Genomic DNA, 57170 nt, shown 5'->3' on the forward strand with positions numbered 1-57170 from the left:
GACGAGCATCGGGTGTCGGTGGGCTCGCTAAGTGCTCTTCCACCGGATGCAGGACCGTGGGCCGAAGCAGTGCTTCAACGATCCGAGCTAGATGCTTCAGTCATCGTCTGGGTCACGATCGACGACCTGTTGGCAGGGGCCATCACGTTGGTGGACGAGGTGAGGCGAGATGCACCGCGCACATTGCGGCGGCTGCGGGCGGTCGGCCTGGACCGGATCATCATGGTCACCGGTGATCGTGCGCGGCCCGCCCAGGAGATCGGCACCCTTCTGGGACTCGATCGCGTGTACGCCGAACAGACTCCCGCCGACAAGGTATTCCATGTCCGGTCAGAAAAGGAGCGTGCGGTCACGGTCATGGTCGGAGACGGGGTCAACGATGCACCCGCTCTGGCTGCGGCGACGATCGGAGTGGCGATGGGCGCCCGAGGCTCGACCGCCACTTCTGAAGTGGCCGACATCGTATTGACCACCGACCGTATCGACCGCTTGGCCGACGCCGTCGAGATCGCCCGGCGCTCTCGGCGCATCGCTGTGCAGAGTGCTGTTGCTGGTATGGGGATGTCCTTGGCGGCCATGATTTTTGCCGCATCCGGGCTACTTCCGCCGGCCGCTGGCGCTCTACTGCAAGAGGCTATCGACGTAGCGGTTATCCTGAATGCTCTACGAGCGCTGAGAGGGGGTCGCGAATCGCGGCCGCTCGCCCGAAGTACAGGCGCCATGTTGCGCATGTTCGCACGCGAGCATGACGAAATGCGTGGACAGCTATCCAGTCTGGCCATGACTGCTCAGTTGGTTGCGGCAAACCAGCCAGAACGGGCATTCACGTCGCTCCGTGAGGTCGACACTTTCCTGGTCACACGAGTCCTGCCGCACGAACGCGGAGAAGAACATGTCCTGTATCCGGCGCTGGCCGCTCCGTTGGGAAGTTCAGAGGCGACTGCGACCATGAGCCGCATGCACGCTGAGATCGATCGCCTCGGCCGGCGAATCCATGCACACCTGGTCCGGGCAGAAGTCCACGGGGGCATCACAACTGACCAGCGCGAGGATCTGGTGGCGAGTCTGTACGGACTGTACGAGCTTCTGCGTTTACACTTCTTGCAGGAAGAGGAGAGCTACTTCAGCCTCGCACCATCAGACGACCAGCGCCATTCAACCACTGATTCATCGAGGGCGCGCAGGTGAATCGTGCAGAGATCTGCAATTGGATTCTGCAGGATAGTGATCCCGCCATTCGATGGCAGGTGATGCGGGACCTGGCAGGTGCAGATCCAGAGAAGTTCGAGAGCGAACGCGGCAGGATAGCGACGGGCGGATGGGGCAAGCAACTGCTCGAGTTGCAGGACCATACGGGGCTATGGGGTGGTGGGCTCTACAGCCCGAAGTGGATCTCGACGACGTACACACTGCTCCTCCTGCAGTGGTTCGGTCTTCCTGCACACAATGAGCAGGCGCTCAAAGGATGTGCTCAACTATGGTCGGGGGCGACGTTTTACGACCACGGGTTGACCTTCGCGAAGACCGTACCCACCGCCGAAACTTGTATGACCGCCATGGTTGTATCGACGACGGCCTTCTTTGGCCACCACGAGGATCGCCTGGATCGAACTGTGCAGTGGTTGCTATCGCAACAACTCGACGACGGTGGCTGGAATTGTGAGACCTTACGGAACGGGTCTCTGCACGGGTCGTTTCATACCTCGATCACGGTGCTCGAATCGTTGCTCGCCTATCGAAACTTCACCGAGACGACGGACGTCAACGACGCGATCGGACGTGGCTGCGAGTTCTTCTTGGCTCATCGTTTGTTCAAGTCGCACCGGACCGGAGAAGTTGTAAATCCCGCATTCGCCCGGTTTCCCTTTCCTCCGCAGTGGCATTTCGACGTCCTGCGCGGACTGGAGTTCTTTCGCTTCTCCGGCGCCGAATGCGATGAACGACTCGACGATGCGGTGGCGGTGCTCGTCAAGTCGCGCGGTCGCGACGGGAGGTGGCCGTATCACCGTCCCTACCCGGGACGGCGTTGGTTTGCGCTGGAGTCGGCTGGGCCGAGCAAATGGAGTACCCTCAGGTGCCTGAGAGTTCTCGATTGGTGGGACGCGACATTTTGACGGTGGCACGGTCTCAACTAGATATTCAATGTTTCAGATCCACCTGTTCGTGCGTGGCCTGCGACACGTCATCTGCACTGGCCTGGAGTAGTTGGTCTGCCACGTCGTGCAGCGCTCTGCTGGCCGAGAGTTCGTCGCCGATCTCGGGGACGTCGTTGTCATGCGGGCTTCGTTGAGCGACGCCTCTGCCCGTCAGTTGAACTCCATCGCGGTTGTCGAGTTGTGCGTACGTGACAGTCTTCGTGCCATCGTCAACACCTTCGTCGATGAAGAGCTTGACTGTCCACCGGTGCTCTTTCATTGGATTCCTTCCGATGTTCGACCGTCACATGGTTTCTTCAGTCAACTGGACTCCTGGTCGTCGTCGCTAGGGCCGACGGTCATTCATCGACAACACAGAAGTCCTCTCGCGTCTGCGCGTCGCCTGCGTGGGTGGCCACATACTCTGTGGCGTTGCGAAATCCCTTGATAGACGGGGGTTTCGGATCCCCGTTTGGTGCCATCGCCTGGCAGCATGCTGTCCTGATAGCCCAGGTCAGGAGATCGGTGTACAGAAGGCTGCTGGCTGTATGTAGCGCTCGGTCAATTTGGTTGAGGTTGCTCGGGTCTGGGGGCGCGAGGCCGCCCCTATCGAGGATCTCGAGAAGCTCGGCGTTCACGGCTGGATCGAACTGCGTCCACAGCCACGTGATCGCAACGCGCAAGGCCCCACAGTCGCCAGCGCTTCCGCGAGCGATGGCGTCGTCGAGCATCGGCACAATCGCGCTGTTGCTGATTCCTGGAGAATGCTGTTCAGTGGGTGTATTCGACATGGATGCAACTTCCTGCGGGATGAACTGATTCTGTTTCGATGACGCGACTGGAAACAGGGCCGAACGTCCTCGTCGCGGAGACCACGTTCATACGGCTGTCGACACCTACTGTCGACCTTTCCCACCGATCCGGTGACGTAAGGCCCTCCATTCCTTCCGCTCCGAAGCCCAGGCTATTTATTGAGCCCTTGCAAGATCGTGGGGGCGTGGCAATGAAGGGTTAGCTCATGACTGCCACCATCTGGATCCTTGTTGCGGTGTTGTGCGTCGCTGCCGTGCTATTTGCCCTGTCAATTCGTGTGGTGATTCAGTACGAGCGCGGCGTATTGATGCGTTTCGGACGCGTGATCGGGGTTCGTCAGCCAGGTCTTCGCTTCTTGATCCCAATTGTCGACCGGATGGTGAAAGTGTCGATGCGCGTGGTGACCATGCCGATCCAGTCCCAAGGCATCATCACCCGCGACAACGTGAGCGTCGACATCTCCGCCGTCGCCTATTTTCGCATCGTGGACGCGATCAAGTCCGTGGTTGCGATCGAGAATGTACGGGCAGCGATCGATCAGATAGCCCAGACCACGTTGCGAAAGGTTGTAGGCCAACATTCCCTTGATCAGGCACTGTCGGATACCGATGCCATCAACTCCGATATCCGGCGGATCCTGGATATGACCACCGTCGAATGGGGTGTCGATGTCACGTTGGTTGAACTCAAGGATATTCAGTTGCCCGAAACTATGAAGAGGGCGATGGCACGGGAGGCCGAGGCGGAGCGGGAGAAGCGTGCCAAGATCATTGCTGCAGAAGGAGAGTCGATGGCAGCAGCGTCCTTGGGGGAGGCCGCCGACACCATGAGTGCCCATCCGATCGCGCTCCAATTGCGCAACCTGCAGACGCTGGTCGAAATCGGTGTGTAGAAGAACACCACAGTCCTGTTTCCGGCACCACTGATGAGTGCCATCAGCGACATCGAGAGGTTCTTCGCACGCGAAGAACCTGCAGCAGCCAGAATTTCCGGCGTGGAGCAATCAGCTCCTGACGTCACCAAACAGGCAATGAACGGTGGCGCCCCCGCTGCGGCGGCGGGCTAGCAATCATGTTCGGAAATGAGTACAGCGAAAAAGCCGTTCTTATCCTTCTGGTCGTCGTATTCCTGGTCTGCGTGGCTTTCACCGTGTCGATTTGGCTGATTGTCTTCTTTGGGTTACTGGCCGAGTTACAGGCGATCGGAGTGCTGTGCGATATGACTACCGCCTGGCGGGAGTGAAAGCGCCAGCACAAGCATGCGCATATGAACTTGGGTCCAGCGAACAGCAAGACTTTGACGAAGGGCAACAATTATGAATATTGCGACTGAGACCGGACGGCGATGAGCCACGCGATCGAGGTGCGCCGCCTCAGGAAGAGCTACGGCAGCAAGCTGGTGATCGACGACTTGTCTTTCGATGTCGAACCTGGTGTTGTGACGGGCTTTCTCGGACCGAACGGTTCTGGCAAGTCCACCACGATGCGACTGATCGTCGGGCTCGATCATCCAAATCGTGGCAGTGCACATATCGGGGGTGTTGCCTACGCGCAGCTAGCTCAGCCGCTTCGAGTCGTGGGAACCCTGCTGGACTCCGAAGCCATCCACCCGGGACGGTCGGCGTACAACCACCTTCTCTATCTCTCTCAGACACAGTTGATTCCACGCGATCGTATCGACCAGGTGCTTGAACTCGTCGGGCTTGTTGATGCCAAGGGCCAACGCACTGGGTCGTTCTCCCTCGGCATGCGCAAGCGTCTGGGAATCGCAGCGGCCTTGCTCGGCGATCCTCCGGTCCTCATCTTGGATGAACCGATCAACGGTTTGGACCCGGACGGTATCTTGTGGATGCGGAATCTGATGAAGGAGTTGGCAAGCGAGGGACGCACGGTATTCGTATCCAGTCACCTGATGAGCGAAATGGCCAGAACCGCTGACAATCTCATTGTGATCGATCGTGGCAGACTGATTGCGCGATGTACCACCAGAGAATTGATATCCAACAGAGGCCAGGCCACGGTGCTGGTGCGCTCATCCGATCAGGCCCAGCTCGCAGCACATATTTCAGCAGCAGGTGGCACCATCACTGCCGACGACCATGACGCGCTCACCGTGCACAGCCTTTCTGCTCGCCGCGTCGGCGAGCTGGCCGGCCGAAACCACATCTTCATCTATGAACTGACCCCCATGGAAGCGACGCTGGAGGAAGCGTTCATGACGCTCACGCATCCCGCCGAAACCCCACCGGAGTCGACGCCCACACCCGACACGGCTGACGAGGTGTTGGTATGAGTATCGTTGCGCCCCTTGTGGTGGCGGAATCCCCGGCGAGGCAGAGCCCGATCTCTCGATACCTCGGACTTCTGAGATCGGAGCGGACGAAATTGATTTCGTTGCGTTCGGCTCTGTGGTCTTTGGGTCTGTTGCTACTCGTCACCGTCGGTTTCACTGCCTTGCTCACGTGGTTCACAGTGGACAATTGGGGCAGGGTGGATCGGCAGGATCAATTGCTGATTGTCGCCGATCCGGCTCGTCTGATACTGGGTGCGGGCTTTCAGTTCGGTCAGCTCGCGGTATGCGTACTGGGAGTACTGGTGGTGACCAGTGAGTACGCCAGCGGGACGATCAGAGCAAGCTTGCTGGCGGTGCCGGCGCGGGTACCGGTTCTGGCCGCAAAGTGCGCAGTCTTCGCGGTGGTGGTATTCGTGGTCGGTGAAATTGCTGCATTCTCAGCATTCTTCGTCGGATCAGCCATCATCAGGTCGCGCGCATCGGTATCACTGGCTGACCCGGGCGTGTTCCGTGCGGTGGTGGGTGCGGGTCTCTATCTGGCCGTGCTCGGGGTGATGGCCATCGCGATCGGTGCGCTCGTGCGTCATACAGCCGGAGCCATCACCGGGATCATCGGGTTTGTCCTCGTACTGGGACCGTTGGCTCAACTGCTTCCCGGTTCCGTGGGGCAGCAAATCCATGCGTACTTGCCCTCGGAGGCCGGGATCCTGATCGTCTCGCCCAGCCAGGCGCCGACTGACTTGCTTTCTCCTTGGCAGGGTTTCGGAGTTGCGGCGGTGTGGGCGGTACTGTTGATCGGGATGGCCGCTTACATGCTGCGCCGGAGGGACGCCTAGGAGCGGTGAAATGACATCCCCAGTACCAAAATCGGCGATTGATTCGGCTACCGAACTGCGGCACTGCATGGTAGCGACAATCAGACTGCTGGCGCACAACAAGATCCACCAACCTCCCGGAAACCTCCATCGACGAATCTCGTTTGCCGATGGAACGGTGGCACGCGTCTACCGTGAGACCGTCGTCGACGTCGAGTCCGTCGTTGAACCTGTCACACTGATCGTTGGCTTCCGTCTCCGAGGCGTTGGGGGCAACAAGATCGCGCACACAGTTTTTCGTCTCGAGAGCCTGCTCAACACACCGTTGTTCGTGGGCTTCAAGGGTTTTGTCTCAAAACTGTGGATGGCACACGACAACAACAATCTGTATCGCGGCGTGTACGACTGGGATGGGTACGACAATGCCGACGCGTACGCCCGCGCACTGTGGTGGCCACTGATGGTCGTCAGCGAACGCGCTTCGATCAAGTATCAGATAATCCCTGGTGTGGGCCGTGACAGCATGTTGGCTGATCCGGACGTGTCCCCTGACGGTGGGCAATGGTGGCGGCCCGTTCACGTCGAATGATGTGGACCGGAGGGATTCGTCCGAAACGCGACCGCAAATATTGGCATGATAGGCAAATCCCGTGGTCCAGCACACTGGTGTAAGCGGCGCGCTGTTCTTTGCGCATGCACACCTCCGGCTCACCGCTGATCGTGGTGCTGCCCGCGTCGTGCTCGATCGGAATCGCGATAATAGCGCCTAATAGTTCGGTGGCACAGCGATTATCCGTGCGATCCCGTTGACCTGGACAACGATCGGCGACGCACTCGCACAGAGAGCGGGAACAGTGACGAGCAGCAGTGCAGATCCGCGGATCGTGGTGGGAGTCGACGGCTCTGAATCATCGTCAGAGGCTCTTCTATGGGCGAAGCGGCTCAGTAACGCGTTGGGTGTCGGGATAGAGGCACTGATGTTCTGGGACTACCCTCCGGCATACGGATGGGCGCCGGCATTTCCACCTGAATACCGACCCGATCAGGATGCGGCGCTGACCCTCGCCGAGGCAATCACGTCGGCACTCGGCGAGCCCAAACCTGAGGGAATCAAAGAGTCAGTCCGGCAGGGCCACCCGTCGCAACTTCTCGTAACTGCAAGCAAAGGTGCCGAGATGCTCGTCGTGGGTAGTCGAGGACACGGCGGATTCACCGGTCTTCTCTTGGGCTCGGTGAGTGCACATTGTGCCGAACATGCGATGTGCCCTGTCCTTGTCGTGCATCCGACGACGCACGGTGGCAAGTTCTAGAGCCTTGCTGAAACACGCAGTTTCGTTGACTTTACGAATCTGCTGGTGCCGCGTTGACGTTGCCAGAGGGTGGGGTACCGGAACCACGCCGCGCTGCAACGGTGCCGGCAACTGTGGTGAATCCGATCGTGATGAGCGCTCCGAGAATCAGGGCAGCAGCTTCGCCCGGCCTGAGCATGTCTGACTGCGTTCCGATGGTCGCAGCAGCCACCGGAACTCCCAACTGAGCTGACGCCAGGACCGCCAAGGGCAGGGGTTGACCGAGTAGTCGCGTCACGCAATGCGCAATCACTGCGGCAACGCCGAGCGTCACGCCGAGCAACATCAATGATCGATCCCCGCCCAGCTCACGAAGGTTCAGAGAAGCGCCAAGCCAGACGAAGAACAGCGGTCCGAAGAATCCTTCCGTGATCGAAAACAACTGTTTCGCAAGACGTCGTGGTTCACCAACGGCTGCAATCGCCAAACCGAGCGCGAATCCGGCGAGCATGACCGACACCTGCGTACGCGTTGCGAGTGCGGACAACGCAAAGAGCAACACGAGATTGACCCGCAACTCGAGTGCGAAGCTGCGGTGCTTGGACTCTTTGTGAAGCCTGTGCAACCAGCCGCGTTTGTCACTGACTTTCAGCAGTACGTAGATCAGTGTCGCCGAGCCGGCAACCGCGGCCGTACCCATTGCGGCGTGGGCGGCCTGTGATGGATTGATGACGAGGGGAAGCGCAACGATGCAGGCAATATCGGCGACGGCCACCTGTGCAAGCGTCTGAAGGACCGATGTTCCGGTGAGCCCGATCGAATCGACGAGCGGCAGCACCACAAGTGCCGACGACGATGCGATGAGAACTGCGTACAACGCGCCGTGTTCGGTTCCGAACACGGCGGCGATACCAAACCCGGCCGCTGCCGCGACGACTCCGACAACGGCCGCTCGGGCCGCGCCGGTGAGCAGGGCGGGCCGGACGGCGGCATTCGTGATGGGGACGTGGGTTCCGGCAACGAACATGACAAGTGCGAATCCGATTGTTGCGAAGAACGTCAGCTCTGGGTCTCCCGGATCGAGCCAGCGAAACCCGGAGGTGCCAATGACCAAACCGGCGAGCAACTCACCGAGCACCACGGGCAGGTGCCAGGACTGCCGACCCGCAACCAGAGGACCGAGAAGGGCGACGGCCGAGATGAGCGCGAGGACGTCAAAGGACATCGCGATCACCCACCGGATTGCGAGTCTGCCGGGGTGAGGCCGTGCTGATCTTTGGGTGCCCGCTCCACAGAGTTGTCGGCATGTCGATGATTGTGCCGCTGCAGCACCGTACTCGAAGGATGAGTCGAAGAACAGGTGTATTCGTAGCCCGGCGTTGACCAGGTGACCGTTGGCCTACCATCGATGACTTTCGACCCGGGCGCCCGCCATGCGCTGCGTGATGGACTCGGTTTACAGGAGGTTGGCATTCATGTCGCGGCCGGACTTCACAGTTTTCAGAACATCGAAAGAGGAGTGCCGAAATGATGGACACCATGAAAGCCGCGTTGGTACAGAGCTTCACCGACCCTCTTGTGGTCGAGGAGTTGCCGATTCCATCGCCCGGACCGCTCGAAGCCCTGGTCAAGGTGCAGTACTCCGGGGTATGTCATACCGATCTACATGCTGCGCACGGCGACTGGCCGGTCAAACCGTCTCTGCCCTTTGTGCCAGGCCATGAAGGAGTGGGAGAGGTGGTTGCGATAGGCGATCAGGTCACTCGGCTCGCCGTGGGAGACACTGTGGGCAATGCGTGGCTCTGGAGTGCCTGCGGCGAGTGCGAGTATTGCGAAACAGGTTGGGAAACACTGTGTCCCAAGCAGATCAATGGAGGCTACTCGATCGATGGATCGTTCGGGACCCACATGTTGGTCGACTCGCGGTACGCCCCGATCATTCCAGGCCACGTCGATCTGAAGGCGGTCGGTCCCGTCCTTTGTGCTGGCGTCACTGTCTACAAGGGGCTGAAGGTGACCGACACTCAACCCGGCGAGTGGGTGCTCATCTCGGGTATCGGAGGACTGGGTCATCTTGCTGTGCAGTATGCCGTTGCGATGGGCCGGCGGGTGGTTGCGATGGATATCGATGACAGCAAACTCGACCTGGCCAAACAGCATGGTGCAGAGATAGCGGTCAATGCCGCGACCATCGACAATCCTGCTGCGAGAATCACCGAGCTCACCGGTGGTGGCGTCCACGGAGCCCTGGTCACTGCGGTCAACGCCCACGCCTTTCCGCAGGCGGTGGCAAGTCTGCGGCGTGGCGGGACGGTGTCGCTCGTCGGGCTTCCTCCAGAGGCGTTTCCTCTCGACATCTTCAGCACCGTGCTATTCGGTCTGACCGTGCGCGGCTCGATTGTCGGCACTCGCAAGGATATGGCCGAAGCGCTGGACTTCTTTGTGCGCGGCTTGATTCATCCCACGTTCACAGTCCGCACGCTGCCCGAGATCAACGACATCTTCGCTGAGATGAGTAATGGTGATATCAGCGGTCGGATTGTCTTAGACCTCACCTGAAACAACTATCTGTCGCGCTAGGGGGTGGCCGACAGGAAGGCAAGAGCTATGTCCGTAATGGGTACTCCGGATTCGGCAGATGTTGTCCAAAAGCTCTCCGAAGACAATTGTTGGAAGCTACTGCAGCGCGAACAGCTTGGTCGCCTGGTTGTATCGGTGGGTGAGCGTATCGACATCTTTCCGATCAATTACTTGGTGGACCAGCGCCGATTGCTCTTCCGCACCGCTGAAGGCACCAAACTGGTCGAACTCACCATCGATGACCAGGTCGTGTTCGAAGTCGATCACGTCGACACCACCTCAGGATGGAGTGTCGTTGCCCATGGAACTGCGCACACATTGAGCACCTCCGCTGAAATCGCGGCCGCTGATGCGCTCGATCTGCGGTCGTGGGTACCGACAGCCAAGTACAACACGGTTGAGATCACGCCCTATGAGATGTCTGGCCGCTTCGTTAGGTTTGGGGACGAGCCGGAGCACTGACCAGCGCGCCGACATTAGAACAGAGAGTCCGACAGATGGCTGATGCATGAATAGACCTCTCGCCGTTCGATGACCTGTTCGTCGACATTTTCCGAAGAGAGGACCCTCGCCGCCCCGGTTTCAGCGTGTGGATCTGGGACGGTCGGTTGCTCGTAGGTGTGGAGTGCGACGCTGCGAAGCAATGGGTCAGTGGTGATTCGACACCCGCCGCAGGGGTTCCCTCCGGCACGGCCGGCGATCCAGCGCTAATCGGACGCGCCGACTGGATCGAGCGGACGGTCGAGACTGTCACGGCACAATACGTAGTGGGTTCGAGGAACGGTGGACCAAAATTCTCGACGAAATCCGTGCCTACTCGAACGGCTCATCATCGTCATCGACGTCTACATACGATCGTAAGGAGCAAGCTCTTCCACCATCAAGACCCTGCGGGAGCTCCGGATCATATGTCCATCGTCGCTTGCCACCACTCCTCCAACGGGCTTGGGTCGGGCCATCGGACCACGTCGCAGGTCCACGGTCTGGCCTGTTCGTCTCGTTCGTCCGTCGGGGGTGCTTCGGCGTTCTCTTTGGGTAACATCGAGTTCTCCTAGAGTCGTTTTGATGGTGCGTCTATTGCGGGATGAGGTCTAGGGCCGAAGGGCCCTGACCATTACCGGTGGCGCCGAATTTTGCCCACCATGTGCGACGGTGTCAGCATCAGGACTTCGCATTTCAAGTCCAGGCTCGTTTGTGTGCAGCGCTTTTGAGATCAAACCGATGTGGTAGCTGCCTATATGCTGTTGTGCTGCAACCAGTTCCATTGACTACCGAGGTTTGCGACGTTCTCTGGTGGTGGCGTGGCGGCTCTTGGACTCGTGGTCGTGAAGGGACCTCGGTCCTTGGAGTGATGACCGCAGACTCTACTACAGGCGTGCACGGCCGAGTGTTATCGAAAAGTCCACCATTTGTTCACCTCAGGAGTTGTGATGAATCTACTATTCCCCCTTCGCCGCAGAGAGAGCCAGTTGCCCAGTGTGCCCATGGTCCCTGATTGGTTTGATCTGATGGACAGGGTCGAGTCGATATCGAGTTGGCGACCGTTCGATAATCATCTCATCCGGATCGAGGACCACATCGGCGACGACGCCTATACCTTGCGAGCAGAGATGCCCGGAGTCGATCCGGACAAAGCTTTCGACATCAGTGTCCGTGACGGGCAGCTGATGATCAAGGCCGAACGTAGCGAGGCAAGGGATGAGGATTCTCGTTCGGAGTTCAGGTACGGCAGCTTCTATCGATTGGTCCCTCTGCCGGCCGGCGTCAAGGATGAGTCCATCGAGGCCAGCTATACCGATGGGATCCTGCAGGTTCGCATGCCCTTTGACCGATCGCCTTCCGATACCAGGCACATACCGGTTCATGCCGGTGACAACGTCGAGAAGGTGGTGTCCTCATCGAAGGACGCTGCGCCGGAAGTAGCGACAGTCGAGACGAAGTCTGGCGAAGCGGTGGTTGGCGCGGACAGATGACCACCGCCCACGACACCATGCACGCAGGCGCGACGACCGCGAACGACACCAGCACAGCAGGTACGTGAGGAATGGCTGAGTCGGACATCGGTACGTTGCCGATCAGGGAGATCGGCGACGCGCTCGAGGGGGATCGTCACCGACGGCGAGACCGTCCAAATGACTTGGGCACCTGCAACAGACGTGCGGCTGCACAGTGCCATTGTCGGTGTCGAACGAGAGAGCTTTGCGCGGGTTGCCGAGGGTTGCATCGGTGGTGCCGTGTCCGGGGCCGACGTGGAATACGCCGAGCGCTACTCCTCTCACCCGGTCTGGATGGTTCGGCCTGAATATTGTTGTACAGCCCGCCATAAGCGCGGGGGCGCATACGAATTCGTCTTCATGAATGCTTGAGCTGCCTTCTGGTGACTTCAGGCCCCACCTATCGAAACATTCAAAACTAGAACATGGAGAGGTAGAGGTCATCTTTAGTTGGAGCGGAGCCTGGGCAACTCGCGCACGCGGCGACTGAGGACTCACGCACCCTCCACTCAGAGTTGGTCGACAGGGAGGTCAATCATGTTCGGCACTTTTGTAATTCTCGCGGTTCTCACCTACGGCACAATCATGCTGTTCCGGGTGAGGCCGAATAGACTTGAATATGGAAGAAGATACCTCTCGGATCGCAGTCACATCGTCAGCTCGAGGCCGATGGTGATCGCGGGCCCGTCACCCGACACCGCTTGGACTGCCCTCGACGATCTTCAGCTCAACCGCTTGCTGGCCGAGAATGACAAATGAACTCGATGTCAGGGTACGGGCTGAGGCTGCACGGCCGCCCGTTCATATCCGTCCTAGGGTCCGTCACCCGCTGACCGGCCAAACGCAGCTCGAGACATGCGATTCTGCCTCAGCTGCTCAGTGGTTCCAGATGTGTAATCGTTGAAGCGGCGGCGAGTTCGTAGGTGGTGTCGTGGATGGAGAGAGCAAGCGGTACCGCCGCGCTGTGGCCGGAAGACACGGTGGTCGAGGCGTGAGTGCACGTGAAGTGGACCCAGTGTCCTCTGTAGTAGATGTCGAACACCAGGGAGTCCAGTTCGATCGGGAGTTGTGGGTGCAGCCATACCGTATCGGCACGGAAGTCCAGCCCGGTATAGCAACGCTGGAGGATGTCGATGCTGCCTGCCATCGCCCCCAGATGGATTCCCTCCCGGGTGGTTCCGCCCTGACTGTCGGATAAATCTGTCGACAACGCCTGGGTGAGCATCTCCCACGATTGTGATCGGTTCCCGCGGACGAGGACCCAGGTATGTGCCACTCGACTCAGCGTCGATCCGTGTGACGTTCTCTGCATGTAGTAGTCGACTATGAGAGGTATGGACTTGGGGTCGAACGGGTAGCCCAGCAGCGTGATCAGTTCGGTCAGTTCTTCTGCGGGGAAGAGATATAGGAGCATGAGAACGTCGGCTTGTTTGGTGGCTTGATAGTTGACGCACGAATCTCCCTCGGCTTCGAGGATCAGGTCGAGTCTGCCGATGTCGCCATAGCGTGATCGGTAGTCATCCCAGTCGAGTTCTTTCAAGGATTGGAAGTTCTCGAACTGACTGAGCAGTCCGTTGTCGAGGAAGGTCAGTCGGAGCCGTCGGCTGATGTGTTCCCATTGTGCGAGTTCACTGTCGGCAATGCTCAAACGGCGTGCGGTGGCGGAGCCGTTTGTGCCTCCTATGATAGTGATGGTCTCGAGTGTCCTGACCAAAGTCCATGCGGTCATGATGTTGATGTAGCTGTTGTTGTCGATCCCTGAGCCAGCGTGTCCGGGGTAGCCGTCGTGGAATTCGTCCGGGCCCATGACCCCACGGATGTCGTACCGATCGGAATCAGCGTCGTATTCGGCGAGACTGCTCCAGAAGCGGGCGTTGTCGACGAGTATCTCGGCGCCGAAATCGGTGAGAAATCCCAGATCTGTGGTGGTCTGCCAGTATCGCCAGACATTGAAGGCGATAGCGAGATTGACATGGTGCTGGCGCCAAGAGTTGTCGGGCATCCATCGTTTGGACCGCGGATTGAACAGCGCCTGCGGTGTTTCTTCGCGACCATCACTCCCGCTCTGCCACGGGAACATTGCGCCTTCGAGTCCTGCGTTGCGCGCGCTCCGGCGGGCGGTGGGAAGTCTGCGGTGGCGGTAAAGCAGCAAAGAACGCGCCAGTTCGGGAAGGCGTGTGGTGAGGATCGGCAGGACGAAGAGTTCGTCCCAGAACACGTGCCCTCGATAGGCTTCGCCGTGAAGTCCTCGCGCCGGCGCACCTACGTCCAATGATGCTGTGTGTGCGGAGAGGGTCTGGAGAACATGTGTCATCTGGACGTTGGTTGCGAGTGCTGTCACACCATCCGCTTCGAGGACGGTGGAAAAACGTTGCCACAGTTCGTGCCAAGCGTCGGAATGACGTTGCGAGATTGCGGCATTGCCGGGAGCGTCCTCGAGACATTGCGTTGCGGCCAATTCTGGTTCCGAGATGGAGCGGTCGTGGGAAGTGAAGATGCTCGCAGTCTTCTCGAAGGTCAATGGGCGACCTTGCTCGATGGGACACGAGAGGATCTGGAACGTGGTCGAATCGGCGATCTCGACTCGTCGCACGTGGTCGACCGCTGTTCCGTCGTCCTGCCGAAGGTGTAGGCGTTCGGCTTGTGCAATGCGTATCTGTGATTGCCGGGTGTGCACGGTCGTCGAGATCGATTCCACACCAATGGACTTGGTGCTGATTCGATCGAAATGATGTCCATTCAGGAGTGCGTAATCCGGTACGTTGGAATTGGTGACGCCGGCATCGATGCCCGAACGTACCTCGACGATTCCCGACCAGTTCTCCGCGGTGAGCGTAGTGGTCAGTGCTGCCAGATGAGGATTGTCCATCGATACCAAACGGCGCTGAGTGATCCGTGTGATCCTGCCGTCAGGATCGCCGACCAGGCTTTCCCGGTGGAGGATGCCGCTGTGGAGGTCGAGGGATTCGTGATGGTGATGCACCGAATGGGTCTGGCTACCCATCCAGGGGCCCTCGGCAGCGCGGAAGGTGAAGTGGACCCAGTTGGGGAGGTTGACGATGCTCTCGTCGGTGCGGCTTCGATCGCCGATCTGGGAGGTCAATCTGTTGTAACAACCTGCCACATATACTCCGGGATAGCTGATTCCATCAGCTGCGGATTCGGCCAGGGCCCCCCGGGTGGCGAAGTAGCCATTGCCTTGGGTGAGCAACGCCTCGCGGGTGCCTGCTGTGTCGGGATCGATTCCGCGGTATTCCAGTGACCAGCCGTCGCCTTCCGGACTCTGGCAGAGGCTGCATTCGGAATCGACGTTGTCGCCTGCCCGCGGCGCAGCACGAATGAGGTGCACATCCAGTAGATCGAGGTTGTCGACGACGACATCGGCGCCGCTCGATGCAAGCGCGGCGTGATCGGTCCCCAACCCGACGGAGAGTCCGAATCCGCCGTCCCTCGCGGCGCGGACCCCGGCCTGAGCATCTTCGATCACGACACATTGATCGGGCCTCAGTTTCAGCCGCCGTGCCGCCTCGACGTACATCTCAGGGCTTGGTTTACCTTCCAAGGACATTGAGTCAGCATCGATTCCATCAACACGGACGTCGAAGTAGCCACTTGCCTGACCGTGTTCGAGAACAAGTCTGGCGTTTCGGCTCGCTGATACCAGTGCGGTCGGGATGCGGGCGGCATGAAGACGTTTCAGGAGTCGGATAGTGGGTGCGATGGTGTTCACCCCGATCGCTTCGATTTCGTCCAAGAAATATGTGTCCTTGTCGCGTACAAGTGACTCGATCGTTATACCCGGCGCAACGCACTCCGATACCCCCAAGGGAAGGGGGATCTCGCGAGAGCGTAGGTATGCTTCCAGGCCGGCGCGGCGTTCCCTCCCGTCGATGTACTTGAGGTAGTCACGTCGGCTGAGGTCGACGTTGCCGAACCGTTCTCCGGACAACTGGTGGAACAGTCGACGCCAGGCAGCGAAATGCAGTGAGGCCGTGTCGGTCACGACGCCGTCCAAGTCGAACAGCACACCCCTGTAGCTTTCGCGCCCGATGACCAAGCACATCGGGCGCGGGTCCTGCCAAATTGTCACGATCGTGCTCTCGTCAGTGGCATTGTTGTGCGAGATCCCGACGGTCGGAAATGGATACGGGCCGAGGATTCGGGTACGCGCCTGCCTAGTATCGTTGCCGGCCCCCAGGGACATGTCGGGCCCCCAGCTCCAGCTCGCACAGTGTCCACCATGTGATGGTTACTGATTCAGCGAGGCCGTCATAGGGCCCTTGGTCACCGGGGCATGGGTTCGGTGGTGCGGCATGTGCGGATCGGGGTCGAGGTATCGCGATGAACAGCGCAAGAACTGCCTCGTGAACGAGCCAGGGCGGACACGGTCAGGGGCCGGATAGTTGGTCTCGGCGGATGCGGTACTCCTCGGCGTCGATCTCCCCTCGAGCAAAACGTTCGTCGAGGATCGAGTTCGCGCTCGGCCTGATGGTGGGGCTGGGGTTGTGGGCAGGTGGACGGTCGGTGCCCACGGAGCGGAACAGTGCAATGACCCCGGCGATGACAAATCCCCAGAATGCTGACATCAGCAGGACCATCAGCACCCAGCCGCCCCAGCCCATTCCGTTGTTCCACCACATCATCGTCCTTTGCCTTTCGTTGTTCTCCATGATCGACTCCGGGTGCGGTGAAATCAGTGAGCGTTCTGTGTGGTTTCGCTGAAGATGTGGTCGGTTCTGGGCCACATATATCGGATCTGGACGGGCAGGGTGACCATGGAGACCATGGACAACGCATCACCCGAGAGCGCTGCGGGATACCGGGCACTGGTGGTCGACGACGAGCGCCCGCTGGCCGCGGTCGTCGCCAGTTACCTCGACCGGGAGCAGTTCGATGTCGCCGTCGCTCATAACGGGGTCGACGCGCTCCGGCTTGCCAGGGAAATGGATCCCGACGTGGTGGTTCTCGACCTCGGGCTGCCAGGCATGGACGGAATCGAGCTGTGCCGCGAATTGCGGACGTTCTCTGATGCTTATGTGATCATGTTGACTGCCCGTAGCGCGGAAATGGACACCATCATCGGGCTGTCCGTCGGCGCTGACGACTACCTCACCAAGCCGTTCAGCCCCCGGGAGTTGGTGGCCCGCATCCGCGCCATGTTGCGCCGACCACGCACGGCACCGGCGTACGAGACACCGGCACCCAGGACTGGCGTGACCGAGCCCCCGCCGCGAGTCTTCGGGGCTTTGAGAATCGATGTGGTCGGCCGGGAGGTGTATCTCGGCGAGCAGCCGGTGATGTTGACCCGCACTGAGTTCGATGTGCTGGCGGCCTTGTCATCCCGACCGGGCATGGCATTTGGGCGACGACAGTTGATCGAGGCCGTGTGGGGTGAATCTTGGGTAGGGAACGAGCACCTCGTCGACGTCCATGTCGGTCACCTGCGCCGCAAACTCGGCGACGATCCCGCCGCCCCCAGGTATGTCACCACCGTCCGCGGCATCGGGTACCGGATGGGAACCGGGCGATGACGTCGCATCGGGACCGACCCCGCAGCCTCGGACGAGCACCCGGCCATGGCGGGCCCAGCCTTGGCGTGCGATTGCTGCTGGCGCAATCGATGGTGTTGATCGCCGGCGCCGCAACCTGTTGGGTCGTCGCGGTGTTCGTCGGACCCCCACTGTTCCGCGAGCACTTGCATCGTGCCGGGGTGCCGGCTTCGTCCGATGAGCAGTCCCACGCCGAGCAGGCATACCGCTATGCGACGGCGATTTCACTCGCTGTGGCCCTTGGGGTGGCCATGCTGGCTGCATTGGTGGTGACCTGGTATTTCAGTCGCCGCCTCCAGCGGTCGGTGACCGAGGTGTCCTCCGCGGCAACCGAGCTCGCCGATGGGTGCTACGACATTCGGGTCGGTCCGCCGCACCTGGGGAACGACTTCGACGCACTCGCCGAGGCGTTCAACCGGATGGCTGCCAAGCTCGAATCGGTGGAGACCACCCGCCGCCAGCTTCTCGGTGACCTCGCCCACGAGATCCGCACCCCGGTGTCGGTGCTCGAGGCGTACATGGAGGCATTCGAAGACGGGATCGAAACACTGGATGCCAAGACGATCATGATGCTGCGTGATCAGACCCGCAGGCTCTCCCGCTTCTCCGATGACGTCAGCGCGCTGACCCGTGCTGAAGAGAGTCGGACCTCGATCGAGCTCACCTGGGTGGACCCCGCCGCGTTGCTCTCCACCACCCTGGCCGCCGCGACCGACCGCTACGCAGCGAAACACGTCGCTCTGACTTCGCGTGTTCCTGCGCACCTACCCCGTCTGTGGGCCGACCCGGAGCGGCTCGGGCAGGTGTTGGGCAACCTTCTCGACAACGCCTTGCGTCATACCCCCGCCGGCGGCCAGGTGGAGATCACCGTCGGCCGGCGACACGAGCTGCTGGTGATCGAGGTGACCGACACCGGCGACGGAATCGCCGCCGAACATCTCCCACACCTGTTCGAGAGGTTCTACCGAGTCGACGCCGCGCGAGACCGCGAACACGGAGGAGCCGGGATCGGGCTGGCGATTGCCAAGGCCCTCGTCGAGGCGCAGCGCGGTCGCATCACCGCCGACAGTGACGGCTCCGGAACCGGCAGTACCTTCACCATCACCTTCCCGCTGGGCCTGGATCAGCAACCCGGTGTCAGAGCGAAGCCAGGAGGGTCTGCATTGTGGTGATCTCCTGCTGCTGGGTGACCGCGATGGATCGGGCCAACATAATGGTGTCGGGATACTGACCGGAGTCGATTTCATTCTGCGCCATAGTGATCGCGCCCTGGTGATGCGCGATCATTTGCGTGAGGTAGAGCCTGCTGGCGTCCACGCCCTGAGCATTCTGCAGGGCGGCCATGTCCTCGGCCGACATCATTCCGTTCATTCCCATGCCGCTATCGCCTGGCATTTCCATACCCGGCATCGAACTCGTGGTGCGCTGCCCGGAAGTCATCATGCTCTGGCCCCACTCGGTCAACCAGCCCTGCATTTGGTCGATCTCCGGGCCTTGGGCCGCCTTGATCTGGTTGGCCAGATCGATCAACAGAGGATCGATACCGTCCTTGGCCACCACGACATCGCTCATCTCGATCGCCTGCTCATGATGCGGAATCATATGCCGGGCGAACATCACGTCCGCCTGGTTGTGGGGACCGGCGACCGCTGAGTTGGAGGTCACCCTCGCGGAACTATTGCGCTGTGTTGGCTGTTCGCTATCGGTGTCGCTGCACGCGGAGAACGCGATCAGAGCAACAATCGCGGCTACGCCCGCGACGAGAGACTTCATCTTCATGACAGGGAATTCCTTTCACACTGTGGGCACGTGCTGATCAAGCAAGACCTCGGGAAGGTGGGCTCCACGCGATCACCCCGCAAACGGTCAACACTCATCGCGGACCTGACGGTGTGGTTTCGGGCACCAGCCGGGGCGCGGCCGGGTGTGGGGTTCGGGCGCATCGCTGCTCCGTGAAGTTTGATGGACGTGTCTAGATCTATTGCTGGTGCTGTCCTATCAAGTCGAAGCCTGCCCGCTCTTGATGCGGGTTGGCTGGATGTTCGACGAAGATTCGATGAAGAATCACGGCCGGGGCGCTCGTCGGAAGACTGCAGATGGGTTGCGCAGATGGCCATCCAGATAGAAGACCGAGTCGGCAACCCAGATATCCAGCTCGCTACGACGGCGGACGCATCAAAATGGATGGCTGCCCGGATTTCGCCGAGATCGTCATTCCTGACGTTCAATGCTGTTCGCAATGCCTGAAGTCGTCGACGTACGGCATTGCCCCGGTGGGAGAGTCGTTGGCCGCCAACCGAATACCGTCGCGGGCAACCGTAATGTCGCTGCGGGATCGCGACGTGTGGTCACCTGGGCGTGAGGATTGGTGTAGAGGCTGGCCAGCTGACACATTATTGGGACTTCTGTCAGGTAGGTGAGGACTTTTACCCATGGGATAGACGGTGAGGTGGGCATAGCGTCCAACCCATGCAGACACCTACGGTTGCGCAACGTGTCAGGTACAACTTGGGTGGCGTTTTGCCGGAAACGCTTCAAGATTGGGTGAGAAGAGACCTGCTCGGACGCGGGGCCGCAGTTCGTTATCTGTTGCGATTCTTGGTACCCATGATGCCACCCCTCCTGTTGTTTCTCCTCTTCCCGGGGCCGGTGTGGGTCTCGGTGCTGATGATGTTGCTGATCTTTCTGCCCGTGGTGTATTTCGCGATCGGATTCACATATGTCTATCGCCGGTTTCGTTTGCAGCAACATAATCTCGACTATCGTCTGGCCGACCGCAATCGCAACGGCGCTGACGAAGAACGTCATCGTTACCACGAAGAGTTCGGCCATGAATAGTCCGATCGCGGCGCGTTGACAGGTCTGAACCCCTGCCTCGCACCGTGCTTTTCATCAACTCAGCCGAAGAGCGGACAACCGGATGCTCGGCAGTCTTGTCTCCCGAAGAACGCCGGATGTTGTTGTTCGTGAGTCTTCGGTTAAGAGGGGAGGGTCGGCGGTCCGCTGTGTGGTCGTTGCAGTTGGGCGAAGGCGCTCGTCGCTGACAGTGTGCGCAGGGCGTCGAATAGTTCGTCACCCTCGTCGTTGGAGGGGATGGCGGTGAGCACGGGCCCGAAGAAGCATTCGCCGTCGATGCAGATGATGGGGCTACCGCCGGAGCCGCCGAGGTTGGCTTGGCTTTCTTGGTGTGCCACGCGCACGGCACTGTCGTAGGCGGGGTCGTCGAGGCTTTCGGCGAGCTGCGGGTCCAGGCCGCTCTCGGAAAGCGCGTCGGCGACCATCGTCGTGGTGACTTCGGCGTGCTGTTGGTGCACGCGGTACCCGAGGGCGGTGTACAGCGGTCCGAGTGCATTGTCGCCGGCCTGGTGATGTGCGGCAGCCAAGACGCGGCCCAATTTGCGTGAGATCTCGATGTGGTGGCGCTGCTGATCGGGAAGATCTGTTCCCTCGTTGAGAACTGCCAAACTCATTTGTCGCCAACCGATTTCGATGTCGCGACGTTCCGAGGTGCTGAGCAGCCATCGAGAGGCGGCCCAGGCGAACGGGCATGCTGGGTCGAAATAGAACTTCACTGGAGTCATGTTGGTTCCTTTGGGTCAGAGATCTGCTGGACGCGCCGGCTACGAGGAGGCTGCGCGCTCCAGCGCGGCAATCGCGGCCCTGAGCTTGGCTGACGCATCCTGGGCCACCGACGCGAGTTCGGCTTCCCCGGACACCTCGACCATGAGGTCGGGATTCATGGCTTCGACGATCGAGTTCGATGGGTCCGTGGGGTCGGTGCGAACCACGACGTTGCAGGGCAGCAGTAGCCCGATTTGCCGATTGACTCCGAGCGCGCGATGGGCGAGCGGCGGGTTGCAGGCACCCAGGATCAGGTAGTTCTCCATATCCACATCAAGTTTGGTTTTGAGCGTGTCGGTGACGTTGATCTCGGTGAGGATCCCGAAACCCTGCTCGGCAAGTGCTGTGCGTGTCCGGGCGACGGCCTCATCGAAGGGGAGACGGAGAACGGTGGAGATGGCCAGTGACATAACAGCTTTCCTTTCGGTTGGTGTACGTGTGTGGATCTAACGCAGGTCAGATTGGCGGGGGAGCCCCAGTCGGTGCATGAGCAGGCTGGCCGGGCACCAGCCGACGGCGGAAAACAACAGCAGGTTCAGGGCCACGAATGCGGTCAGGAGTAGCCACCAGGTCGAAAAGGCGGTGGCCAGAGCCAGACTGAGGAGAATCATGAACCCGGCGAGGAGCGGAACCGCTCGCTCAACCGTCCATTTCGAGGTGGTAGTTCGACTGTTCATCGGGCAATCCTTACAGTTGTGGTCAGTGGGCAAAGGATATGGCGGGCAGGACTCGCCGGAGCCAGCTCGGTGACCACCAGGCTGCCCGCCCGGTGAGGCGGAGCAGGGCCGGCAGCAGCATCAACCGGATCAGGACTGCGTCGAGCAGTACCGCGACACCGAGGATGATCCCCATTTCCTTGGGTGGCAACGGGTCTGAGAGCGCGAAGGTGAAAAACACGGCCACCATCACCGCTGCTGCGGCGAAGATGATGCGTCCGGAGTGCGCCATGCCGTCTACCTGGGCGGCGTCGGGATCGCCGGTTCGTTCGTAGTGTTCTTTGGCGGTGGCGAGCAGGAAGACGGTGTAATCCATGGCGATGGCGAAGATCATCGCGAAGAAGAACACCGGGCCCCAGCCGTCGAGGAACCCTTGCGGTGTGAATCCGAGCAGGCCGGACAGGTGGCCGTCCTGGAAGATCAGTTTCGCCACACCGAAGGCGGCGGCGGTCGACAGGAGGCTGACGACGGTGCCGATCAGCGCGATCAGCGGTGCCTGCAGTGCGACCAGGAGCAGCACGAAGCCCAGGACCAAGATGATGCCGACGATCATTGGGAAGTAGTCGTTGAGGGCTTGCTGTAGATCCAGGTTCTCTGCCGGTGCGCCGCCGACCAGGGCGTTTGCAGGGAGTGCGCCACGAAGGTCGTCGACGATGGTGCCCAGTTGGGCATCGGACGGATCGACCGAGGGCAGAGCTTGCAGCATCACGTAGCTGGTGCCGTCGAGTGCCGGTTGCGGTGGGGTGACCATTTCAACTCCGGGCGTCTGGGCTGCGGTCAAGGCGACCTGCTGGGCCTCGGCGGACGGGGCGACGATCTGCAACATGCCGGGGGCACCCTCACCCATCTGCTGTTGGACCAGTTCATATCCCGCTCGCACGGGCGCATCCTCGGGCACCACAGAGATCGACGGCATCGCCACCTTGAGCCCGATCACCGGAATCGCCAAAGCGATCAACACGATCAGCGAGCCGAGGGCGAACGGCCACGGGTGGTTGTGCAGGGTCTTGCCCCAGCGCTCGAATAGCGGTGAACGATGTTGCTGGCGTTTGGCATACGGCAACGCCGCCGCATTCACCTTCGGTCCGAGGGCGCCCAGGGTGGCCGGCAGCAGCGTCAGGGTGGCCGCGAGGACAAAGGTCACCGCGAGCATGATGCCGATGGCCATCGTCCGCACCGCTGGAGCCGGTACCAGCAGGACCGCAGACAGGCTCACCAGCACCGTGAGACCGGACAGGACGACCGCTTTGCCGGCGGTGTCCATGGTTTCAGCAACCGCGTGCGCGCGGTTGGTGTGATTTTCGAGGGCGTCACGGAACCGGGAGACGATGAACAGCGCGTAGTCGATGCCCAATGCGAGCGCGAACATCATCGCAAAGTTCATGGCCCACACCGAGATCGGTGTGATCTGGTTGAGCAGGACCAGGCCGCCTGCGGACGCGACCAGGCCCGCGATGGTGAGTAGCAGCGGCAGGCCGGCTGCCACCAGTGAACCGAAGGCCAGGACCATGATTGCCAGGGTGACCGGCCAGGAGAACAGTTCAGCCTTGATCATGGCGTCGTGGTTGGCCTTGTTGAAGTCGCTCCATAACGCCGAGGCGCCGGTCGGATACACCTCGACGCCGCCGTCGGACAGCGCGGTGAGTTCCCCCTTGATGTCGTCGACCGCGCGAACCATGTCGTCGGTGTTCGCGTTCGCGCCAGCGATCAAGATGCCGGTGTGCTGATCGGGGCTGATGCTCATCCCCGGTTGTGGGGGTACAACCTCGCCGAACCGGGAGTCGCCTTGGAATACCGCCGTGGCCTTCGCGATCGCTTCCTGCATCGTCGGGCTGTTGATGGTGTCGCGGTCGGAGTGGATGACAACCTGCACCGCAGCGGAGGAGTTTCCGCCGAAATGCTGCCCGGCCAGCTCACGCACCTGCACCGACTCGGAACCGTTGGCCTGCCAGCCGGCACCGGCCAGTGATGAGAACACGGATGGTGCCGCCGCGCCGAGGCCTATGAGCAACAGCAACCAGACGCCGAAGACCAGGCGTGATCTGCCGGCCATCGCCGCACCCCATCGGCCCAGCACTCCAGGCGTCGACTTCGGTGGTGAACTCGGATGACTAGCGGTGGACGTGGTGTCGGCCATGGCCGAGACCTCCTCAACAGTCGCAACTCATATACCCCCATGGGTATATGACCTGATTCAACATACCCCCTGGGGTATACTGGGTCAAGCCTTGGTTGGCTGCGCAAATCCATACCCCTGGGGGTACCCTCGGGCTTGTTGAATGAACTGAGAGGCGTGACTTGTGACTGGTGATGAAGAATCGATGGCGGCAGTATTGAACCGTCTGCGCCGGGCGCAGGGCCAATTGTCCGGGGTGATCGCCATGATCGAGGCGGGTCGAGATTGCAAAGATGTGGTCACTCAGCTTGCCGCTGTGTCCCGCGCCCTTGACCGTGCCGGCTTCAAGATCGTTGCATCGGGGATGCGTCAATGTATCAACGGCGCCGACGGTGACCAGGCGCCGCTGACCGAAGCCGAACTCGAAAAGCTCTTCTTGGCGCTGGCGTAGGGCGGCATGGGGGCCATCCCTCAGGCGCGAGTTCTCGAGGCAGAGAACGGACGCAGCGATGGCCAATATGCTGCCAGGGGCCGCCGGGCAGCAGGCGATCGTCGAGAGGGTGGGCCAGGATCCCTGCGGCGCGCGGGATGATCATGCCGCGCGCCCCAACTGATCGGTCAGTGGTGAAGGCTTTGGCGACAATCCTTGCTTCGCCTTCGCCGGTCCCGGTTCTGCCTGCGCGCAAACGGATTCCGGCGATCACCCGGGCCGCGGTGTCGACGCTTATCGTCGTGGCCTGAGGTGAGAGTCCTTGACGCAGTACTTGTTCCCGTGTGCCCGTTGGGGGCGCCTTGGCGTGCTCGTACACCGGACGAACAACGAGTCGATAGCGATGAACGTCCGCTCGGAGCACCCGGTAAAGATCGGTTCGCTTGGTCGCTTCACGTGATGGTGAAGTACGCCAGCCGGGGGATTGCGATACGGACGACGTCGAGGGGTTGAAACGTGAGCTGGTCACCTTGGAGCGCGGATGAGGATCGGCACCGATCTCGGTCTGTGCGAGCCGACCCGGTGGCACCGAGTGACAAACCGGCCCGGGACCGCGAACATGATCACCTGGTACGCCGAGTTGATCGCCACGCGGACCGGGGCGGCCTTCCGGCCGCCGCAGAGCTCAGAAGGGCGACCTTGACCAGCACCAAACGGTGCCCCCAGTGGGATTCGAACCCACACTTGACGGATTTTAAGTCCGTTGCCTCTGCCAGTTGGGCTATAGGGGCGTGCTGTGAAGCCTGATCAGAATCTCACGGATTGCTTCGCGGCTTGCGACAAGGGTTCGGCTACCTGAGAAGGTTGATGCCCGGCACCGGGAATTCGTGTTCGAGGTGGCACTATCAGACGCATGCCGAAACCCTCCGCCCGCCGCAGCCGGGGCCGACCGCCGGGACCGGGCGTTGACCTCGACTCCCGCCGCGATGAGTTGCTCGCTGCCGCGGAATCGGAGATCAAGGAACACGGTTCCGAGTTCGGGCTGGCGGGTGTGGCAAAGCGTGCGGGCCTGACCCGATCGGCGGTGTACGCGGCTTTTGCCAACCGCGATGACTTGCTGGCAGCACTCACCCGGCGTCACGCCGATCTGATCACCGTCGACATGGCCACGGTCCTCAACGAGGAGGATGGACCACTGATGCAGACCCGAGCGACGGTCGACCTACTCGCGCGGTGGATGGAGGACAACCCTGAGTTGTCGGCGGTTCTCGCGCCGCGGATGCAGGCCGGTGTCGGTGATTCGCTGGTCACGGGTTTTCTGGAACACGTCCTCGACGTCGGGCTCGTCCAGGTGGAGGGAGATCGGCGCGCGGCCGCGCCGTGGGCACGGGCGGTGGTCGGCGCCATCTGGACCGCGGTGCAGTGGTGGAGCGAGACCCGGACGATGGACCGCGCCGAACTGGTCGACCACGTCACAAATCTGATCTGGGAGGGTTTTGCCGGCGTCGGCGCTGCCGCCGTGGTGCTCCCGGATTTCGACCCACCGGAGCGCGACGGCGACCCGGGAGTGTGACGCGCAGGTCCGGACATCGCGGAGTTCTCACCGGAAACGCTCGTCCTGCGCGCCGGATCACCTCACCTCGGGGTACGACCATTGACCGAACTAGGATAGTGCTGTTAACTTAACGTCGATCACTTGAGAAATCCCGAAAGGATGTTCCAGTGTTGTCGACACTAGCTCGCGGCGTGATCGCCGCGCCAAAACGTGTCCTGGGGGGCGCGCTGCTCATCTTGATCATCTGTGGGGTACTCGGCTCGTCGGTTGCCGGGCACCTCGCGGCCGGCGGATTTCAGGATCCCGATTCTGAATCTGCCAAGGCCACAGCGATATTGGAAGAGGAGTTCGGCCGGGGAGGCCTTCCGGTAGTGGTGCGCCTGCACGACCCGGGGACCACCAATATCGCCGACAGTGACCTGGGGAGGGCCGCCGCAGATGCGATCATCGCCGACCTGGAGAACACGGACTTCGTTCAGCGCCCGATCGTTTCGGCCTGGACAAACCCGGAAGCGGCCTCCGCCCTGATCTCTGCCGATCGCTCGTCCGGGCTCATCGTCGCCACGGTCTCGGGCGGCGACCGCGATGCCGCGGCCAACGGACAGAAGATTGACGACCGGTTCACGGCTCCGGAGTTCACCGATCAGTTCCCCGGCATCGATGTGATCGTCGGTGGGCAAGCCCTGGTGTACTCGCAGGTCAACGAGCAGACCAGCCGCGACCTGTTCATCGCCGAAGCGGTGGCGATCCCGATCAGCTTTGTGCTGTTGATCTGGGTGTTCGGTGGACTCGTCGCAGCCGTACTGCCCTTGGCCATCGGCATTTTCGCGATCATCGGAACCACCGCGGTACTTCGCGGGTTCACCCTCTTCGCCGATGTGTCGGTGTTCGCGCTGAACCTCACGACCGCGCTCGGTTTGGCTTTGGCCATCGACTACACCTTGCTGATCATCAACCGGTATCGCGAAGAAGTCCACGCGGGCCGGGAACGCGACGAGGCGTTGGCGATCACGGTGCAGACGGCGGGCCGGACTGTGCTGTTCTCCGCGGTGACCGTCGCGTTGTCGTTGTCCGCCATGGCGATCTTCCCGATGTACTTTCTCCGATCGTTCGCCTACGCGGGCCTCGCTGTGGTCGCGCTCGCTGCCGCGGCGGCGCTCATCATCGCCCCCGCGCTGATTGCGGTGCTGGGCGCGCGGATCGAGTCGCTCGACGCGCGTAAACCGATCCGCAGATTGCTGCGACGGTCCGAACCTCGCGTCCTCGAACCAGAAGAGTCGATGTGGTACCGCAGTACGCAATTCGTGTTGCGCCATGCGATTCCGGTCGGACTCGCGGTGGTTGCCCTGCTCCTGGTCCTGGGTGCTCCGTTCCTCGGCATCAAATTCGGGTACCCCGACGACCGGGTGCTTCCGACGTCGGCATCGGCGCGTGTGCTGGGCGACGAACTGCGAAATGATTACTCGCAGAATGCGTCCGCGGCAGTGAACATCGTTGTTCCGGACGCCGCCCAGATGGGCGATGCCGGCATGGCCGAGTATGGCCAAGAACTGTCGAGGATCCCGGATGTCACTGCGGTTCTCACCCCGGTCGGCACCTTCGTCGACGGGCAACGTGCGGGCCCCGGCAGCGCCGAGATGGTGGCCGCCGACGATGCCTTCGTCACGGTGTCTTCGACCGTCGACCCGTTCTCGACCCAGGGTGCAGACCAGCTCGATGCCCTGCGTGAAGTGGCGACACCGGAAGGCATCGCCCCGCTCTTCACCGGGTTGGCCCAGCAGAACATCGACAATGTCGACAGCATCGTCGATCACCTGCCGGAGGTGTTCGCGGTCATCGTCATCACCACGTTTGTCCTGTTGTTCATGCTGACCGGATCGGTGATCCTGCCGCTGAAGGCGTTGGTGCTCAACGTCTTCTCGCTGACGGCCACGTTCGGTGCCATGGTGTGGATCTTCCAGGAAGGTCACCTCGGTGGTCTGGGAAGCACCACCACCGGAACCCTGATCGCCAACATGCCGGTGCTGATGTTCTGTATTGCCTTCGGATTGTCGATGGACTACGAGATCTTCTTGTTGTCGCGGATCCGGGAGGAATGGCTCAAGTCGGGTAGGACCCGCGCCGACAACGACCGTGCGGTCGCCCTGGGAATCGCCCGCACCGGCCGGGTGGTGACTGCCGCGGCGCTGTTGATGGCCGTGGTTTTCGCCGGCATCGCCTTCTCGCAGGTGTCGTTCATGCGGATGTTCGGTGTCGGACTGGCGTTGGCGGTGTTGATGGACGCCACCCTGATCCGGATGTTCCTGGTTCCCGCCTTCATGAAGATTGCCGGTCGGGCAAACTGGTGGGCACCGGCACCATTACGGAAGTTCCACGACCGGTTCGGTCTGAGCGAGGAAGGTGGACATGAAAACCGAGCGTCTTCGGAGGCGGAAATCTCCGCGCGGCTCGGGGGAACAGTTGCGAGCGGAAATTCTCGCAGCGGCAACTGATTTGCTGTTGGAGACCGGAGACGAATCTGCGGTGTCCATCAGGGCGGTGTCCACTCGGGTGGGGGTCTCACCGCCGTCGATCTACATCCACTTCGCCGACAAGGACACGTTGATCGGCGAGGTGGTTGCTCACTATTTCACCAGACTCGACGAGGTCATGCGGCTCAGCGGCGCCCAGCACGAGGACAGCTGGCAGGCCGCGCATGCGCAGGGCATGGCCTACGTGCGATTCGCGGTCGAAAACGCGGAACTCTATCGGGTCGCGACGATGAAGCCCTGTCCGGAGGGAACGGACATGGACGCGGTCCTGGGCGATTCGGCGTTTGTGCATTTTTCCGAGACCATCGAGCGGCTGATGGACGACGGACTCATCGACAAGGGCGACCCGGCGCCGGTGGTCCTCGAATTGTGGACGGCCGCACATGGTGTCGCGGCCCTCATGGTCGCCAAGCCGTACCTGTTCGTCGACGACAAGTACGACCTGGCCGACCGTGTCCTCACGTCGGTGTGTCTCGGTCGCGTCACCAAAGACCTGATCGGCGGCGATGTCGGCCCGGCGGCGATACGGGACTTCGTCGTCGAACAACGCGCGATGCGCGACGCCAGATGACCTCCAAAACCGGGGTGAACGTGTTCTAGTTTCGCTACTGTCGGCCGCATGGGAATTCTCGATGGCAAGGTGGCACTGATCACCGGCGGCGGCAAGGGTGTGGGACTGGGCATCGCATCGGCGATGAGCAAAGAAGGCGCGGACATCTTCATCTGTGGTCGGCATCGCCGTCCCCTGGCCGCCGCGGCCGACGAACTGGCCGCGAATGGGGTGCGCGCGGAGTACCTGGTCGGCAACGTCAGCGAAGCGGCCGATTGCACGGCAATCGTGGACGCCTGCGCCGACCGGCTCGGCGGTGTCGACATCCTGGTCAACAACGCCAACGACGCGATGCCGATCCCGCTGCTCGACGTCACCGACGAGGACTTCACCCGCTTCTTCCAGACCGGGCCGCTGGCCGTGCTGCGACTGATGAAGGCGTGCCACCCACTGATGGTGGCGAGAGGTGGCGGTTCGGTGATCAATCTCGTGACCTCGGCGGCCGTGCGCTGGGACATGGCCACCTACGGGCCGTACGCCGCGGTGAAGGAAGCGACACGGTCGCTGACCCGGGCCGCGGGGTGCGAATGGGGCAAGGACAACATCCGGGTGAATGCGATTGCACCCCATGCGATGACACCCTCGCTGAAATGGTGGACCGAGGAGTACCCCGGCGAGGCGGATGCCTTCGTGAAGAGCATTCCGCTGGGACGGATCGGCGACGCCGAGGCGGACATCGGACGGATCGCGGTGTTCCTCGCGGGCCAGGATGCCAGCTATCTCAGCGGAGTCACGATCCCGGCCGACGGTGGCCACAGTCGCTGGGGGTGAGTGATAGGGCCGCTTGGTTGCGGCTCTGAATTGACGCGGCAGCCAGGTTCCTGCGCGTAGGTTCAAGAGAAGGTAAAGTCGGAACTCGAACGTCACTCCGCTCGTTGAGCGGACAACAAGTGAGTTATCAGAAGGGACCACAACGGTGCGTGAAACCAGCAATCCGGTGATGCGCGGAGTCGTGCGCAGCAACCAAGGCCCAGGCGGGTACGCCGGCTTTGGCGCTGGTGCAGCCGGCGCCGGCCAGGCCGCGACGTTTAACCAGCACGGGGGAGCGCCCTCTGCCGATCCGTATGCCCGGCCAGGACAACAGGTCGGTGCCCGAACCCTGACCATCGATGATGTGGTGACCAAGACCGCCGCCACACTCGGCGTGCTGATCCTGTCGGCCGCCATCTCGTACTACTTCACCACCCAGAACGAAGCCGTCGCGATGCCGCTGATGCTCGTCGGTGCGCTCGGTGGTCTGGCACTGGTGCTCGTCGCGACCTTCGGTCGCAAGCAGGACAACCCGGCCATCGTGCTCGCGTACGCGTTGCTCGAAGGCATGTTCGTCGGCACGATCTCCTACGTCTTCGCGAATTGGGTCGTCGCAGACGATGTCAGCGCGGGTGCGCTGATCGGGCAAGCCGTACTCGGAACGTTCGGTGTGTTCGCCGGCATGCTCATCGTCTACAAGACGGGCGCCATCCGCGTCACCCCCCGTTTCACCCGGATGATCTTCGCCGGCCTGATCGGTGTCATGGTGCTGATCCTCGGCAACCTGCTCATCGGATTCTTCAACGGCGGATCCGGCCTGGGCCTGCGTGACGGCGGTCCGATCGCCATCATCTTCTCGCTCGTCTGCATCGCGCTCGCCGCGTTCAGCTTCCTGATCGACTTCGACGCCGCAGACGCACTGATCCGTTCGGGCGCCCCGTCGAAGGCTGCATGGGGCATCGCACTGGGCCTGACCGTCACCCTGGTCTGGCTGTACGTCGAGATCCTGCGCCTGCTGAGCTACTTCAATTCGGACTAGCTTTACGGCGTAACACCAAGTCCAGCAAGGAGGCCCGCAACCGAATCGGTCGCGGGCCTCCTTTGTTGTCAGCTGTGATCGAAAGGACTCAGCTCAGGCGCTCGAGCACCATCGCCATACCCTGTCCGCCACCGACGCACATCGTCTCGACACCGAAGGTCTTGTCGTGGGTCTTCAGGTTGTTGAGCAGCGTGGCGGTGATGCGGGCACCGGTCATGCCGAACGGGTGGCCCAGCGCGATCGCACCGCCGGAGACGTTGAGCTTGTCGTGATCGATGCCGAGTTCGTTGGCCGATCCGAGCACCTGCACGGCGAACGCCTCGTTGATCTCGAAAAGGTCGATGTCGTCGATGCCCATGTTGGCGAACCGCAGTGCCTTGCGGACGGCCTCGATCGGTCCGAGGCCCATGATCTCGGGGGACAGGCCGGTGGCCGCGGTGGCGACGATCCGGGCCAGCGGGGTCAGTCCGAGTGCCTTGGCCTTGGTGTCACTCATGATCACCAGGGCGGCGGCGCCGTCGTTGAGGGGACAGGCGTTGCCGGCGGTGACTGTGCCGTCCGGGCGGAACACCGGCTTGAGCTGGCTGATCTTCTCGTAGGTGGTGCCTGCGCGGGGGCCGTCATCGGTGCTGACGACGGTGCCGTCGGCCAAGGTGATCGGGTCGATCTCACGGGCGAAGAATCCGGACTTGATGGCTTCCTCGGCGCGATTCTGGCTGCGAACGCCCCAGTGGTCCTGGTCTTCCCGCGAGATGCCGGTGAACGAGGCGACATTCTCGGCGGTCTCGCCCATCGGGATGTAGATGTCGGGCAGCAGGCCCTGGGCGCGGGGATCGCTCCATGCCGGGCCGCCACCGAGGGCTGTCTGTGCGGTGCGCTCCATCGCCCCTGAGAACTCGGGGTTCTTGGTGTCGGGCCAGCCGTCGGCGTTGCCGGTGGCGAAGCTCGAGACGCTCTCGACACCGGCCGAGATGAACACGTCGCCTTCGCCGGCGCGGATGGCATGTAGTGCCATCCGGGTGGTCTGCAGCGATGACGAGCAGTAGCGGTTCACGGTGACGCCGGGAACCTGGTCCAACCCGGCAAGGACTGCCACCACACGGGCCATATTGAAGCCGGCCTTGCCGCCCGGCTGTCCGCTGCCCAGGTGCAGATCGTCGATGTCGTTGCGGTCGAGTTCGGGGACCTTGTTCAGGACGGTCTCCACCATCTGGCGAGCGAGCTCATCGGGACGGACGTCCTTGAGTGAACCCTTGACGGCCCGACCGATCGGTGAGCGCGCGGTGGCAACGATGACTGCTTCTGGCATAAAGACTCCTATGATATTCGCTTGGCAATGCAACTACGTGTGATCTTGGTCAGACCCGACGTTACGCGTGGTCAACGAGACCAACGCTGGGCGGTCCTGTCCCACATGACGCGGGTCCGGGTGGACCATTTGTTGTCCTCGGCGATGGCTGACACCTCGGGTGGATCCGGCAACGGACCGGTACCCCATTCGCCGAGTCGGGCCAGGACCGCGGGCAACAGGATCTGTGCCGCCAGCTCATAACCGGCCGCAGACGGATGGTAGTTGTCCGAGGACAACATCCGTTCCGGAGCGGCCAGGAATTCGCGGGCCAACAGGTCTGCCAACGGCACCGGCGTGCCTCCGCCGGCGCGGGTCGCGGCGGCCTGGGCGGCGGCCAACCGCAAACCCCACTGCCGCATAACCGTTCGCAAGGGCTGCGGGATCGCGGCGACCACACCGAGGTCGGGGCAGGTCCCGACCACCACCTGGGCGCCGGCATCCTCGAGCCGCCGGACCGCGGCGCCGAGTCTCTTCGCCGACGCCCGGATCCCGCTGGTACTGGTGACATCGTTGGCGCCGATCAGGATGATCGCGATATCGGGTGGGGGACCGGCGACCAGCATCGCGTCCACCTGGCCGGTCAGGCTCCTGGACGTGGCACCGACAATTGCCTTCGTGCTCAACCGGATTCGCTGCCCGGTCTCGTCTGCCAGTTTGCGGGTCAGCTGCACGCCGGGGGTCTCGTCGGCGGTCTCGGCGCCGAGACCGGCCGCCGTGGAATCCCCGAACACCATCAGGTGCAGGTCGTGATCGTCGTTGCGGCGATACCTCAGCGGTCCGAGGCCGTCGGGTCCGTAGATCCCGTCGCCGTTGGGGGCGTTGTCGGTGCGATGGGGGATGACGGTGCGAGCGTGTTTGGCCTGCCCGTTGAGAAACTCCAAGGCCCACCAACCGGCGCCTGCTGTACCTGCAGTGGCAACGGAGGCAGCGGCAAGATCTCGGACCACTCGGCGCCTGGATGCGGACACAGCTCCAACATAATCGAAGCCGTCTGGGACGATGGGTACATGCGCATCGCAAGTCACGTCACCGAACTCATCGGCAACACCCCGCTGGTCCAGCTCAACTCCGTTGTCGAGGCAGGATCCGGCCTGGTGGCGGCCAAGGTTGAATACCTCAATCCAGGCGGCAGCTCCAAGGACCGGATCGCCATCAAGATGGTCGACGCGGCCGAGGCGTCGGGCGAGCTCAAGCCCGGCGGAACGATCGTCGAGCCGACATCCGGCAACACCGGAATCGGCCTGGCCCTCGTCGCCCAGCAGCGCGGCTACAAGTGCGTGTTCGTGTGCCCCGACAAAGTCGGCGAAGACAAGCGCAACGTCCTCAAGGCCTATGGCGCCGAGGTCGTGGTGTGCCCGACCGCGGTCGCACCCGAACATCCCGACAGCTACTACAACGTCTCCGACCGGCTGACCCGCGAGATCGAGGGCGCCTGGAAGCCCAACCAGTACGCCAACCCGGCCGGGCCCCAGTCGCACTACGAGACCACCGGACCCGAGATCTGGAACGACACCGACGGCAAGATCACCCACTTCGTCGCCGGCGTCGGCACCGGCGGAACGATCACCGGCACCGGCCGTTACCTCAAAGAGGTCTCGGGCGGAAAGGTGAAGATCGTGGGAGCCGACCCGGAAGGTTCGGTGTACTCCGGCGGAACCGGTCGTCCGTACCTCGTCGAAGGTGTGGGCGAGGACTTCTGGCCGAGCGCCTACGACCCGTCCATCCCGGACGAGATCATCGCGGTGTCGGACGCTGATTCATTCGAGATGACCCGTCGGCTGGCCCGTGAAGAGGGGCTGCTGGTCGGTGGCTCGTGCGGCATGGCCGTGGTCGCGGCGCTGAAGGTGGCCGAGCGTGAGGGTCCGGACGCACTGGTTGTCGTGCTGCTGCCGGACGGCGGACGCGGCTACATGGGCAAGATCTTCAACGACCGCTGGATGAGCAGCTACGGATTTCTGCGGACCCCGCTCGACGGCAAGGGTGAGGTCGAGCCGATGGTGGGGGATGTGCTGCGCGGCAAGTCCGGTGCACTGCCGGATCTGGTGCACACCCACCCGCAGGAGACGCTGCGCGACGCGATCGAGATCCTGCGCGAGTACGAGGTGTCGCAGATGCCCGTGGTCGGGGCCGAGCCGCCCATCATGGCCGGCGAGGTCGCCGGTGCGGTGAGTGAGCGCGAACTGCTCAGCGCGGTGTTCGAGGGACGGGCCAATCTGGCCGATCCGGTCAGCGCCCACATGGGACAGCCCTTCCCGTTGATCGGCTCCGGCGAGCCGGTGTCGGCGGCCACCAAGGCCCTGCGCGACACCGATGCCCTGATGGTGGTCGAGGACGGTAAGCCGATCGGCGTCATCACCAGGCATGACCTGCTGGCGTTTGTCAGCGCCGTCGGCTGAGGAGAATCGGCTGCTGGAACCGGGCAGTGCGATCGGCCGGTGATTTTCGCCGGGCACTAGTCTGGTTCCCATGAGTGAGCAGCGCAGCAAGACCGACTCGCACAACTGGCAGGGATTTGCCACCAAGGCGATTCATGCCGGATACGAACCCGATCCGCTGACCGGCGCGGTCAACGTGCCGATCTACGCGAGTTCCACCTTCGCCCAGGATGGCGTCGGTGGGATGCGCGGCGGATTCGAGTACGCACGTACCGGAAACCCGACTCGGCAGGCGCTCGAGGCGAATCTCGCGGCGCTCGAAGAGGGGAGTTTCGGTCGAGCATTCGCGTCCGGCATGGCGGCCACCGATGCGTTGCTGCGGGCCACGCTGCGTCCGGGCGACCACCTGGTGATCCCCAACGACGCCTACGGCGGCACGTTCCGGCTGATCGACAAGGTTTTCTCGCAGTGGGGGATCGAGTACTCGGTCGCACCCGTCACCGACGTCGACGCGGTGCGGGCGGCCATCCGCCCCAACACCAAACTTGTCTGGATCGAGACCCCGACCAACCCGTTGCTGAACATCGGCGACATCGAGGCCATCGCCGCGATCGCACACGAGGCCGGCACAAAGCTTGTGGTGGACAACACCTTTGCCTCGCCGTACCTGCAGCGGCCGCTGACGCTCGGCGCCGACGTGGTGCTGCACTCGACGACCAAGTACCTCGGCGGACACTCCGATGTGGTCGGCGGCGCGCTGATCACCGACGACGAGCAACTCGACGTCGACCTGGCGTTCTTGCAGAACGGCGCAGGCGCGGTGCCCGGCCCGTTCGACGCATACCTGACCATGCGTGGCATCAAGACACTTGCTGTCCGGATGGACCGGCACAGCGACAACGCCGAGCGGCTCGTGGAGTTCCTCCTGACGCATCCCAAGATCGATTCGGTGCTCTACCCGGGCCTGGCCAACCATCCGGGTCACGCGGCGGCGGCGAAGCAGATGAGTCGTTTCGGCGGCATGATCTCCGTACGGGTGGCCGGCGGGCTCGAGGCCGCACAGCAGTTCTGCGACCGCACCGAGGTGTTCACCTTGGCCGAGTCGCTCGGCGGCATCGAATCGCTGATCGAACATCCCGCCGCGATGACCCACGCGTCGACGGCGGGGTCGCTGCTCGAGGTCCCCGACGACCTCGTCCGGCTCTCCGTCGGCATCGAAGACATCGGCGACCTCCTCGGTGACATCGAGAACGCCCTGAGCTGACGCCGGGGCCCGACTCCCGCCCTCGAAATTCGCTCCGCCTACAAGGATTCGCTCCTGTCGCAACAGGAGCACACGCTGGCAAGCGGAGCGAATTTGCGTTGAGGGGTGGCAAGCTGAGTCGATGACCGCGGACTCGCTGATCGTTGACCTGGCGCAGATCGACCGTGCGGTTCAGTTGCTGGCACCGGCGATGCGCCGGACACCGGTGGTGGCATCGCGCGCGTTGTCGGAACGATGCGGCCAAGACGTCTGGCTCAAGTGTGAAAATCTGCAGCGGACAGGATCATTCAAGCCGCGCGGAGCGTACCTGCGGATTGCGGGACTGAGCCCGGCGGAGCGAGCGTACGGTGTGGTCGCGGCCAGTGCCGGCAATCACGCGCAGGGTGTGGCGTGGTCGGCCGGTGACCTGGGCATCACGTCGCGGGTCTACATGCCGACCAGCGCATCGCTGCCCAAGATCGCCGCCACCCGGGCCTACGGCGCAGAGGTGATCCTCGAAGGCGCAACCGTCGACGAGAGTCTGGAGGCCGCGGCCACGTACGCCGCAGAGTCCGGCGCAATCCTGATCCATCCGTTCGATCACCCCGACATCGTGGCCGGACAGGCAACCGTCGGGATGGAGATCCTCGAACAGGTCCCGGACGTGGGGACCGTCCTGGTACCCCTCGGTGGGGGCGGACTACTGGCAGGTGTGGCGGCCGCGATCAGACTGCATCGCCCGCAGGTCCGGATCGTCGGTGTCCAGGCGGCAAGTGCCGCCGCATGGCCCGACTCGCTCGCCGCGGGCAAACCCGTCAAGGCCCGGTCGATGAACACCATGGCCGACGGAATCGCGGTCGCCATGCCCGGCGCGGTGCCGTTTGCGCATGTGGCGGAGCTGGTGGACGACGTCGTCACGGTCAGCGAGGAAGCCATCTCCCAGGCACTGCTGCTCGTTCTCGAGCGGGCCAAGTTGCTCGTCGAACCGGCCGGTGCCACCGCGGTGGCGGCGCTGACCAGCCTGCCCGATCTCCGACTCGACGGCCGGGTCTGCGTTGTGTTGTCCGGTGGGAACATCGATCCACTGCTGCTGACCCAGGTGACCACCCACGGACTGCGCGCCGCGGGCCGCTACCTGACGATCACGGTGACGGTGCCGGATCGCCCGGGTGGATTGGTGGCGCTGCTCGAGTTGCTCCGCGACCTGAATGTCAGCGTTGTCGACGTGATCCATTCGCGCGTCAGTGGCGAACTCAGCCTCGGCGAAGTGGCTGTCACGGTCAGTTTGGAGACCAAGGGGCCCGATCACCAGGCGAAGGTCCGGGCCGCGTTGGCCGATGTCGGCTATTCGGTGGCCTGACGGCCTTTGCTGTCCGATTCGGCGGGCCACCGCATTAGGCTCACGGGTATGGGAATCGACTACACCAAGCGGCCGGCGAAACAGCAGGCACCAACCCCACCACCACCGACCCCGCCCGCTCCCGCCGCACCTCCGGTACAGCTGAACAAGATCACCCTCACCAAGGCGCAGCCCACGGTCAGCCTCGCGAAGTCGGGCAGCTCGGGCGGCACCATTCGCGTCAACCTGAACTGGGCGCAGGCGCCGGGCGGAGGAGGATTCTTCAAGCGGAAGAACTCGGTGGACCTCGACCTGCGGTGCCTGTACGAGCTGGCCGACGGATCGCGCGGCGGTATCGGCGCGCTCGACCGCAACTTCGGTGCCCTGGACAGAGCGCCGTTCATCCAGCTCGACCAGGATGACCGCTCGGGCAGCTCGGCAGGCGGCGAGAACATCTTCGTGAATCTGACCGACCCGTCGGTCTTCCGGCGAATTCTGATCTTCGCCGATATCTACGAGGGAAGCCCGAACTGGGCGGCGGTCGACGGCGTGGTCACCGTCGAATCGCAGTTCGGTCCACCGATCGAGGTCCGGATGGACTCGGAGAAGAACAGCTTGCGGACGGCGTCCATCGTGCTCATCGAGGTCGGTGGCCACGGCGTGCACGTGACCCGTGCGGTGGAGTATTTCTCGGGTGGCGACAAAATGGACAAACACTTCCGCTGGGGCCTGAACTGGGGGCGCGGAAGCAAGTAACACCTGGTCAGCGCCTCATCTTCTCGCTGTGACCGGACCTTCTGGCGTGACAACGTCCGTTGATTTAACAACGGCCGTTGACAAGTTCGGTCGGTCCTTCTAACGTCATGTGAACAAGTTGCAGCGAGGAGGCCGCAGATGACTGAAGCGTTGAAGTATGTTCCGGAGCACGCCAAGGCGACAACCGGTGACAACTACGATCAGGTTCTCGACGACCTGTCGAGTGCATCGGTGCACCGCAATTTCGATCCGTACATCGACATCGACTGGGATTCGCCCGAGCTGGCGATCACCGACGGCGACCCGCGCTGGGTCCTGTCCAAGAATGTCGACCCCATTGGTCGCCACCCCTGGTACCAGGAGCAGCCGCTCGAGAAGCAGATCCGGATCGGGATGTGGCGCCAGGCCAACGTCGCCAAGGTCGGGCTGCAGTTCGAGTCGATCCTGATCCGTGGCCTGATGCAGTACAGCTTCAAACTTCCCAACTCCGCCAAGGAGTTCCGTTACACCACGCACGAAGCCAAAGAAGAGTGCAATCACACCCTGATGTTCCAGGAGTTCGTGAACCGCACCGGCATGGATGTACCGGGCGCCAAGACGAGCTTCCGCCGTATCTCTCCGGTGATCCCGCTCTTCTCCACCATCTTTCCGACTATCTTCTACTTCGGTGTGCTCGGCGGCGAGGAGCCCATCGACCACATCCAGAAGGACTTCCTGCGCAATCGTGATGAGATGCACCCGTCGATGCTGGCGGTGATGCAGCTGCACGTCGCCGAAGAGGCGCGGCACATCTCGTTCGCCCATCACCTGCTGCGCGAGACGATCCCGCAGAAGTCGGCCGCGCAGCGTTTCATCCTGTCGATCATGCTGCCGATCGTGATGCGGGTGCTGTGTGGTGCGATCGTGGTGCCGCCGAAGGAGTTCCGTCGCGAGTTCGACATCCCGCGGTCGGTGTTCAAGGACATCTTCTGGCGGTCGGAGAGCTCGAAGCAGTTCCTGCGCAATGTGTTCGGCGATGTCCGGATGCTCGGCGAGCAGTGTGGCCTGATGAACCCGATCTCGAAGTTCATCTGGAAGATCATGGGTATCGGCGGCCGTCCCTCGCGGTTCCGCAGCGAACCCACCTACGCGGCAGCGTAAGTCCGTGCCGCACGTTGTCACGCAGGCGTGTTGCGCCGATGCCTCCTGCGTCTACGCCTGCCCGGTCAACTGCATCCATCCGACGCCGGACGAGCCCGACTTCCTGACCTCAGAGATGCTCTACATCGACCCCGCGACCTGCGTCGATTGTGGAGCTTGCGTCAGTGCGTGTCCGGTGGGCGCGATTGTCCCCGGCCATCGCATCGAACCGCAGGACGAGCGGTACCTCGAGATCAACGCCGCTCACTACGAGGAAATCGCCGAGTCGCCCGTCCGCTTCCCGGTCGACGCCAAGCTACGGTTGCCGCTGGCCCCGATCAGCAAACCGAAGCCGATCGAGGTTCCCGGTGGCGGCGACGTCCGCATCGCGATCGTGGGGTCGGGCCCGTCCGCGATGTACGCGGCCGACGAGTTGCTGCGCCATCCCAACGTGCACGTCACGATGTACGAACGTCTCGACAAGCCGTTCGGCCTCGCCCGTTACGGCGTTGCGCCCGATCATCTTTCGACCCTTAAGGTAATGGCGCTCTTCGACGAGATGGCGCGAAGCAGCCGTCTTGACATCCTGCTCGGCAGTGAGGTGGGCCGCGACCTGGCACTGGATGATCTGCGCCGCGACTTCCACGGTGTCATCTATGCCGGCGGCGCGAAGACCGATCGGCGCCTGGACATCCCGGGCATCGACCTGGAGAACGTGGCCAGCGCAACGGAGTTCGTCGGCTGGTACAACGGACACCCCGACTTCGCCGGTCGCGTGTTCGACCTCTCCCACCGGAGAGTGGTCGTCATCGGCAACGGCAACGTCGCCCTCGATGTCGCTCGCATCCTCACCTCGGATCCGGAAGACCTTGCGTCCACCTCGATTTCGCCGACCGCGTTGGCGGCTCTGCGGAACTCGAACGTCGAGGAAGTGCTGGTTGTCGCCCGCCGTGGCGCGGCCGACGCCGCGTTCACGTTGCCCGAGTTGGTGGGGCTGGCCGACCGCGGAGCCAATGTGACCGTCGATCCCGAACTGCTGACCTCTGTCGGTTCCCCTGAGGACCCCACGATTGCGGCAAAACTCGAGATCCTGGCCGAATTGTCCCAGCGGACACCGCGATCAGGACCTGTCATCCGGTTCGGATTCCTGCGTTCGCCGCAGGAGATCGTTGCGGACGCGGACGGATCAGCGTCCGGAGTCACGTTCGGAATCAACCGGGTCGACCCACTGAGGGGTGGGGTCGAGCCGACAGGGGAGAGCGAGACCGTCGAGGCCAGCTTGGTGCTGACCTCCATCGGATACAAGGGTGTTGAGGTACCCGGCCTGCCGTTCGACGGCGAACGCGGCGTGATCCCCAACGCCGGTGGACGGGTTGTCGACGGCGACACCCCGATGACCGGCGTGTACGTCACCGGCTGGATCAAGCGCGGACCATCGGGCTTCATCGGAACGAACAAGTCCGATTCCGCGGAGACTGTGGCGCAGTTGCGTACCGATCTCGAAGCGGGCTTGCTGTCGGTGCCGACGACACCGAAGCGGCGTCGCCTGCTCTCACGCTGACATCCCGGTCGTGAGGGATGGGGTTCAGACGCGAGTGACGTCCAGATTGCCGTCGTGATAGTCCGCCCGCAGACGCTTCGTGTCGAACTTCCCGACACTGGTCTTGGGGACCTCGTCGATCACGGTCCAGTTGTCGGGCAACTGCCAGGCGGCGACCTTGTCCGAAAGGTACTCGCGGAGTTCATCGATCGTGGTTGTGGATCCCTCGCTTAACACGACTGCGACCAGTGGCCGTTCGTCCCACTTCGTGTCGGGTACCCCGATGACGGCGGCCTCCAACACCGCGGGGTGCCCCATCACGGCGTTCTCCAGATCCACTGAAGAGATCCACTCGCCACCCGACTTGACGATGTCCTTCGTCCGGTCGGACAGAACGAGGTAGCCGTCGGGAGTGATCGAACCGACGTCACCGGTGCCGATACCGTCATGGGGCAGGAATCCGCCGTCGTCGCCGGTCAGACGTGCCTCGACGGAGGCCGGGAACCGGCCCTGCGAGTAGCGACAACGCCACATTTCCTCACCGGTCGCATCAGCAGGTGGACGGGCCACCGCCCCGAGGGGAGAGGTTTCGGTCATTCCCCAGCCCTGTAGCACCCTCACCTGGTGCTCGTCATCGAAGGTGTGCATCATCGCCGGTGGAACCGCCGCCCCCCGATCAGTACATGTCGCATGGATGAGATGTCTTGGGGGTGCTGTTCGAGATACTGGTGCAGGCCCTGCCAGATGGTCGGGACCGCGGCGGCGAACGTCGGTTGTTCTGCGGCGATCAGGGCGGCCAGTGGTTCAGGTTGGAGGAATCGGTCCGGCATGATCAGTGATGCGCCGATCATGAACGCCGCGTAGGGAAGTCCCCACGACATGGTATGGAACTGTGGCACCAGGGTCAGCGCTCGGTCACCCTGAGTGAGATTCGGGCCGTCCGACATGCAGACCAGCGGTCGACGTGCTGGTGACGATCACGTGCTGCACGGTGTTCAATCGTGGAAGCTGTGGTGTCAGCAGCGGAAACAAGAAATGGTGGCTTTTGGCGAACCCGACCTGCGGGTTTACTCGCCAAAAGCCACCAATTTCGGGGTCTTAGTTGTGGTACGGCTCCGCGCTGATGAGCGTCACCGAGACGGTGGCGCCACTGGGCACGGTGTACTTGCGGGTGTCGCCGACCTTGGCGTCGATGAGCGCGCCACCCAGCGGCGACTTCGGTGAGTACACCTCGAGCTTGTCCTCGGACGATCCCTGCTCGCGGGTGGCGATCAGGAAGGTCTCCGTGTCGGACTCGTCGCCGTCGTAGTACACCTTCACGACCGAACCCGGCAGTGCCACACCGGATTGCGTGGGTGTTTCGCCGACCTTGGCGGTGTTGAGCAGCTCCTGGAGCTGACGGATGCGGGCCTCTTGCTGGCCCTGCTCGTCACGGGCGGCATGGTAGCCACCGTTCTCCTTGAGGTCTCCCTCTTCGCGGCGTTCGTTGATCTCGGCGGCAATCAGCGGACGGTTCGCGATGAGCGCGTCGAGCTCCTCTTTGAGCCGATCATGGGACTCCTGGGTAAGCCAGGTCACCTCGGTGTCGGTCATGCTCGATCACTCCCTCTCGTTACATGCAGCAACACGGCCCCTCTCGGAACCGTGTATTGGCCAAGACTACCAGGTCACATGTACGGTTCCCGAATTCCTAGGAAATTGTGCCCTCATGGGCAAGCGTCGATTGATATGTCGGTTCGCGCTTTTTGAGCCATCGGATCACCGCATATGTCAGCGGCATGATCGCCAGCTCCACCAGGGTTTTCCAGACGAATCCGATGACCGTGTAATTCAGGAAGTCGGACCACGTCGAGATGCCAAGTGCGGTAGCGGCAATCGCGCAGAAAACGAGCGTGTCGAAGAACTCGCCGACCACGGTGGAGCCGAGAAGACGGGCCCAGAGGTGTTTTTCACCGGACCGCTCTTTCATCTTCACCAGCACCCAGGAGTTGAGGAACTCGCCGACGATATATCCGGCCAGTCCGGCCGCCAGGAACTGAGGAACCACCCCGGCGACGGTCTCGAAGGATTCCTGGCCGTCGTAGAACGGCGCGGCCGGCAACTTCACGGTCAGCCAGAAGCACAGGGACGCGAGAAGCAGGACAAAGAAGCCGGCCAGAATGGTGCGTCGCATCGCGCGGAAGCCGTAGACCTCGCTGATCACGTCGCCGAGGACGTAGGCGAGGGGGAACAGATAGAAGGCGCCGTCGGTGACCAGGCCGTCCATGGACAGCGGTCCGACGTCGAAGTGGAGGTTGGTGAAGAGCACCACGCCCTTGGTGCCGGTGATGTTGCTGATCATCATCACGCCGACGAAGAGGCCGACGAGCATCGGGTAATACGGACTTGCAATGGTGGCAAACGCCGGACCCGTTCCCTTGGCGGTGAGCGAGTCCGGCTGCCCAGACTTGTTTATGGATGTCATGGGTGCCGATTATGGGTGATCAGCACCAGTCAGCGGCAAATCGGAACGGAACCAAAGATTCGAATCCGGAGGACCCGACGCCAGAAGGGGGGCCGTTCAGGGTGCGACGAGGTAATCCGGGACCGTCTTGCTGCATCCGTAAACCTCGCCGAGCACCGGGGCGTCCGACGTGTTGACGGTCGTTGACATCGCGAAATGGGTTTCGCCGGACGCCGGGACGTAGATTTCACGCCGTCCGGTTTCGCTGCCGTTCTTCGATCGTGCGCGCAGGATGCACGTCGCCGGAACACCGGGGTCTTTGCGGATGACTGTGAACTTCACCTCAACACTGGTGTCGTCCAGGATCTCGTAGCCGCTGGCTTCTCCGGAGATGTCGGGGTCGGAGAAGTTCTTGTACCCGACCCACGCGATGACCACGCCTACGGCGATGACCAGGGCAGTGAGTCCGATCGACCACACGCGGCGAGAGCGTGGTGAGCGGTCGGTGGGGTAGCGCCCCGGCGGTAGGTTGCGAGGGCTTGTCATGGGTTCATACCTACCATGGAGCCAGAAGCGGGTACCGGTGCGCCATGGTCCGCGGGGACGGTGGGAGTATTGAACCCGAATATCGGGGCAGTTGTGAAGGTGAGGAAATCGCGTGGTCGGACTACGACTGATGGCGGTGCATGCGCACCCCGACGACGAGTCCAGCAAGGGCGCGGCGACGATGGCCAAGTACGCCACCGAAGGGCACGACGTCCTGGTGGTGACTCTGACCGGCGGCGAGCGCGGCGACATCCTCAACCCGGCGATGGATCTGCCGGGTATCAAGGATCGCCTGCCGGAGGTCCGCAAGGAAGAGATGGCCAAGGCCGCGGCCGCGCTCGGCGTCCGCCAGCAATGGCTCGGTTTCGTCGACTCGGGGCTGCCGGAGGGTGACCCGAAGCCGCCGCTGCCTGAGGGCTCCTTTGCGACGATCCCGCTCGAAGTCGCCACGGAAGCTCTGGTCAAGGTGGTCCGCGAGTTCAAACCGCACGTGATGATCACGTACGACGAGCACGGCGGCTACCCACATCCCGACCACATCCGCGACCACGAGGTATCGATGGCCGCGTACGAGGCCGCCGCCGATCCGGAGCAGTTCCCCGACGCCGGAGAACCGTGGTCGGTGTCGAAGATCTACTACACCCACGGGTTCATCCGAGACCGGATGCTCATCTTCTCCGACGAATACGCGAAGCTCGGCCAGGAGAGCCCCTTCGCGGAGTGGCTCTCGAACTGGGATCCCGAGCGCGGCAATCTGATGGGCCGCGTGACCACCCAGGTGACTTGCGGTGAACACTTTTCGAAACGGGATGAGGCGCTGCGCGCGCACGCCACCCAGATCGACCCCAACGGGATGTTCTTTGCCGTCCCGATCGAGTGGCAGCAGCGACTGTGGCCCACCGAAGAGTTCGAACTCGCCAAGACCCGCGTGAAAACCGCGATCCCCGAAACCGATCTGTTCACCGGTATCACTGCTGATGAGGAGGGTGCGTCGTGAACATGACCCACGCCTTGCAGGTGACCGACGTACTCGCCGCCCCGGAAGGCCCCGAGTTCGGCAAGGCATCCCCGCTGGGGTTGCTGGTGGTCGTGTTGCTGCTGGTAGGCACCGTTTTCTTGATCTGGTCGATGAACCGGCACATCAAACGTCTGCCCAAGAACTTCGACTGGGACCATCCTGAGGACGATCAGGCCGCCGACGACGGGACCGATGGTGACCCGCGACAGCAACAGTCTCGCTGACGCGACAAGTCCGTATCTGCGCCAGCACGCCGACAATCCGGTGCACTGGCAACAGTGGAGCGCCGACGCCCTGCAGTGGGCGCGTGAGCGTGATGTGCCGATCCTGCTGTCGGTCGGCTACGCGGCCTGCCACTGGTGCCACGTCATGGCCCACGAGTCGTTCGAGGACCATGCCACCGCAACGGTGATGAACCGGCATTTCGTCTGCATCAAGGTCGACCGAGAAGAGCGCCCCGACATCGACGCGATCTACATGAATGCGACCGTCGCGATGACCGGCCAGGGGGGCTGGCCGATGACCTGCTTCCTGACACCCGAGGGTGAACCCTTCTACTGCGGCACCTACTTCCCGTCGATACCCCGGCATGGCTTGCCGTCGTTTGTGCAGCTGCTCGACGCGATCACGGAGACCTGGAACGCCAAGCGCGACGAGGTTCACCGGGTCGGCGCCGCGGTCGCGGAGCAGCTTGCCGCGAACGCGGAGGGTCTGCCCGATCCGGACCTCGCCCTCGACAACGATCTGCTCGCACATGCTGTGAACAAGGTCCTCGACGACGAGGATCGCGACTACGGCGGATTCGGCGGCGCTCCCAAGTTTCCGCCGTCGGCCCTGCTCGAAGGATTGATCCGGGAATCGGAGCGGACCACCGATCCGCGGGGCCTGGAAGCGGCGCAACGCACCGCCTCGGTGATGGCCCGCGGCGGAATCTACGATCAGCTCGCCGGCGGGTTCGCCCGGTACGCGGTCGACCAGGACTGGGTGGTTCCACACTTCGAAAAGATGCTCTACGACAATGCTCAGCTGTTGCGGGTGTACGCGCATCTGGCCCGTACGACCTCAGATCCGTTGGCGCAGAAGATTACCGAGGAGACCATCGGCTTCTTGCAGCGCGACCTCAAGGTGATCGGCGGGTTCGCCTCGGCGCTTGATGCCGATACCGAGGGTCGCGAGGGTCTGACGTACGTGTGGACGCCACCGGAGATGGTCGACGTGCTCGGCGCCGAGGACGGCGAGTGGGCCGCGCAGCTCTTCAACGTGACCGCCGCAGGCACCTTCGAAGACGGTGCGTCGACGTTGCAGCTGCGTGCCGATCCCGACGACGTCACCCGATTCGAATCGGTGCGCAGCCGGTTGTCGGCGGCACGGGCGTTGCGTCCGCAGCCCGGAATCGATGGCAAGGTCGTCACCGGCTGGAATGCCATGACCATCACCGCGCTCGCGGAGGCCGGCGCCGGCCTCGGTCGCCCGGACTGGATCGAACTGGCCGCCTGGTGTGCGGGGGAACTGCTCGAGCGTCATCAGCCGGGCGGTCGTCTTCGGCGGTCGTCACTCGATGGTGTGGCAGGTGATCCGCTGGCGATGCTCGACGATCATGCTGCGCTGGTGACTGCGCTTCTGGCGCTGTATCAGGTGACCGGGCAACCGGATTGGCGAGACCGCGGCCTCGACCTCCTCGACCGGACCGTCGATCTGTTCGCCGATCCGCAGGCACCGGGGTCGTGGTTCGATGCCGGTGCAGATGCCGACGCGTTGCTGACACGACCACGCGACCCGATCGACGGTGCGACACCGGCTGGTACCTCGCTGGTGGCCGAGGCACTTCTGACGGCCGCGCCGCTGGCACCGACCAGCCGCAGCCCCCGAAGCGCGGACGACTACCTGGCCCTGGCCGACGACACTCTCGCCCGCGGCGGGGTGTTGCTGGCGAAGCTGCCTCGGTCGGCAGGGCAGTGGCTGGCGGTCGCGTCCGCCCGGCTTGCCGGGCCGTTGCAGATCGCGGTGTCGCAGCCTGACGTGGACTCGACCGCACTGCTCACCGAGGCGCGGGTTCGCGCCCCGGGCGGCGCGATCGTGGTCGGAGGTGTTGTCGATTCCCAGCCTCTGTTGGACGGGCGGCCGCCGGTCGACGGTGAATCCGCCGCGTACATCTGCCGCGGCACGGTCTGCGGACTACCGGTGACCACCGTCGAAGGCTTGAGCCGGCAGCTGGGATAGCCCGGCCCTGGCCCGAGCCGTCGAGCGTGCCGAACAGACCGTCGAGCGTGCCGACCAGACCGTCGAGCGTGCCGAACAGACCGTCGAGCGTGCCAATATTGCTGTTGCGCAGTAGTTTTAGGCACACTCGACGGTGGTATGGGCACACTCGACGGTGGTATGGGCACGTTCGACAGGGGGTGCGGCGAGTGCTTGGGCACACTCGACGGTGATGTGGGCACGCTCGGCGGAGGTGGGTGAGGTCAGGGATTGAGGGCGGCTGCGAACTGATCCATCGCCCAATCGATTTCGTCATCGGTGATGACGATTGGGGGCGCGAACCGCAACGTCGAGCCATGGGTGTCCTTGGCCAGGACACCGCGTTCGGCAAGCCGCTTGCAGAGGTCTTTGCCGGTACCCAATGCGGGGTCGACGTCGACACCGGCCCACAGGCCGAGCCCGCGGACCGCGGTGACGCCGGCTCCGACCATGCCGTGTAACCGGTTGTGGAGGTGGGTGCCCAGTGTTGCGGCGCGGTCTTGCCAATAGCCGGTCCCGAGCATGTGTACCACCGTCGAACCGACCGCGGCAGCAAGCGGATTGCCGCCGAACGTCGAGCCGTGTTCGCCCGGCCGCAGGACCCCGACCACGCTGCTGTCGCCGACCACGGCGGACACCGGCAGCACTCCGCCGCCCAGGGCTTTGCCCAGCGTGTACAGGTCGGGCACCACATCCCAGTGATCGCAGGCGAATGTGGTTCCGGTGCGGCCCAGGCCGGACTGGATCTCGTCGCAGATCATCAACACGTTTGTGCTGGTGCAGAGTTGACGGACCGCCGCCAGGTAGCCATCGGGTGGGACGATGATGCCGGCCTCGCCCTGGATCGGTTCGATCAGGACCGCGACCGTGGTGTCGTCGACGGCGGCGGCCATCGCCGCGGCATCACCGAACGGAACGATGCGGAAGCCCGGGGTGAACGGACCGAATCCGGTGCGGGCGACCGGATCATCGGAGAAACTCACGATGGTGGTGGTGCGCCCGTGGAAGTTGCCTTCCGCCACCACAATCGAGGCCTGACCGGCGGGAACACCCTTCACCTCGGAACCCCACTTGCGGGCCACCTTGATGGCTGATTCGACGGCTTCGGCACCGGTGTTCATCGGCAGCACCATCTCCTTGCCGCACAGCGCGGCCAGGTCGCGGCAGAAGGGGCCCAGGCGGTCGGAGTGAAAGGCTCTGCTGGTCAGTGTGAGACGGCCGAGTTGATCGGTGGCCGCGGCAAGGATCTCCCGGTTGCGGTGCCCGAAGTTGATCGCCGAGTACCCGGCCAGGCAGTCGAGGTACCGGCGGCCCTCGACGTCGGTGATCCACGCGCCCTCGGCCGTGGCCGCGACCACGGGCAGCGGCGAATAATTGTGTGCCGCAAAATCGTCAACCATGCTGATGTGCTCGACCGACGAGATGACCGGATCGATGGAATGGGTGAGGTCGATGGTCATGATGTGACTCCGGGCCGTAACTCGAGCGTGCAACATTTTACTCCGCCGCCGCCTTTGAGCAATTCGGACAGGTCGACCCCGATCGGATTGAAACCTGCGGCGGCCAGCAGTGACGCCAAATGCGGTGCGGCGTCGGTCATCACGACGTTGAGTCCGTCGGAGACGAGATTCAGTCCCAGGACCGCGGCATCGGCGTCGTTCGCGAGGACCGCGGTGGGGTAGAGGTCGGCGAGGATGCGCCGGGCGTCAGGTGAGAAGGCGTCGGGATAGTAGGTGATCGTCTCCTCGTCGAGGACGCCGAGTGCGGTATCGAGGTGGTAGTACCGCGGGTCGACCAGTTCGAGGCTGACCACCGGGAGTCCGGTGATCGCGGCGACCTGCCGGTGGGTGTCGCGGTCGGTACGAAAACCGGTGCCGGCCAGGATCCGATCGCCGACCACGAGGAAGTCGCCCTCGCCCTCGTTGATCCCGGAGACCGTGTGGACCGGACCCAGTCCGGCGCTGTCCAACCAGGCCGCATATGCCGCGCCTTCGGGTTGGCGCTGCGGATGGCGGAACGCGGCGGCGATGGCGATACCGCCCACGACCAGTCCGCCGTTGGCGGCGTAGACCATGTCGGGCAGGCCCGGGAGCGCGGGTACCTCCGAAACGGAGTGGCCCAGTTGGATATACGTCTCACGGAGGACGTTCCACTGGCGGAGTGCGAGTGCCGTATCAACCTCGACCGATGGGTTCATCCAAGGGTTTATCCGGTAGGTGACCTCGAAATGGCTCGGTCGGGTCATCGCGTAGGTGCGTGGCGAGAGCGCGCGGTCTCGGCCGACGGCGGGGGCCAATTCGGTAATGGTCACTCATTGATCGTAGGAACCCACATGCTGCGCAAGCAATCTCCGCCTGTTGCGATCACACCGGCTATCTGTTGCTAAATCTGGCACAATGGACGGATCTGTTGCGTGGGATGAAAAGGCGGGTTTCGGGTGGCTGAGCTGGACGAGATCGACGAGGCGATTCTGGGCTGTCTGACACGCGATGCGCGCCAGACATATGCGCAGATCGGGGAACAGGTGCGGCTGTCGGCCCCGGCCGTCAAGCGTCGCGTCGACCGGCTCGTGTCCTCCGGTGTCATCCGGGGATTCACCGTGGTCACCGATCCGGCCGCCCTCCAATGGACCACAGAGGCATACGTTCAGGTGTTCTGCCGGGGCACCATCGCCCCGGACATCCTCGCTCGATCGTGGGAACACATCTCCGAGGTGGTTAGTGCCGCCACCGTCACCGGTCCGGCCGATGCGATCCTGCGGGTGGTGGCGCGTGATGTCCAGCATCTGGAGGCGGCGCTCGAACGCATCCGCGCTGCGGAGACCGTCGACCACTCCGAGAGCATCATCGTGCTGTCCCGGGTGATCGACCGTGGCCATCCCTGACCGGGTGCGCGTTTTGGGCATCCGGTGACGGTCATGCTAGGTTGGCCGACGTGAATACTTGTGCTGGTGCCTATTGGCGCTTTATCGAGGCTCCGGGTGGAGCCGCCGATAACGCGCTGTACTGACGCGCGCCAACACCCGGAGCCCCGAGCAGTGACCATCGTGGTCGCTGCTTTTTTCTTTGTCAGGGCACCGGTCACATGAATGCGGTGCTCGCCGAATAGGAAGGCACGCATCATGACCAGCGAATCCACCACCACGCAGGCCGAGCAGGCGACGCTGGTCGGACCCAATACGTCCGACCGCCGCATCAAGGCTTTCCGCGAGATCCCTTCACCGGACGCTGTTCGGACAGAACTGCCGTTGACCGACCGCCGGGCCGCCGTTGTCCAGCGAGATCGCGACGAGATCGCCGAGATCCTCGCCGGCCGCGACGATCGGCTGCTCGTGATCGTCGGACCGTGCTCCGTCCACGACACCGTGGCCGCGCTGGACTACGCTCGCCGTCTGGCGCCGCTCGCCGTCGAGCATGCCGACCGGCTCAAGATCGTGATGCGTGTGTACTTCGAAAAGCCTCGCACCACCGTCGGCTGGAAAGGCCTGATCAACGACCCGGGGATGGACGGTTCGTTCGACGTCGAGCGCGGCCTCCGCACCGCCCGAGCACTGCTGCTCGACATCATCGACCTCGGCCTGCCGGTCGGGTGTGAGTTCCTCGAGCCGACGAGCCCGCAGTACATCGCGGATGCTGTCGCGTGGGGCGCCATCGGTGCCCGGACCACCGAGTCGCAGGTTCACCGTCAGCTGGCGTCGGGTCTGTCGATGCCCATCGGTTTCAAGAACGGCACCGACGGCAACATCCAGGTGGCCGTCGACGGTGTGAAAGCCGCTGCCGCAGAGCATGTCTTCTTCGGAGTCGACGACTTCGGCCGGGGTTCGATCGTGGAGACCGCCGGCAACGAGGACTGCCACGTCATCCTGCGTGGTGGCACCACGGGACCGAACTACGACGTCGATGCCATCAACCTCACGATCGCGGCGCTCGCGAAGGCGGGACTGCCCGAACTGGTGATGGTCGACTGCTCCCATGCCAACTCGGGCAAGGACCACATCCAGCAGGCGGTGGTCGCTACCGACATCGCAGAGATGATCGCTGGTGGGCAGGAGGGCATCAGCGGTGTGATGCTCGAGAGCTTCCTCGTCGCCGGCGCGCAGTCGCCGGACGCCGAGGTCCTGACCTACGGACAGTCCGTCACGGACAAGTGCATGGATTGGGACGCGACGCTGACTGTCGTGCACACCCTCGCCGCCGCCAAGACCGCTGCCGCCAACTAGTTCGGGGCACCTCGCCCGCTGGCGTGTCGACTTCACATCGACAGAGAATCTGACAAAGTCGATCGACTGACTTTCGACCTTCGGGCGTAAGGCAATTCGCGGTGCTGCGGTTGCGTTGACGTCGGCTATCGACCACACCGACATCACACACCAGGCCGATTCCAGGCCTCGTGGGATCGATCGGGCGTACTCGGTCAGATATCGGTCCCGAATGAGGCCGGAGAACTGGTGCCGGTGCTGGGCACCGTTCTGATACCTGCCGGCGCGGCACCTGCGGGTGGCCGGCCGATCCTGGCGTTCAACCACGGCACAACCGGGTCGGGTGCGGACTGCGCGGAGTCTGTAGGCCTGGGAGGTCCCAACGGTTACCACGAGTGGCCCGCACCCTGGATCGAGCGTGACTACGTCATCGTCTCGCTGGTCGAGACCTACGCTCCCGAACTGCATTTGAAGGCGGTGGTAGCCTCCGCGCCGCCGGTGCGCATCGACAGTTATCTGGCTTTGCTGGGCCGCTGACCCCACCGGCGCCGGACTATGTGACCTACCTCTCGTACATCCTCGCCGGGCTCGAGGTCCCTTCACCCGACCTGGACGTATCCGCGTATCTGACACCGATCGGGCGCAAGGTCGTCGACGACGCGCTAACCCTGTGTTACGGCGCGCAGAACGCCAACAGCGAGGGGTGTCCGTGGGTCAGGTCCTGTCCCGCCCGCTGGCGTAGGGCGGATTCACCCATGCCGTGCGAAAGAAACTCGCAGTCCCGGAAAGGCTATGGGGCACAGATTCTGGTGCAGCAGGGAGTTTTCGATCCCACGGCTTTCGGGCCGCTGACATCAGGTTTTGTCGATTCCGTCCGGGCCTCGGGCGCCCGCGTGGACTTCCGGCTGTACCCGAAAACGCACGTCCTGCGGGCGCAGACGCAGGTGGACGCCGCGGTCTGGGTGGATGCGCGCGGCTAGCTGAACAGGACCAGCCACACCGCGACGTAGTGGACCAATGCCGCGATCACGGTGCAGGCGTGGAAGAACTCGTGATGGCCGAAGGTGTGCGGCCAGGGGTTGGGCCACCGGGCGGCGTACAGAACACCGCCGACGGTGTAGAACAGCCCGCCGACCGCCAGGAGTGCGACGACCGTCACACCCACCGAATCGATGAGCGTCGGGGCGACCGCGATGATCGTCCAGCCCAGGATGATGTACAGCGGCACCCCCAACCATCGTGGAGAGGCGGGCCACACCATCTTCAGGGTCACCCCGACCAGGGCGCCGACCCAGACGATGACCAGAACCGCGACCTGCGTGGGTGGTTCGAGCCCGATCACACAGAACGGGGTGTAGCTGCCGGCGATGAATATGAAGATCATCGAATGGTCGGCCCGCTTCATCCACAGCTTCGCGGTGTCCGTGGTCCAGTTCACCCGGTGATAGGTGGCGCTGACGCCGAACACCCCGCAGACCGTCAGCGCGTAGATGCCGCAGGCCAGAGCCGCCATCGGACCGACCATCGCCCAGGCGACGGCAACGAGCACGATGCCGGTGACGATGGCGGTGAAACCCGCGTAGAGGTGGATCCACCCCCGCATCCGCGGCTTGAGTTCAGCGAGTAGTGCGTGTTCGGGAGAGACCACAACCTACGGTAGCGTAGGTCCACATCGGCGGCCCGTGAGGCCGCGTAAGGTGTACCGGGTGAAGTTGATTCCCGACGCGATGCGCGGACCCATGTACCGGGTCTACGAACGTCGGCTCACCCAGTACCTCGATCCGGAGCGGGTGCCACGGCACATCGCGATCATCTGTGACGGAAATCGTCGATGGGCCCGGGAGGCCGGATTCGAGAACGTCAATCATGGGCATCGGGTGGGTGCGCAGAAGATTGCCGAGGTCCTCACCTGGTGCAGCGACCTCGACATCTCGACGGTCACCATCTATCTGCTCTCCACGGAGAACCTGAGCCGCGACACCGAGGAACTCGGCGCACTGATGCAGATCGTTCCCGACATCGTCGAGGAGATCTCCGCGCCCGGGCAGCCGTGGCGGGTGAAAGTGGTTGGTGCGCTTGATCAACTGCCGGTAGAGGTGTCCGGCCGGCTGAAGGCTGCCGAGGACCAGACGGCGGGTCGCGTGGGTCCAAACGTGAATGTGGCGGTGGGCTACGGCGGTCGTCAGGAAATCGTGGACTCGGTCCGGACCCTGCTCGCCGACCGGATCGCCGCCGGAGATTCACCCGACGACCTCGTCGACGCGGTGACGGTCGAGGCCATCGACCAGAACCTCTACACCCGGGGTCAGCCCGATCCCGATCTGGTGATCAGAACCTCTGGCGAACAACGTCTTTCCGGTTTCCTGCTCTGGCAGAGCGCGTACTCGGAGATCTGGTTCACCGATGCCTACTGGCCGGCGTTCCGCCGCGTCGACTTCCTGCGCGCGCTCCGTGACTACGGCGCCCGAAGCCGTCGCTTCGGTAAGTAGATCCGACGGCGGTCAGATCTTGCGCAGCCGGACGCGGTTGATCGCGTGATTGGCGTCTTTGCGCAACACCAGCGTGGCCCGGGGGCGGGTGGGCAGGATGTTCTCCACGAGGTTCGGCCGGTTGATGCCGTTCCAGATGTCGCGGGCCGCCAGTGTCGCCTGGTCGTCGGTCAGTGACGAGTAGTGGTGGAAGTGTGAGTTCGGATCGGCGAAGGCCGTGGTCCGCATGGCCAGGAATCTGTTGATGTACCAGTCCTCGATGTCCTCGATGCGGGCGTCGACGTAGATCGAGAAGTCGAACAGATCCGACACCATCAGCCGGGCTCCGGTCTGGAGTACGTTCAGGCCCTCGACGATGAGTATGTCCGGCTGCTTCACATGGTGTTTGGTGCCGCGGACGATGTCGTAGGAGACATGGGAATACACCGGTGCAGACACGTCCCGGGCACCCGACTTCACCTCGGTCACGAAGCGCAGCAGCGCGCGCCGATCGTACGACTCGGGGAAGCCCTTGCGATGCATGATCCCGCGACGTTCCAGTTCGGCGGTGGGGTAGAGGAATCCGTCCGTGGTGATCAGGTCGACGGTCGGGTGGGACTCCCACCGGGCGAGCAGCGCCTGCAGCACGCGTGCGGTGGTCGACTTGCCCACCGCGACACTGCCGGCCACACCGATGATGAACGGCACCTGACGCTCGGGCTTGCGCTCGCCGAGGAAGGTGGCCGTCGCCGCGAACAGGCGCTGCCGAGCAGCAACCTGCAGGTGGATCAGACGGGACAGCGGAAGGTAGACGTCCGCGACTTCGGTGAGGTCGATCTGCTCGCCGAGGCCACGCAATTCGCGCAGCTCGCTCTCGGTCAGCACCATCGGCATCGATTGACGTAGATCGCGCCACTGGCGGCGGTCGAGTTCGATGTACGGACTCGGCTCGGTTATCCGTGCCATGTCAACTTTCGATCCGTGGGCCCCGTGGCATGGCTTCATCCTTGCGAATGCGTCTGAGAGCAACAACTCCGGGGTCCTTTCGGTAGCGTTTGACCTCATGCACAACGAAGCGGTCACCACGCGGTATCTACGGCTGGGACTGGCATTTGATCGTCTCGAAGAAGGTTTCGTCGATGCGTTCACCGGTGATCCGGCCCTGCGGCACGAGATCGAGAACGCGCCGGCGCCCGATCCGAGAGATCTTGCCCGTCAAGCGGCTTCGTTGCGCGAGGAGCTCCCCGGGGCCGGGCTGGGTGAAATCCGCACCGAGTTCGTCGATTCGGCGCTGCGAGCGCTCGAGTGCTCGGCGCGGAAGTTCGCCGGCGACGACATCGGATTCGTCGATGAAGTCCACAACTACTTCGACGTCGACATCGCCATGGGCGATCCCGACACCTACCGCAGGGCCCACGCCGAACTGGACGAGCTGCTCCCCGGGACCGGCGACCTCGCCGAGCGCTATGCCGCGCACAAACGTGCCGAGGAGATCCCGCAGGACAAGGTCGCCGAGGCGGTGTCCGCGTTCAGTGGCGCGCTGCGGGAACGGGTGCGGGCCACCTACGCGCTGCCCGAGACGGAGATCGTCGACTTCGAGGTGGTCACCGACAAACCGTGGTCGGGGTTCAACTACTACCTGGGCGACTACCGGTCCAAGGTGGCCATCAACGGCGACCTCACCCAGCACATGTCGTCGCTTCCGCACCTCATCGCACACGAGGCATACCCAGGCCACCACACCGAGCACTGCCGCAAAGAGCAGTTGCTGGTCGGGACCGGCCAGGTCGAGCAGTCGATCTTCTTGGTGAACACCCCGCAATGCCTGATGGCGGAAGGGCTCGCCGATCACGCGCTGAGCGCTGCGATCGGTCCGGAGTGGGGAAGCTGGGCCCAGGAGATCTACGCCGACCTCGGCCTGCGGTTCGACGGCGAACGAGCTGTCGCCATCGCGAAGGCCACCGGCGGACTGCTGGGTGTGCGCCAGGATGCGGCACTGCTGTTGCACGATCGCGGCACGGATCAGGACACCGTTGCGACGTACCTGCAGACCTGGCTTCTGGCCACCGACGAACGTGCCCGGCAGATGCTGCGTTTCCTGTCCTCACCGCTGTGGCGCGCCTACATCAGCACCTACGTCGAGGGATACCGCCTGCTCCAGAGCTGGCTGAAGGTGCCGACAGTGGCGGGCCTCGACACCGCGTCGCCGGCAGATCGGCTCCTCCGCTTCGGCCGGCTGCTCGACGAACCCCTGACACCCCGGCGCCTGCGGGCGGAGGTCGGTGCCGGAATATAGGCCATTTATCGGTTGCACGCCGGGTCTCCTACACTGAACGTGCCGATTCGCCCGCGCAGCAGCGTCTGAAGGAGACAAATGACCGACGTCAACACCGCATCCCTGGCTGAGCTGGACCCGGATGTGGCGGCCGCGATGAACGGCGAGCTGACCCGTCAGCGGGACACCCTCGAAATGATCGCGTCGGAAAATTTCGTCCCGCGTGCGGTGCTGCAGGCCCAGGGCAGCGTGCTGACCAACAAGTACGCCGAGGGCTACCCCGGACGTCGCTACTACGGCGGTTGCGAATACGTCGACGTTGTCGAGGACATCGCCCGCAGCCGTGCGAAAGAACTGTTCGGCGCCGACTTCGCCAACGTGCAGCCCCATTCCGGCGCGCAGGCCAACGCCGCGGTCCTCGCTGCGCTGATGGAGCCCGGCGAGACCCTTCTCGGCCTCGATCTGGCTCACGGTGGTCACCTCACCCACGGCATGCGCCTGAACTTCTCGGGCAAGCTCTACGAGAACGCCTTCTACGGCGTGAGCAAGGAAGACTTCCGCATCGACATGGACGAGGTGCGGAAGATTGCCCTCGACACCAAGCCGAAGGTGATCGTCGCGGGCTGGTCCGCGTATCCGCGGACACTCGACTTTGCCGCGTTCCGGTCCATCGCCGACGAGGTCGGTGCGCATCTGTGGGTCGATATGGCCCACTTCGCCGGACTCGTCGCCGCCGGCCTGCATCCCTCGCCGGTTCCGCACGCCGACATCGTGTCGTCGACCGTCCACAAGACCCTCGGCGGACCGCGCTCCGGCATCATCCTGGCCAAGCAGGAGTGGGCCAAGAAGCTCAACTCCGCAGTCTTCCCCGGCCAGCAGGGCGGCCCGCTGATGCACGTCATCGCGGCCAAGGCCGTGGCCCTGAAAATCGCCGGGACCGAAGAGTTCAAGGAACGTCAGCAGCGCACCCTCGACGGCGCTCACATCCTGGCCGAACGTCTGAACGGCGACGACGTGGCGAAGGCCGGTGTCTCGGTCCTGACCGGTGGCACCGACGTACATCTGGTGCTGGTCGACCTTCGTAACAGCGCACTCGACGGACAGCAGGCCGAAGACCTGCTCCATCAGGTGGGCATCACCGTCAACCGCAACGCTGTGCCGTTCGACCCGCGTCCGCCGATGGTCACCTCCGGTTTGCGGATCGGCACACCCGCACTGGCCACCCGCGGCTTCGGTGACGAGCAGTTCCGTGAGGTCGCCGACATCATCGGCATCGCACTGGCCGCCGGCCAGGGCGCGGATGTCTCCGCGCTGCGGGCCCGCGTCTCGCAGCTCGCACTCGACTTCCCGCTGTACGAGGGACTCGAGGACTGGGGTCTGCTCAGCACCCAGCGCTGAGGCCCGCACCACCCTCACAAACCCATCC

54 protein-coding genes, 1 tRNA gene and 2 pseudogenes are annotated in these 57170 nt (G+C 63.1%); 36 read left to right on the forward strand and 21 right to left on the reverse strand.

The window, feature by feature from the left end; all coding sequences use genetic code 11:
• On the forward strand, positions 1 to 1188 hold a 1188-nt coding region (locus VIQ49_RS04615), incomplete at its 5' end, for an HAD-IC family P-type ATPase (protein WP_331881343.1).
• Positions 1185 to 2114: a hypothetical protein gene (locus VIQ49_RS04620; protein ID WP_331881346.1), complete on the forward strand. Its 930-nt coding sequence runs from the start codon at positions 1185 to 1187 to the stop codon at positions 2112 to 2114. The genes VIQ49_RS04615 and VIQ49_RS04620, both read left to right, overlap by 4 nt.
• A gap of 25 nt (positions 2115 to 2139) precedes the next feature.
• Here VIQ49_RS04620 and VIQ49_RS04625 read toward each other — a convergent pair whose 3' ends face one another.
• Positions 2140 to 2415 (reverse strand): DUF1876 domain-containing protein, encoded by a 276-nt coding sequence (locus tag VIQ49_RS04625; RefSeq protein ID WP_331881349.1) that lies wholly within the window; start codon positions 2413 to 2415, stop codon positions 2140 to 2142.
• Positions 2416 to 2494: 79 nt separating this feature from the next.
• Positions 2495 to 2926, reverse strand: coding sequence for a hypothetical protein (locus VIQ49_RS04630; RefSeq protein ID WP_331881351.1), 432 nt, complete (start codon positions 2924 to 2926; stop codon positions 2495 to 2497).
• A gap of 227 nt (positions 2927 to 3153) precedes the next feature.
• Here VIQ49_RS04630 and VIQ49_RS04635 point away from each other — a divergent pair.
• From VIQ49_RS04635 to VIQ49_RS04660, 6 genes and pseudogenes are all read left to right on the forward strand, one after another.
• Positions 3154 to 4014, forward strand: a pseudogene (locus VIQ49_RS04635) (SPFH domain-containing protein).
• A gap of 5 nt (positions 4015 to 4019) precedes the next feature.
• Entirely contained in the window at positions 4020 to 4190 is a 171-nt protein-coding gene (locus VIQ49_RS04640; RefSeq protein WP_331881353.1) for a hypothetical protein, read from the forward strand.
• A gap of 102 nt (positions 4191 to 4292) precedes the next feature.
• A complete protein-coding gene (locus tag VIQ49_RS04645) occupies positions 4293 to 5240 on the forward strand; it encodes an ABC transporter ATP-binding protein (protein WP_331881355.1) in 948 nt (315 codons plus the stop codon).
• Positions 5237 to 6076 (forward strand): hypothetical protein, encoded by an 840-nt coding sequence (locus tag VIQ49_RS04650; protein ID WP_331881357.1) that lies wholly within the window; start codon positions 5237 to 5239, stop codon positions 6074 to 6076. Before VIQ49_RS04645 ends, VIQ49_RS04650 begins: the two co-directional genes overlap by 4 nt.
• A gap of 67 nt (positions 6077 to 6143) precedes the next feature.
• Complete coding sequence (locus VIQ49_RS04655) at positions 6144 to 6644, forward strand: hypothetical protein (RefSeq protein ID WP_331881360.1); 501 nt, start codon at positions 6144 to 6146, stop codon at positions 6642 to 6644.
• A 265-nt stretch (positions 6645 to 6909) separates the two neighbouring features.
• Positions 6910 to 7365, forward strand: coding sequence for a universal stress protein (locus tag VIQ49_RS04660; protein WP_331881363.1), 456 nt, complete (start codon positions 6910 to 6912; stop codon positions 7363 to 7365).
• Between the two features lie 31 nt (positions 7366 to 7396).
• On the opposite strand, the gene VIQ49_RS04665 is transcribed toward VIQ49_RS04660, so the two are convergent.
• Complete coding sequence (locus VIQ49_RS04665; RefSeq protein WP_331881366.1) at positions 7397 to 8569, reverse strand: cation:proton antiporter; 1173 nt, start codon at positions 8567 to 8569, stop codon at positions 7397 to 7399.
• A 302-nt stretch (positions 8570 to 8871) separates the two neighbouring features.
• Between VIQ49_RS04665 and adhP the strand changes: the two genes are divergently transcribed.
• The 3 genes from adhP to VIQ49_RS04680 all read left to right on the forward strand — a co-directional run bounded on the left by adhP (position 8872) and on the right by VIQ49_RS04680 (position 11897).
• On the forward strand, positions 8872 to 9903 hold the full coding sequence (gene adhP, locus VIQ49_RS04670) for an alcohol dehydrogenase AdhP (RefSeq protein WP_331881369.1): 1032 nt from the start codon (positions 8872 to 8874) through the stop codon (positions 9901 to 9903).
• A gap of 24 nt (positions 9904 to 9927) precedes the next feature.
• On the forward strand, positions 9928 to 10386 hold the full coding sequence (locus VIQ49_RS04675; protein WP_414731576.1) for a pyridoxamine 5'-phosphate oxidase family protein: 459 nt from the start codon (positions 9928 to 9930) through the stop codon (positions 10384 to 10386).
• Positions 10387 to 11432: 1046 nt separating this feature from the next.
• Entirely contained in the window at positions 11433 to 11897 is a 465-nt protein-coding gene (locus tag VIQ49_RS04680) for an Hsp20/alpha crystallin family protein (protein ID WP_331881372.1), read from the forward strand.
• An 889-nt stretch (positions 11898 to 12786) separates the two neighbouring features.
• Here VIQ49_RS04680 and VIQ49_RS04685 read toward each other — a convergent pair.
• On the reverse strand, positions 12787 to 15981 hold the full coding sequence (locus tag VIQ49_RS04685) for an HAD-IA family hydrolase (RefSeq protein ID WP_331881465.1): 3195 nt from the start codon (positions 15979 to 15981) through the stop codon (positions 12787 to 12789).
• 325 nt (positions 15982 to 16306) lie between these two features.
• Positions 16307 to 16561 carry an SHOCT domain-containing protein gene (locus tag VIQ49_RS04690; RefSeq protein WP_331881468.1) on the reverse strand — a complete coding sequence of 85 codons (255 nt, stop codon included), beginning with the start codon at positions 16559 to 16561 and terminating at the stop codon, positions 16307 to 16309.
• Positions 16562 to 16693: 132 nt separating this feature from the next.
• On the opposite strand from VIQ49_RS04690, the gene VIQ49_RS04695 reads away from it, so the two are divergent.
• Both VIQ49_RS04695 and VIQ49_RS04700 read left to right on the forward strand, forming a co-directional pair.
• Complete coding sequence (locus tag VIQ49_RS04695) at positions 16694 to 17449, forward strand: response regulator transcription factor (protein WP_331881470.1); 756 nt, start codon at positions 16694 to 16696, stop codon at positions 17447 to 17449.
• Positions 17446 to 18639 carry a sensor histidine kinase gene (locus tag VIQ49_RS04700; RefSeq protein ID WP_331881375.1) on the forward strand — a complete coding sequence of 398 codons (1194 nt, stop codon included), beginning with the start codon at positions 17446 to 17448 and terminating at the stop codon, positions 18637 to 18639. Before VIQ49_RS04695 ends, VIQ49_RS04700 begins: the two co-directional genes overlap by 4 nt.
• On the opposite strand, the gene VIQ49_RS04705 is transcribed toward VIQ49_RS04700, so the two are convergent.
• Complete coding sequence (locus VIQ49_RS04705; RefSeq protein ID WP_331881377.1) at positions 18605 to 19246, reverse strand: DUF305 domain-containing protein; 642 nt, start codon at positions 19244 to 19246, stop codon at positions 18605 to 18607. The genes VIQ49_RS04700 and VIQ49_RS04705 overlap by 35 nt on opposite strands.
• Positions 19247 to 19936: 690 nt before the next feature.
• Between VIQ49_RS04705 and VIQ49_RS04710 the strand changes: the two genes are divergently transcribed.
• A complete protein-coding gene (locus tag VIQ49_RS04710; RefSeq protein ID WP_331881379.1) occupies positions 19937 to 20305 on the forward strand; it encodes a DUF5313 family protein in 369 nt (122 codons plus the stop codon).
• 140 nt (positions 20306 to 20445) lie between these two features.
• Here the strand turns inward: VIQ49_RS04710 and VIQ49_RS04715 are convergent, their stop codons facing one another.
• From VIQ49_RS04715 to VIQ49_RS04730, 4 genes are read right to left on the reverse strand one after another with little or no spacing between them, the layout of a single operon-like run.
• A complete protein-coding gene (locus tag VIQ49_RS04715) occupies positions 20446 to 21048 on the reverse strand; it encodes a DsbA family protein (RefSeq protein ID WP_331881381.1) in 603 nt (200 codons plus the stop codon).
• A gap of 39 nt (positions 21049 to 21087) precedes the next feature.
• Complete coding sequence (locus tag VIQ49_RS04720) at positions 21088 to 21498, reverse strand: DUF302 domain-containing protein (protein ID WP_331881383.1); 411 nt, start codon at positions 21496 to 21498, stop codon at positions 21088 to 21090.
• Positions 21499 to 21534: 36 nt separating this feature from the next.
• Positions 21535 to 21765, reverse strand: a complete 231-nt coding sequence (locus VIQ49_RS04725; protein ID WP_331881385.1) for a DUF2892 domain-containing protein — start codon at positions 21763 to 21765, stop codon at positions 21535 to 21537.
• A gap of 22 nt (positions 21766 to 21787) precedes the next feature.
• A complete protein-coding gene (locus tag VIQ49_RS04730) occupies positions 21788 to 23941 on the reverse strand; it encodes an MMPL family transporter (RefSeq protein WP_331881387.1) in 2154 nt (717 codons plus the stop codon).
• 163 nt (positions 23942 to 24104) lie between these two features.
• On the opposite strand from VIQ49_RS04730, the gene VIQ49_RS04735 reads away from it, so the two are divergent.
• Positions 24105 to 24371, forward strand: a complete 267-nt coding sequence (locus tag VIQ49_RS04735; protein WP_023959022.1) for a metal-sensitive transcriptional regulator — start codon at positions 24105 to 24107, stop codon at positions 24369 to 24371.
• Positions 24372 to 25067: 696 nt separating this feature from the next.
• On the opposite strand, the gene VIQ49_RS04745 is transcribed toward VIQ49_RS04735, so the two are convergent.
• Positions 25068 to 25141, reverse strand: a tRNA-Leu gene (locus VIQ49_RS04745).
• Between the two features lie 122 nt (positions 25142 to 25263).
• Here VIQ49_RS04745 and VIQ49_RS04750 point away from each other — a divergent pair.
• The 5 genes from VIQ49_RS04750 to VIQ49_RS04770 all read left to right on the forward strand — a co-directional run bounded on the left by VIQ49_RS04750 (position 25264) and on the right by VIQ49_RS04770 (position 30835).
• Positions 25264 to 25923: a TetR/AcrR family transcriptional regulator gene (locus tag VIQ49_RS04750; RefSeq protein ID WP_331881397.1), complete on the forward strand. Its 660-nt coding sequence runs from the start codon at positions 25264 to 25266 to the stop codon at positions 25921 to 25923.
• A gap of 149 nt (positions 25924 to 26072) precedes the next feature.
• Positions 26073 to 28397, forward strand: coding sequence for an MMPL family transporter (locus tag VIQ49_RS04755; RefSeq protein WP_331881400.1), 2325 nt, complete (start codon positions 26073 to 26075; stop codon positions 28395 to 28397).
• 31 nt (positions 28398 to 28428) lie between these two features.
• Complete coding sequence (locus tag VIQ49_RS04760; protein WP_331881402.1) at positions 28429 to 29007, forward strand: TetR/AcrR family transcriptional regulator; 579 nt, start codon at positions 28429 to 28431, stop codon at positions 29005 to 29007.
• Positions 29008 to 29055: 48 nt separating this feature from the next.
• On the forward strand, positions 29056 to 29817 hold the full coding sequence (locus tag VIQ49_RS04765; RefSeq protein ID WP_331881404.1) for an SDR family oxidoreductase: 762 nt from the start codon (positions 29056 to 29058) through the stop codon (positions 29815 to 29817).
• Between the two features lie 145 nt (positions 29818 to 29962).
• Positions 29963 to 30835, forward strand: coding sequence for a Bax inhibitor-1/YccA family protein (locus VIQ49_RS04770; RefSeq protein WP_331881406.1), 873 nt, complete (start codon positions 29963 to 29965; stop codon positions 30833 to 30835).
• 88 nt (positions 30836 to 30923) lie between these two features.
• Here VIQ49_RS04770 and VIQ49_RS04775 read toward each other — a convergent pair whose 3' ends face one another.
• On the reverse strand, positions 30924 to 32144 hold the full coding sequence (locus VIQ49_RS04775) for an acetyl-CoA C-acetyltransferase (protein ID WP_331881408.1): 1221 nt from the start codon (positions 32142 to 32144) through the stop codon (positions 30924 to 30926).
• A gap of 71 nt (positions 32145 to 32215) precedes the next feature.
• Positions 32216 to 33154, reverse strand: coding sequence for an SGNH/GDSL hydrolase family protein (locus tag VIQ49_RS04780; RefSeq protein WP_331881410.1), 939 nt, complete (start codon positions 33152 to 33154; stop codon positions 32216 to 32218).
• A gap of 39 nt (positions 33155 to 33193) precedes the next feature.
• Between VIQ49_RS04780 and VIQ49_RS04785 the strand changes: the two genes are divergently transcribed.
• From VIQ49_RS04785 to VIQ49_RS04810, 6 genes are all read left to right on the forward strand, one after another.
• On the forward strand, positions 33194 to 34582 hold the full coding sequence (locus VIQ49_RS04785; protein ID WP_331881412.1) for a cystathionine beta-synthase: 1389 nt from the start codon (positions 33194 to 33196) through the stop codon (positions 34580 to 34582).
• Between the two features lie 70 nt (positions 34583 to 34652).
• Complete coding sequence (locus VIQ49_RS04790) at positions 34653 to 35825, forward strand: cystathionine gamma-synthase (protein ID WP_331881414.1); 1173 nt, start codon at positions 34653 to 34655, stop codon at positions 35823 to 35825.
• Positions 35826 to 35946: 121 nt separating this feature from the next.
• Positions 35947 to 37164: a threonine ammonia-lyase gene (gene ilvA, locus VIQ49_RS04795; protein WP_414731577.1), complete on the forward strand. Its 1218-nt coding sequence runs from the start codon at positions 35947 to 35949 to the stop codon at positions 37162 to 37164.
• Positions 37165 to 37212: 48 nt separating this feature from the next.
• A complete protein-coding gene (locus tag VIQ49_RS04800; RefSeq protein ID WP_331881417.1) occupies positions 37213 to 37899 on the forward strand; it encodes a Tellurium resistance in 687 nt (228 codons plus the stop codon).
• Positions 37900 to 38037: 138 nt separating this feature from the next.
• Positions 38038 to 39039, forward strand: coding sequence for a diiron oxygenase (locus VIQ49_RS04805; RefSeq protein WP_331881419.1), 1002 nt, complete (start codon positions 38038 to 38040; stop codon positions 39037 to 39039).
• A gap of 4 nt (positions 39040 to 39043) precedes the next feature.
• On the forward strand, positions 39044 to 40579 hold the full coding sequence (locus VIQ49_RS04810; protein WP_331881421.1) for an FAD-dependent oxidoreductase: 1536 nt from the start codon (positions 39044 to 39046) through the stop codon (positions 40577 to 40579).
• 24 nt (positions 40580 to 40603) lie between these two features.
• Here the strand turns inward: VIQ49_RS04810 and VIQ49_RS04815 are convergent.
• From VIQ49_RS04815 to VIQ49_RS04830, 4 genes and pseudogenes are all read right to left on the reverse strand, one after another.
• Positions 40604 to 41511, reverse strand: a pseudogene (locus tag VIQ49_RS04815) (AMP-binding protein); the annotation flags it as partial.
• 145 nt (positions 41512 to 41656) lie between these two features.
• Positions 41657 to 42151 (reverse strand): transcription elongation factor GreA, encoded by a 495-nt coding sequence (gene greA / locus VIQ49_RS04820; RefSeq protein WP_331881424.1) that lies wholly within the window; start codon positions 42149 to 42151, stop codon positions 41657 to 41659.
• 97 nt (positions 42152 to 42248) lie between these two features.
• Positions 42249 to 43022: a queuosine precursor transporter gene (locus VIQ49_RS04825; protein ID WP_331881426.1), complete on the reverse strand. Its 774-nt coding sequence runs from the start codon at positions 43020 to 43022 to the stop codon at positions 42249 to 42251.
• A gap of 96 nt (positions 43023 to 43118) precedes the next feature.
• Positions 43119 to 43547: a DUF4307 domain-containing protein gene (locus tag VIQ49_RS04830; RefSeq protein ID WP_331881429.1), complete on the reverse strand. Its 429-nt coding sequence runs from the start codon at positions 43545 to 43547 to the stop codon at positions 43119 to 43121.
• 130 nt (positions 43548 to 43677) lie between these two features.
• On the opposite strand from VIQ49_RS04830, the gene mca reads away from it, so the two are divergent.
• From mca to VIQ49_RS04845, 3 genes are read left to right on the forward strand one after another with little or no spacing between them, the layout of a single operon-like run.
• Positions 43678 to 44544, forward strand: a complete 867-nt coding sequence (gene mca, locus VIQ49_RS04835; protein ID WP_331881475.1) for a mycothiol conjugate amidase Mca — start codon at positions 43678 to 43680, stop codon at positions 44542 to 44544.
• 2 nt (positions 44545 to 44546) lie between these two features.
• Complete coding sequence (locus VIQ49_RS04840; RefSeq protein WP_331881477.1) at positions 44547 to 44789, forward strand: hypothetical protein; 243 nt, start codon at positions 44547 to 44549, stop codon at positions 44787 to 44789.
• Entirely contained in the window at positions 44758 to 46785 is a 2028-nt protein-coding gene (locus VIQ49_RS04845) for a thioredoxin domain-containing protein (RefSeq protein WP_331881431.1), read from the forward strand. Before VIQ49_RS04840 ends, VIQ49_RS04845 begins: the two co-directional genes overlap by 32 nt.
• Positions 46786 to 47027: 242 nt before the next feature.
• Here the strand turns inward: VIQ49_RS04845 and rocD are convergent, their stop codons facing one another.
• Together rocD and ddaH are read right to left on the reverse strand one after the other, a co-directional pair.
• A complete protein-coding gene (gene rocD, locus VIQ49_RS04850) occupies positions 47028 to 48263 on the reverse strand; it encodes an ornithine--oxo-acid transaminase (protein ID WP_331881434.1) in 1236 nt (411 codons plus the stop codon).
• On the reverse strand, positions 48260 to 49114 hold the full coding sequence (gene ddaH / locus VIQ49_RS04855; RefSeq protein ID WP_331881437.1) for a dimethylargininase: 855 nt from the start codon (positions 49112 to 49114) through the stop codon (positions 48260 to 48262). The genes rocD and ddaH overlap by 4 nt, the downstream gene beginning before the upstream one ends.
• A gap of 126 nt (positions 49115 to 49240) precedes the next feature.
• On the opposite strand from ddaH, the gene VIQ49_RS04860 reads away from it, so the two are divergent.
• From VIQ49_RS04860 to VIQ49_RS04875, 4 genes are all read left to right on the forward strand, one after another.
• Complete coding sequence (locus VIQ49_RS04860) at positions 49241 to 49687, forward strand: Lrp/AsnC family transcriptional regulator (RefSeq protein WP_331881440.1); 447 nt, start codon at positions 49241 to 49243, stop codon at positions 49685 to 49687.
• A 237-nt stretch (positions 49688 to 49924) separates the two neighbouring features.
• On the forward strand, positions 49925 to 51022 hold the full coding sequence (locus tag VIQ49_RS04865) for a 3-deoxy-7-phosphoheptulonate synthase (RefSeq protein WP_331881442.1): 1098 nt from the start codon (positions 49925 to 49927) through the stop codon (positions 51020 to 51022).
• 228 nt (positions 51023 to 51250) lie between these two features.
• A complete protein-coding gene (locus VIQ49_RS04870; protein ID WP_331881444.1) occupies positions 51251 to 51538 on the forward strand; it encodes a hypothetical protein in 288 nt (95 codons plus the stop codon).
• A gap of 20 nt (positions 51539 to 51558) precedes the next feature.
• Complete coding sequence (locus VIQ49_RS04875) at positions 51559 to 51981, forward strand: hypothetical protein (protein WP_331881446.1); 423 nt, start codon at positions 51559 to 51561, stop codon at positions 51979 to 51981.
• Here VIQ49_RS04875 and trhA read toward each other — a convergent pair.
• Positions 51978 to 52604: a PAQR family membrane homeostasis protein TrhA gene (trhA, locus tag VIQ49_RS04880; RefSeq protein ID WP_331881480.1), complete on the reverse strand. Its 627-nt coding sequence runs from the start codon at positions 52602 to 52604 to the stop codon at positions 51978 to 51980. The genes VIQ49_RS04875 and trhA overlap by 4 nt on opposite strands.
• 103 nt (positions 52605 to 52707) lie before the next feature.
• On the opposite strand from trhA, the gene VIQ49_RS04885 reads away from it, so the two are divergent.
• Positions 52708 to 53490, forward strand: coding sequence for an isoprenyl transferase (locus tag VIQ49_RS04885; RefSeq protein WP_331881448.1), 783 nt, complete (start codon positions 52708 to 52710; stop codon positions 53488 to 53490).
• Between the two features lie 12 nt (positions 53491 to 53502).
• Here VIQ49_RS04885 and coaA read toward each other — a convergent pair whose 3' ends face one another.
• A complete protein-coding gene (coaA, locus tag VIQ49_RS04890; RefSeq protein WP_331881450.1) occupies positions 53503 to 54435 on the reverse strand; it encodes a type I pantothenate kinase in 933 nt (310 codons plus the stop codon).
• Positions 54436 to 54532: 97 nt separating this feature from the next.
• Here coaA and VIQ49_RS04895 point away from each other — a divergent pair, with 97 nt between their 5' ends.
• Both VIQ49_RS04895 and glyA read left to right on the forward strand, forming a co-directional pair.
• Positions 54533 to 55765, forward strand: coding sequence for a DUF885 domain-containing protein (locus VIQ49_RS04895; protein ID WP_331881452.1), 1233 nt, complete (start codon positions 54533 to 54535; stop codon positions 55763 to 55765).
• Positions 55766 to 55843: 78 nt separating this feature from the next.
• The gene (glyA, locus tag VIQ49_RS04900; protein WP_331881454.1) at positions 55844 to 57142 is read left to right on the forward strand and encodes a serine hydroxymethyltransferase; all 1299 of its coding nucleotides are present in this window, start codon (positions 55844 to 55846) and stop codon (positions 57140 to 57142) included.
• Positions 57143 to 57170 lie beyond the last annotated feature (28 nt).

This window comes from Williamsia sp., assembly GCF_036566845.1.
In the GTDB taxonomy this organism is placed as follows: Bacteria; Actinomycetota; Actinomycetes; order Mycobacteriales; family Mycobacteriaceae; genus Williamsia.

What these genes read in the sequence shown, in the direction of transcription:
- VIQ49_RS04655 (WP_331881360.1), top strand. Translation starts at nt 6,144, where the DNA reads ATGGTAGCGACAATCAGACTGCTGGCGCACAACAAGATCCACCAACCT.
- VIQ49_RS04720 (WP_331881383.1), bottom strand. Translation starts at nt 21,498, where the DNA reads ATGTCACTGGCCATCTCCACCGTTCTCCGTCTCCCCTTCGATGAGGCC.
- VIQ49_RS04790 (WP_331881414.1), top strand. Translation starts at nt 34,653, where the DNA reads ATGAGTGAGCAGCGCAGCAAGACCGACTCGCACAACTGGCAGGGATTT.
- VIQ49_RS04730 (WP_331881387.1), bottom strand. Translation starts at nt 23,941, where the DNA reads ATGGCCGACACCACGTCCACCGCTAGTCATCCGAGTTCACCACCGAAG.
- VIQ49_RS04895 (WP_331881452.1), top strand. Translation starts at nt 54,533, where the DNA reads ATGCACAACGAAGCGGTCACCACGCGGTATCTACGGCTGGGACTGGCA.
- VIQ49_RS04625 (WP_331881349.1), bottom strand. Translation starts at nt 2,415, where the DNA reads ATGAAAGAGCACCGGTGGACAGTCAAGCTCTTCATCGACGAAGGTGTT.
- ilvA (WP_414731577.1), top strand. Translation starts at nt 35,947, where the DNA reads ATGACCGCGGACTCGCTGATCGTTGACCTGGCGCAGATCGACCGTGCG.
- VIQ49_RS04630 (WP_331881351.1), bottom strand. Translation starts at nt 2,926, where the DNA reads ATGTCGAATACACCCACTGAACAGCATTCTCCAGGAATCAGCAACAGC.
- glyA (WP_331881454.1), top strand. Translation starts at nt 55,844, where the DNA reads ATGACCGACGTCAACACCGCATCCCTGGCTGAGCTGGACCCGGATGTG.
- VIQ49_RS04700 (WP_331881375.1), top strand. Translation starts at nt 17,446, where the DNA reads ATGACGTCGCATCGGGACCGACCCCGCAGCCTCGGACGAGCACCCGGC.
- VIQ49_RS04690 (WP_331881468.1), bottom strand. Translation starts at nt 16,561, where the DNA reads ATGATGTGGTGGAACAACGGAATGGGCTGGGGCGGCTGGGTGCTGATG.
- greA (WP_331881424.1), bottom strand. Translation starts at nt 42,151, where the DNA reads ATGACCGACACCGAGGTGACCTGGCTTACCCAGGAGTCCCATGATCGG.
- VIQ49_RS04705 (WP_331881377.1), bottom strand. Translation starts at nt 19,246, where the DNA reads ATGAAGATGAAGTCTCTCGTCGCGGGCGTAGCCGCGATTGTTGCTCTG.
- VIQ49_RS04845 (WP_331881431.1), top strand. Translation starts at nt 44,758, where the DNA reads ATGGTGACCCGCGACAGCAACAGTCTCGCTGACGCGACAAGTCCGTAT.
- adhP (WP_331881369.1), top strand. Translation starts at nt 8,872, where the DNA reads ATGATGGACACCATGAAAGCCGCGTTGGTACAGAGCTTCACCGACCCT.
- VIQ49_RS04865 (WP_331881442.1), top strand. Translation starts at nt 49,925, where the DNA reads ATGACCAGCGAATCCACCACCACGCAGGCCGAGCAGGCGACGCTGGTC.
- VIQ49_RS04765 (WP_331881404.1), top strand. Translation starts at nt 29,056, where the DNA reads ATGGGAATTCTCGATGGCAAGGTGGCACTGATCACCGGCGGCGGCAAG.
- VIQ49_RS04665 (WP_331881366.1), bottom strand. Translation starts at nt 8,569, where the DNA reads ATGTCCTTTGACGTCCTCGCGCTCATCTCGGCCGTCGCCCTTCTCGGT.
- VIQ49_RS04725 (WP_331881385.1), bottom strand. Translation starts at nt 21,765, where the DNA reads ATGAACAGTCGAACTACCACCTCGAAATGGACGGTTGAGCGAGCGGTT.
- VIQ49_RS04840 (WP_331881477.1), top strand. Translation starts at nt 44,547, where the DNA reads ATGACCCACGCCTTGCAGGTGACCGACGTACTCGCCGCCCCGGAAGGC.
- VIQ49_RS04680 (WP_331881372.1), top strand. Translation starts at nt 11,433, where the DNA reads ATGGACAGGGTCGAGTCGATATCGAGTTGGCGACCGTTCGATAATCAT.
- VIQ49_RS04715 (WP_331881381.1), bottom strand. Translation starts at nt 21,048, where the DNA reads ATGACTCCAGTGAAGTTCTATTTCGACCCAGCATGCCCGTTCGCCTGG.
- VIQ49_RS04650 (WP_331881357.1), top strand. Translation starts at nt 5,237, where the DNA reads ATGAGTATCGTTGCGCCCCTTGTGGTGGCGGAATCCCCGGCGAGGCAG.
- VIQ49_RS04825 (WP_331881426.1), bottom strand. Translation starts at nt 43,022, where the DNA reads ATGACATCCATAAACAAGTCTGGGCAGCCGGACTCGCTCACCGCCAAG.
- VIQ49_RS04775 (WP_331881408.1), bottom strand. Translation starts at nt 32,144, where the DNA reads ATGCCAGAAGCAGTCATCGTTGCCACCGCGCGCTCACCGATCGGTCGG.
- rocD (WP_331881434.1), bottom strand. Translation starts at nt 48,263, where the DNA reads ATGACCATCGACCTCACCCATTCCATCGATCCGGTCATCTCGTCGGTC.
- VIQ49_RS04750 (WP_331881397.1), top strand. Translation starts at nt 25,264, where the DNA reads ATGCCGAAACCCTCCGCCCGCCGCAGCCGGGGCCGACCGCCGGGACCG.
- coaA (WP_331881450.1), bottom strand. Translation starts at nt 54,435, where the DNA reads ATGGCACGGATAACCGAGCCGAGTCCGTACATCGAACTCGACCGCCGC.
- VIQ49_RS04640 (WP_331881353.1), top strand. Translation starts at nt 4,020, where the DNA reads ATGTTCGGAAATGAGTACAGCGAAAAAGCCGTTCTTATCCTTCTGGTC.
- VIQ49_RS04710 (WP_331881379.1), top strand. Translation starts at nt 19,937, where the DNA reads ATGCAGACACCTACGGTTGCGCAACGTGTCAGGTACAACTTGGGTGGC.
- trhA (WP_331881480.1), bottom strand. Translation starts at nt 52,604, where the DNA reads ATGCGGGGGTGGATCCACCTCTACGCGGGTTTCACCGCCATCGTCACC.
- VIQ49_RS04645 (WP_331881355.1), top strand. Translation starts at nt 4,293, where the DNA reads ATGAGCCACGCGATCGAGGTGCGCCGCCTCAGGAAGAGCTACGGCAGC.
- VIQ49_RS04805 (WP_331881419.1), top strand. Translation starts at nt 38,038, where the DNA reads ATGACTGAAGCGTTGAAGTATGTTCCGGAGCACGCCAAGGCGACAACC.
- VIQ49_RS04800 (WP_331881417.1), top strand. Translation starts at nt 37,213, where the DNA reads ATGGGAATCGACTACACCAAGCGGCCGGCGAAACAGCAGGCACCAACC.
- VIQ49_RS04685 (WP_331881465.1), bottom strand. Translation starts at nt 15,981, where the DNA reads ATGTGCTTGGTCATCGGGCGCGAAAGCTACAGGGGTGTGCTGTTCGAC.
- VIQ49_RS04785 (WP_331881412.1), top strand. Translation starts at nt 33,194, where the DNA reads ATGCGCATCGCAAGTCACGTCACCGAACTCATCGGCAACACCCCGCTG.
- mca (WP_331881475.1), top strand. Translation starts at nt 43,678, where the DNA reads ATGGCGGTGCATGCGCACCCCGACGACGAGTCCAGCAAGGGCGCGGCG.
- VIQ49_RS04695 (WP_331881470.1), top strand. Translation starts at nt 16,694, where the DNA reads ATGGAGACCATGGACAACGCATCACCCGAGAGCGCTGCGGGATACCGG.
- VIQ49_RS04830 (WP_331881429.1), bottom strand. Translation starts at nt 43,547, where the DNA reads ATGACAAGCCCTCGCAACCTACCGCCGGGGCGCTACCCCACCGACCGC.